Consider the following 41,823-nt stretch of genomic DNA (forward strand, 5'->3'; position numbering starts at 1 on the left):
GGTAAAACTACCGGTAATGGACAACCGGTCGCTGAAACGGTACCTCGCAGCCAGTTCAACCAGGTGAAATGGATCATTGGGCAGCGGCCCTTCTGCAAATCCGAGCGACCAACTCATGTACAGTTTCTTCCGGCTGTCTGTGCTGCCATCTGAAAAGAAAGAATAGTAAGGAGCTTTCTTCAGTGGCTGACGCGGTGTACTCAACAGATCTGCCGGTGTCTGCATTTCAAAGTAGTCGTTGTACCAGCGAGGTCCGATATCCACTGACAAACGCAGGTCCCAGAAATTCTTGAAGAGCCAGAACCCGAATGCTTCCAGTTTGGTGCGCTCATAAATAAAGGGCTTGAACAGGTAACGCTGCTCTACAGAGATCCCGTAGCTCTGGTTCATGAACCATTTGGATGCCTCGTAAATATTATAACTCACTTCCGCCTTGCTGGCAAAGCGGTTGGGAGCAGAAAGAAAACCAAGATCATTGGGGTCGTACTTCGCCGTTTTCAATTCATTGCTGACCTTGAATTGCAGCTTACCACTCACTTTCCCGAATTCTGCATAGTTACTGAAACCGTTGTAGTTTCCCTTATTGTCGAAGACCATGCTGTATCGGGGTTGCAAGACCAGCCCGTACAGGTTCTTATTATCATACAGGGCAATATCCAGGGCGCTGACATTGGCATCCCGCTCCGGTCCTTCACGCAGCACATTGGTATTGGTGAAAGTGATATAGGAACGGTTCTTCAGTGCCTGATCGAGCACCAGCACATTGTAATTGGTAAAGGGCTCGGAGATGATAACGGAGTCCTCTCCCGTGAAATCATTTCGCAGTCTGGCCTTTACCGGTTCAGTAACGGAGTTGAAAATACCGATCCCCAGGTTGCCATCCGTTCTACCCGAGAATTTAACAGCATTGTATAACCGCGTTACGGATGGATTCTTCCTGAGTGAATAACCCGGGTAATTGCCATACCGTGCATTGTATTTGATCTCCTCATACCGGTCAGGCACTTTGCCGATCCGGCGGGAATAAAAGATACCGGCTTTGTTGAATAGCTCCGTGCCCTCCGTAAAGAAGGGCCTGTTCTCCCTGAACTCTATCTCAAAGGGAGTAATATTATTGACGATATCATCGGAGATCACCTGTCCGAAATCCGGGATCAGCGTGGCATCCAGGGTAAAGCTCTCGCTGATACCATATTTCACATCCATGCCACCACTCTTGAGGGTTTCATACTGCGTTTTGTCGCCCAGCTGGGGAGTTTCCCTGTAACCGCCGCTTATATAGGGCGAAAAGCTCAATCGCAGCGGGGGTTTTATCTCCTGTAATCCTTTCAGGTCTCCGAACTGCAGCACAAAACCATTCACGTTGGGATTGACTGGGTTCCAGAAAGTGGTCTCATTGTTTCTGCGGCTGAAGCGCAGGAACTGAATGCCCCAGTCCTGGATATTTTTACTGGGGAAGCGAACGGCGAAGAAGGGGATCTTCATTTCCACCACCCATCTGTCTTTTTCAAAACTCACTTTACTATCCCATACGGCATCCCAGCTGAGATCTCCGTAGGTACCCCAGTTAGTGGCTGCATTGGGTGACACACGGGCATCACTTTGCACATTGCGGGCAGTCACCAGGAATTGAAAGGCGTTCTGATTATCGTGATAAGTATCGAAGAAAACAGAAAAATGATCTACATCTGCGCGCTGTTCATTATCGCGGGCAGTGAACTGACGACGGACTGCTGCCGGATCGTCATAGAGGTAAGCACCTATATAAATAGCCGTATTGTCGTACAGCACACGCACTTCCGTTCTGGAACTGGCGGGCAGACCGAATACCGGGCCATTGGTGATAAAATCTGTAGCGATGGGTGCCTGTTGCCATTCAGCTTCATCAAGCGTTCCATCTATATGAATAGCTTCCGTGGACTTTACAGCATGCGTGATCTTTTTCTGGGCATGCAGTTGCATACCCATGCAGGAGAAGAACAGTATAGCAGTCAGTTCACTTCGCATGTTGGCTTTTAGGGGGTGCAAAGTTATTGCCTTCGATCGGAAAAACCCGCGTAAAAACCCCAAATCGCGAAACGGATTACAACTAACCACCGATCGTACACTTACGGGCACGATCAGATCAATAGCAGATTTTTCTCTTCGTTTGGTAACGGTGACCTGTAAGTCACAAAGTGACACCAATGAAGACAAGCACAATTCAAAATCTGCTGCTGCCTGCTAATTCATTTTCTTCTTCATGGTACTCACCTGCTCCTGGAGGGTGTTCACCATACTGGCGAGCTGGTTCACATCCCAGCGTTGCTGCTGGTTGGCTTTCCCCATGATGTAAGCGGCCTTCCAGAGTTCCAGCACATCTTCAGAGTTGATATTGTAAGGCTGATAGGCAGCATTATCGCTGATCAGCGTGAGTTTATTCTTGGTACGGTTGCTCTTCATCACTCTTTTGTATACAATCCCTTCCGTACGGGTAACCACAATATAAGTGTTGTTGTTGCGGACATCATCTATCTCATCCACCTTCTCACAAACGATCACGGAACCGGAGGCCGTAGGCGCCATTGAGTCCCCGATGATCTCGAAAGCACGGTAATATCCGGGCGAAAGCATCGGCAGGGTGAAAGTATTCAGCTCGTCAATGAATTCAGGATCAGCGTAACCCGCCAGGTAACCGGCTGCCGCTTTTACCGGAACGAACTGGATTTCAGCCGTGCCCGCTGACATTTTCTGCGCACGGCGCTTGCTCAGGTAAGATCCTTTCGTATCCCCCAGGTCCTTGAGTAACAGCTCATCCAATGTTAATTTAAAGATATCGCCCACCAGTTCCAGCACTTCGATACGGGGCTCCGCCCTCTCCTCTTCATAAGCGCCCAGCAGGGATCTCTTGATTCCCAGCCTGGTGGCAAATTCTTCCTGGGTCCATCCGCGGAGCTTCCGCAGATACTTAAGGTTTTTACCAGCTTGAGACATAGACTAATAAATTTAGCGCTAATATACTAACTTTTTTATCAATCATACCAAAACTTTATTTTCTTACCTTTGGCATCCTGTCAAATTGGCTAGTTATCAAAGCCTAGCATTCTTTTTGACAACCATATCCGGATTTCACCGGCTCCTCTGCCTCCCTCTGTGCAATTGGAACCCGCGTGAGGTTGAGGTGAATTCATTTAAATTAAACAATTAGCTATAACATGTTAGGTTTTATTTCCAAGATCTTCGGAGGCAGCAAGTCGGAAAAAGATATCAAATCCTTCCTTCCTCTGGTTGAAAAGATCAATCAGCATTTTAGCTCTTACCAGTCACTGTCCAATGACCAGCTCAGGAACAAAACACAGGAGTTCAAAGCGCGCATCAATGAACATCTCCAGGGCATCGACGCCGAGATAACTAAAATGAATGCAGAGGCCGAAGCACTCCCGTTCAGCGATATCAATGGAAAAGAAGCGCTCTACCAGGAAGTAGACAAGCTCCGCAAAGACCGGAATAAAGCCATCGAGGAAGTGCTGAAAGAGATCCTCCCCGAAGCCTTCGCCACCGTTAAAGAAACAGCGCGCCGCTTCAAGGAGAATACTGAACTGGTTTCCACGGCTACGCAGCTTGACCGTGACCTGAGCGTGAAGAAAGACTATGTACGCATCGATGGAGATAAATCCATTTTCAACAATACCTGGAATGCAGGCGGAAACCTGGTTACCTGGAACATGGTGCACTATGATGTGCAGCTCATGGGTGGTATTGCACTGCACCAGGGAAAGATCGCCGAAATGGCTACCGGTGAAGGTAAAACACTCGTGTCTACCCTCCCCGCCTACCTCAACGCCCTTGCAGGCGCCGGCGTTCACATCGTAACCGTGAACGATTACCTCGCAAAACGTGACTCCGAGTGGAACGGCACCATCTTCGAATGGCTGGGCCTCACCGTGGATTGTATCGATAAACACCAACCCAACAGTGCCGCACGCAGGAACGCCTACCTGGCCGACCTCACCTACGGAACCAATAACGAATTCGGTTTCGACTACCTCCGTGATAATATGGTGCATACACCGGAAGAAATGGTGCAACGCAAGCACCACTATGCCATGGTGGATGAGGTTGACTCCGTATTGATCGATGATGCCCGTACTCCGTTGATCATCTCCGGTCCGGTTCCCCGTGGAGACGATCAACAATACCATATTCTCAAAGCCCGTGTACAGCAACTGGTGGAAGCCCAGAAACAGGTGACCAACAAATACCTGAACGAGGCGAAGAAATTATTCGCAGACGGAGATGATGATCCTAAGAGCGGCGGTCTGGCGCTGATGCGCGCTTACCGCGGTCTGCCAAAAGCCAGCGCCCTGATCAAATTCCTCAGCGAGCCCGGCGTAAAAGTGAAACTGCAGAAGTCAGAGAATTATTACCTCGCCGATCAGCAAAAACAAATGCCAACGGTTGACCAGGAACTGTTCTTCCATATCGATGAAAAGAACAACCAGGTTGACCTGACCGATAAAGGTATCCAGGCCATCACAAAAGCAGGAGAAGATCCCGAGTTCTTTGTACTGCCTGATATCAGTGTATCCCTCGCGGAGATCGACAGAAGCGAAGACTCTGCCGAAGAGAAACTCGCACAGAAAGAAGCGATCCTCAACGACTACACCGTGAAAGCCGATCGTATCCACACCGTTCAGCAATTGCTGAAAGCCTACACCCTCTTTGATAAAGACGTGGAGTATGTGGTAATGGACGGTCAGGTGAAGATCGTGGATGAACAAACCGGCCGTATCCTGGATGGCCGCCGTTATTCCGACGGTCTGCACCAGGCCATCGAGGCAAAAGAAAATGTGAAGATCGAAGCAGCTACCCAGACCTACGCAACTATCACCCTGCAGAACTATTTCAGGATGTACCATAAGCTGGCCGGTATGACCGGTACAGCGGTTACTGAAGCAGGTGAATTCTGGGATATCTATAAACTGGATGTGGTGACCGTTCCCACTAATATGAAGGCTGTACGTAAGGACCATGAGGACCTGGTGTATAAAACAAAACGTGAGAAGTACAAAGCCGTTATAGATGAGATCGAGAACATGCGCAATGCCGGCCGTCCCGTACTGGTAGGTACCACTTCCGTAGAGGTGAGTGAATTGCTGGCGAAGATGCTGCATGTGAAGAAGATCCCGCACAATGTATTGAACGCAAAACAACACGCGCGTGAGGCGCAGGTGGTAGCAGAAGCCGGCCTGGCCGGTGCTGTGACCATCGCTACCAATATGGCGGGCCGTGGTACGGATATCAAGCTCGGACCTGGTGTGAAAGAGGCAGGCGGTCTGGCCATCATCGGCACAGAGCGTCACGAAAGCCGTCGTGTGGACAGACAGCTCCGTGGTCGTGCAGGCCGTCAGGGAGATCCCGGTACCACTCAGTTCTACGTTTCCCTGGAAGATGAGCTGATGCGCCTGTTCGGAAGCGACCGTATCGCCAAGATCATGGACCGCTTCGGATACAAGGAAGGGGAAGTGATCCAGCACAGCATGGTAACAAGAAGTATCGAGCGCGCCCAGAAGAAAGTGGAAGAAAACAACTTCGGCATCCGTAAGCGCCTCCTGGAATATGACGACGTAATGAACAAACAGCGTAACGTGATCTACCAGAAACGTAATCACGCGTTGTTCGGAGACCGCCTGGCGGTTGACCTGGATGAAGCATTCTACGGCGTCTCACAAAGCATCGTGGGCAGCTTCAAAGAGCAGAATGATTATGACGGGTTCCGTATGTCAGCGATCCTCGGCTTCGGTATCGACACCAGCATCACGGCTGATGAATTTGAAAAAGGAAACGAAGAGCAGCTGTCTGACAGGCTCTACCAGGAAGCCACTGAGCGCTACCAGCGTAAAATGGCCGATCTGCAAACGCAGGCTGTACCTGTGTTCCGCAATATCCGCCAGAGCCAGGGAAGCCATATCGAGAATGTGGTGGTTCCTTTTGCTGATGGCAAGAAAGGTATGCAGGTGCTCGCCAATCTCGATAAAACGATCGAGAGCAATGGCCGTGAACTCACCGGCGCCCTGGAGCGTCAGATCACGCTCGCAGTGATCGATGATGCCTGGAAAGAGCATTTACGTGCTATGGATGACCTCAAACAAAGTGTACAGACCGCTTACCTGGAACAGAAAGATCCGCTGGTGATCTACAAGCTCACCGCATTCGACCTGTTCAAACAAATGGGCAGCGAACTGAATAAAGATATCGTTGGATTCCTCGCTCACGCTACTATCCCTATCGAACAGGATAACGGAGGACAGGCGCAACAGGCTCAGATCCGTGAAGGCCGCGAGCAGAAGACCGATATGAGCCGCATGAAGGCCAATAAAGAAGAGATCGATGCAAGAGGTGAAGATTATGCAGCGAACGAGAACGATTACTTCGATCCTTCCGGAACTGATTCAAAGCAGGAGCCTGTGAAGGTGGGACCAAAGATCGGAAGGAATGACCCATGTCCTTGCGGAAGCGGTAAGAAGTTCAAGAACTGTCATGGTAAGGATGCTGTGTAAGCAGACTTGCTGAACATAAAAAAGGAAATGGCGTCTCAATGAGGCGCCATTTCCTTTTTATTTCGAGGGGAAGGGATTAGTTCTTATAAATCTCAATATCTATTTTTCCTTCGCTGGTAATGGTACCGCGGTACATTCCTTCTGTGTTGAAAGGCATGGCAACGTTCCCGTTTTTGTCAAGGGCAATCAATCCGCCATCACCGCCCAGCTTTCCAACTTTTGCGATCACAGATTTACCTGCGTCCTGTACAGTATATCCCTTGTACTCCATGATTGCAGCAAGATCATAGGCCACAACGGAACGAATATAGAACTCACCCCAACCAGTACACGAAATCCCTACAGAGCCATTGGCATAAGTGCCGGCTCCGATGATGGGAGAATCTCCCACCCTTCCGTATTTCTTGTTGGTCATGCCACCAGTGGAAGTACCTGCAGCGATATTACCGCTCCGGTCAAGCACTACGCAACCTACAGTACCGAACTTATTGTCCACGTTGATAGTTCCTGCTTTATGAGGTACATAACTATGGTCCAGCTTTGCTTTCTTTTCATCTTCTTTGATGGCATCCTGCAATTGTTTCCAGCGTTCTACTGTACGGAAATATTCAGGTTTCACTATTTCCATTCCGGCTTCTTTTGCAAATTGTTCTGCGCCTGCACCCACCATCATCACATGTTCGGATTTTTCCATCACAGCCCTGGCGGCCGAGATCGGGTGGCGTAGTGTTTTTACACCTGCCACAGCACCAGCCTGTAACGTGGCGCCATTCATGATACTTGCATCCAGTTCATTTTTTCCATCATGCGTAAAAACGGCGCCTTTGCCTGCATTGAAGAGCGGATTATCTTCCAGCGTCCGTATGGCCGCTTCCACGGCATCCAGGGCCGGAGCGCCCGATTTCCATTTTGCATAACCCGCTTCAAGCGCCTGCTGAAGGCCTTTTTTATAAGCAGCTTCTTTCTCCGGCGTCATTTTACTCTTCAGGATAGTGCCTGCACCGCCATGTACTACTATTACGTATTTATCCATCGGACTTTGCTGCCACGCCCCTTTATCCACCCACCACCAGTACCATATACCACCTTTGGCTTTAGCCGGATCAAAATCAGACACAGAAAAATAACCTGCGCCGGCTGCGCTGCCCTGAATTTCATAAACACGCATAGCTTGCCGGCCGGCCAGCCATTGCAATGGAACACCCGGTTTGATACGTTCGGGAGCAGCAGCAGGGTCTGTGCTGATAAAATATGCTTTACCTTCTCCGATCACCTGCGCATTGCCCTGTTCATCGATACAAACAGCTGTTCTTTCATCAGGAGCAATGCCTTTAGGAAACAGTTTCCAGTCGTTGATGATCCTGCTCAGAAAAGTTATATGCCTGCCCTGCCTCATGCGCTGCGAATAATGCTGATCTGTCAGAACATTTTTCAGGTAGGGAGGCTGCAGAAAATCATTATTATAGAGAGTTACATTTTTATCGAAAGGATCCATGGTGATTTCCGAGGTGGCGCTGCCCGTTTCCCCGCTGTAATAAAATCCACTGAGCACTGCGCAGCCGGCACTGGTGCCACCGGCAGGAACCTTCTTTGTATTGAGCAGGTAATTGATGGCTTCCGAAGTTTTGGTATTTCTCCAGAAGTTCATGTAATTGCTCTGATCACCGCCAGTAATGAACAGCATTTCGGCATTGCGGATGGTAGTTGCTACTTTTTCATCATTGGCCACTTCCCGGGAATCGATCAGAAGGGTTTCCACCGAGTTTACTTTTCCCAGTTTGGCAATATCATCATTATACAAATAATCTCCTGAAGCCCTTATCACCACAACATCACCACCTCCGCTTCTATCTATCATCCATTTGAAAGCAGCATCCACATTACCACCGCCGCCAATGAGCACTACTCCTCCCTTTGTAGGAGTGGTTACATCTGCAGGATCACCAGATAATTTCAGGGAAGGCCCGGTTGTGTTTTTCGTTTGTGCATTAACGTTATACATCAGTAATACACCCGCTGCTGTCTGCAACAAATATTGTTTGAGAAGAAGTTTACCAATTTTCATGATCAGTAAAAAGGATTTTGTTTCAGATTTGGATTGACACGTAATTCAGAGTTAGGGATCGGCCATCTGTATTGAGCCTGGGTAGGAGGCAGGTTTACCGCACCCAGCGCATTCACAGCATCTTCCGGCAGTCTGGTCACGGGCAGGTTCCACCTTCTGAGATCGTGATGCCGGTGTCCTTCAAAAGCCAGTTCTTTGAATCTTTCTTTTTCGATGGCATCCATCAGCGCCGTTTTATCTGCAAAGGTCTGGTCTGCATATCCGCTGATACGGGTCCTGCGAAGATCATTGAGATCATCTTCAGCCAGATCAAGCTGGTTATTTCCTGCATAAGCTTCTGAGCGGATCAGGTACATTTCACCTGTACGGAACAGTTTGATATCAACCAGGTTCCGGTTGGTAGATCCATTATTAGTGTACTTGATCACTACATTAGGAGTTCTGCCCGCCGTTACCCTGCCCGGATCTACAACAATATAGGAAGAGAAGCGGATATCATTGGCCTGATCAAACAGGTTTGTAAGTTCATAAGATGCGGCATAGTAAACCCGTGAGCCTGCAGGATTAGAGAGGAATGTTTCCTGAGTATACAGATTACCCAATGGAGTTTCCGAGTCTGACGCCACTCTTTTCAGTTTCCATATCACTTCAGCAGGAGCTTCTTCATGCCAGATTTTCGGAAAATCAGCGCGGGAAGCCAGGGGTTTTCCATTGATCACTTCCGTAGCGTATTTTATAGCGTTTGGCCAGTTCTTTTCATAAAGGGCAACCCGTGCCTGTATGGCTGAAACGGCCAGCCTGGTGATCCTGGTATTGTCACTGAATCCAACGGGTATCAGGTCTTTTGCCGCTGTAAGATCAGCATTGATCTTTGACATTACCGTACCAAAGCTGGCACGTGGATATTTGGTGATCTCAGATTTCTCCATGTATGGGATGCCCATGGAATCCGCCACATATCCGGATGCAAAATTCCTGATGAGCTCAAAATGACAATAGGCACGCAAAGCCAGTAACTCCCCTTTATACTGGCTTTTCTGTGTGGTTTCGTCACCTGCCAGGGCCGGTATCTCATCTATTACAGATAATACGCGGTTCACCCTGTCAATGCCTTTGTAATTATCATACCAGGCATCATGTTGAAAAGAGCCGTCGTATTGCCATCGGTAGGTGGCAACACCGCTACCCGTGCTGTTCTCCGTGGGAAGCATCACTTCATCTGTTATACGGGTAGTATAAAAGATACTGCTGTAATAATTAAGAGCGCTGTAGGCGCCGAGCAAGCCGGAGTTCACATCCTTTACATTCCTGAAAGCCTTGGAGGGATCGATGGTATCTGAAGGCAGCAGGTCCAGTTGTTTGTTACAGGCACTGAGCAGTAACAAAGCAGTTACGGATCCCAGGAAAATATTTTTATAAGAAGGTATTGTTGTCATGGTCATAAGCGGTTAGAAGTTAACATTTAAGCCCAGTACAAAAGTTCTTGGCGCGGGAAAGCTGAACCTCGCATATTCATTGCCGTTCTCAGGATCAAATCCCCGCCATTTGGTCCAGGTAAGCAGGTTCTGTCCCTGCAGGTTGATCTGAACTCCTGAAATGAATTTCCATTTGCTGAGCATTGAAGCTGGAAGATTGTAACCAATATTGACATTTCTCAGGCGTACATAAGAAGCATCCTGAATATCCCTGGAGGTGAAGGTGCGCGAAGCGCTGATCCTGGGCAGAATGGCATTATCTCCCGGTTTTTTCCAGCGGTCATTCAGCAATCTTACAGACTGGTTACTGGTAATAAAGCTGGGATTCTCGTTGAAATAATCTTCATTGTTGTACCGCATTACTTTGGCATTGAAAGAAAACAGGGCATTCACATAAAAATCTTTCCAGGTAAAGGAGGTATTGAAGCCGCCTGTAATTACAGGGATATAGGTTCCAAAGTCGGCAACGCTTAGTGTGGCCGCATTATAATTAGTGGTAATCTGCCCGTCAGGTGTATAATACTGAGGGTCTCCATTGGCAGGATTCACGCCAGCCCATTTAGGCGCATAATGGGAACCGTAAGGAAGCCCTACCCTGATGATACCGGTGTACTGGAATTCAAATTCATCTGCACCGCCAAGATCGAGGACCACATTTTTATTGTAACCCATATTACCACCAACCGTCCAGATCAGGTCCTTTGTTTTTATCACATCGGCCTGCAGGTCGATTTCTACGCCGCGATTCCTCATTTTTCCGGAACTGATAGATAAATTGGTGAAGCCTGAAGTGGCGGGTAATGGCTGATCAATAAAAAGATTACTGGTGATCCTGTTATAATATTCTGCAGTCAGGCGGATCCGGTTCTGAATCAGCGCCAGGTCAAATCCGATATTCAGCTCCCTGGCATATTCCCAATCGTAAAAAGGGTTGCCGGGAGAAGTAGGAACGATGCCGGCGTTGCCACCATACGGAGAAAGGCCATAAGCAGGCAGGTAGGCAAAGTTGGAAGGGAAAGGGCTTGCAGTAGTACCATAACTGGCCCTGAAACGAAGTCCGGTTATTGCATGTACATTTTCCATGAATGATTCTCGTCTGACCTCCCAGCTGGCTCCAACAGAATAGAACCCATGCCAGCGGTTATTTTCCGGCAAAGTAGAAGAGCCATCATAGCGGTAACTGGCATTGAGCGTATATTTATTCTGATAGGTATATCGTGCAATACCAATCAGGGAAGACATGGCATTTTCTGTACGCGCACCACCCAATGTTGGGATATAGGTAGCGGTGTTGCCGATACCTGCGGGTGTTTCAGGCAAGCGGGGATCAAGACCAAAACCGGTATAATTGAAACGCCTGTCTTTATTGCTGAGAAATTCATACAGGCCTGACACTTCCACTTCATGATCGGCACCAAATACTCCATTATAAGTCAGACCTGAAGTAGATACCAGGGAAGTGCGTCGGCTTACCCCTTCACCAAAGGAACCCAGTCTTCCATTTGATACCCTCCGGCCAGCATAGGAATCAGGATTGATAAACTGTTCGGTTGTCTGATCCCGGTAGTCGATACCCAGCCTTGTTTTAGCCACCAGCCCTGGCGCAACAGTATAGTTCAGAGAAAGACTCATCACTGTTTTCAGCTGGTTGAGCTTATTGGTGGTATTCTGCATGCGGGCGTAAGAATCGCTGCCTTCCCGGAGATCAAGCACCGGGTATTTGCTTCCATCTTCTGTAGTTACCAGCTTTCCATCAGGAGCATAAGGATATTCATAAGGGAGAGCGTAATAAACTGCGGAAATGGGATTATTGGCACCGGTGCCGTTTTCATTCTGAATAAGATTGGATTTTGAGTATCCGATATTCAGATTGAGGTTGGCAGAAAATTTTCCGTAAGTAAAATCCAGATTGTTCTTAAGGGTATACCGCTTCAGGTCTGATACTTTAATGAGACCCTGCTGATCAAAATAGTTGAGCGAAGTGTAAAACCTGATATTCTGGTTGCCACCACTGGCGCTGATCTGCTGTTCCATGAAACTCCCATTGCGCATGAATAAATCGCGCCAGTCAGTGTTTACACCAAGGAGACTGTCTACAATATGATCAGCGTTCTGTTTTTCTGCTGCGCTCATATTGGCATAATCAGGGTTCAGTTTTGAATAGGTCCAGAAAGGACCTGCCTCTGCCCCCGTTTCCACACCGATGCCCTCTTCAAATTCTTTTCTCTCGGCGGAATTCATCATCCTGAACTTGGTGGAAGTAAGGGTTGAAACGCCGTATTGCGACCGGTATTCCAGGGCAAGTTTTCCCGCCTTCCCCTTTTTGGTAGTGATCACAATTACCCCATTTGAACCACGGGAACCATAGATGGCTTTTGCGGAAGCATCTTTCAATACCGTGACAGATTCAATATCCCCGGGGTTAAGCGACATGAAAGCGCCTGATTCAATAGGCACTCCATCCATTACATACAGAACAGTATTGTCACCGGCAATTGATCCAACTCCTCTCAGTAAAACTCTTGCACTGGTGCCTGGTTGGCCTGATATAGCAGAGATGGAAAGGCCTGGCACACGGCCCTGCAATGCCTGTTCAAAAGTGGCTGAGGGTACGTCATTGATCTTATCACCACCAACTGTTGTAGCTGCAGAGGCCGATTTGTTCCGGGAATAACTGGTATATCCTGTAACCACCACCTCACCGAGGCTGGTTGCGGATAATTTCATTGTTACATTGATTATCGGGCGGTTCAACAGGACCTGCTCATCCAGATATCCTACCAGGGAGAAAGACAGGGATTTTGCACTTGCGGGAACAGAAAGACTGTAATCACCGTTTGCATCCGTAGTGGTTCCCGCACTGGTACCGGTGATCAGCACCGATACTCCTGCCAGGGGTTTATTATCCGGACCGGTCACTTTGCCTTTTATCACTTTGTCCTGTTCCGCCGGCCGGGCGGTTGAGAACACCACCACCAGGTTGTCTTCCCGGACTGAATAATTTATGGCCAGTCCTTTGAAAGCCTGGCTGAGCACCTGGTCCAGTTCAGCATCTTTCATGGAGATATCAAGCTTTTTATCGGCTGGCAAAGTGCCGGAATGATATACAAACCTGTAAAGGGTTTGTTTCTCCACTTCATTCAATAATTGTTTGAGGGTGGCCTTGTGCAGTTGCAGGTTGATCTTCTGCTGTGAAAAACTTTTCGCCTGCACCTGCATACTGGCAAACATCAACAGCAACGTGATGAGTTTCGTAAAAAAGACCAGCGGCCTCAGGAACGGGCGATGGCCGGCAACATAAGCAGTCTTCATAACACTGTTTGGTTTATGATGATCAAATCGGGGTATGATGAATAATACAGGTTATCATTTACTGATGATGATACTATCCTTCCTGATTGCAAAATTGAAGGGGTAAGACAACTGCAGGGCTTCAAGCGCTTTCACTACAGACTCGCTTTCAAATGTGCCGGAATACCGGTACCCTCTCACTACTTCATCCGTAAAACCGATATGTATGCCATACCATTGCTGCAGTTTTGATGCGATTGTTTCCAATGGCTCGTCATCAATTTTCAACCTGTTCCTCACCCAGGCAATTTCTTTTGCTTTGTGGTTCACAGGGTCGGCAAGCATTGAAACCACTTTTAATGGATTTTCAGCAGCGGCCAGCGCGGCTGTTTTTCGGGAAAAAACCATTTTCTGACTCGGAGTAAGCACAACTTTCTGTTCAGGATGATCCTTCCTGGTTACAGCAACCTTTCCCCGGAACAGGGAGGTTTCAGTCAATTCATTTCCCGGGTATGCACAAACATTGAATACTGTTCCCAGTACTTCGATATTCACTTCTTCCGTATGCACAATGAAAGGGAGCTGCTGGTGCCTGACATCAAAAAAGGCCTCACCGGTCAGGTGTAATTCCCGGGTGGACCTGTTGAAGTTTTTATCAAGTACGATTTTACTGTTGCTACGGAGGGTAACTACAGTTCCATCAGGTAATATCACGGTTTTGCGGGGCTGATTGCCGGTTATTATGCCTGCTTCATCTGTCACCACTTGTTGCGCCTGTACAACAGGCAGAGTAGCGTCAGAAGGCTGCCACATAAAATAACCTGCTACTGCCAGCAACAGGATGGCAGCGGCTGCAGCAGCCGTCCATCTGAACCTGTTGCGCCCTGACAGCACAGGGAGGAAATGGTGTTTTTCTTCCTGCCGGCTCAGTGTATCTTTCAACAGATCAAAACGACGGATGCCATCTTTCAGCTGTTCCAGTTGCACAGGAAGCTTACCCTGCCTTGCACTGATGATCTGAATAATTTGCTCCGCTTCCTTTATAACAGCAAACTTATCAGGGTAGTCCCTGATACTGGATTCCCAGGCCTGAACGGCCTTCTCATCCACGCCTAAGCAGTATCGCTGGAAAGATTCGTCGCAAACAAGATCTTCTACAGTACAGTTCTGGATGTCCATGGAAAGCCCTTTAGATATACTGAGGGGCTGTTCCCGGTTTTTTCCCAAAAAAATCAGTACTATTTTTTAAAAACTTTTCAAGTATCTATTTCAATTCTTTACGGAGGATTTTGATGGCATTGTAGATAGTATTGTAAGCAGTTTTGATACTCAGTTCTGTGGTAGCAGCCACCTGCTCATAAGTAAGGCCTTCAAAGAACATCAGCCTGATCAGTTCCTTTTGTTTGGGAGTCAGTTGCTCTATGGCCCTGTGTAGTTTTTCCCTTAGCTCTTCATCGTGTTGTACACGGATAATGATCTCTTCATATGGAAGTTCTTCACTAAGCTCTTTATCTGTAAGTTTATGGATGGCTTTATCGGTTTTGGAATAATACACCAGTTTATCAATCAGCATTCGCTTCAATGAGGTGAAGAGGTAAGCTCTTACCTGCTGCACTTCATTGAGCCGTTGGTGTTTATCCCAGAGCTGAAGAAACAACTGGGTAACACAATCCTTTACCAGTTCATCATTGGCAGTGATCTTCAATCCAAACCTTACCAGATGGAAATAGGTGTTGTTGTACAGATCAAAGAGCGCCTGTTTGTTTCCTGTTCTGATCTGTTTCCAGTATTCGATATTTATTTCTTCATCGGTCATCCGGGGTCAGTTTCGATTGACGGATGGCTTCTTCCAGTTGCTGGTCGCGGCCTTTACTTACAATCCCATATTCATTCATAGAACGAATATCAGGTTCCGTCTGGTAATTCTCCAGGTATTTTCCTGCATTTGTTTTTACACCGATCGTTGGAACACTGTAACTGAGGGAAGGATCCAGCAGGGCCTGTCCTGTCATCCAGGTGCAACTGCCAGGGACCGGCATGCCTATCAGCTTACCCATATGAAGATATTGATAGTCGTACACAAAACAGTGGCCATCGCTGTAATTGGCTTCCCCGGCCAGCACAATACTTGGTTTGGTCCAGCGGAAAGATGGCTCAATACCGGTACTGAACTGATCGGTCCCATTACTCCGTAGCCTGGCGCCGCTGAGAAAGGTGATCAGTTCGGGCGCCAGGTCTCCGCCCCTGTTAAAGCGCGTATCAACAATCACACCTTTGCAATGATGATACCGGCCCAACACTTCTTCATACACATTTCTGTAGGCTGCATCATTCATCCGATACAGGTGTACATACCCCCATTGGCCACTGGTCTGCTTTTCAACTTCCTCACGATTCCGTTCAACCCATCTTTTATACAGCAACTCCGCTTCCTCTTCAATGGAAATGGATGTTACAGTAACGGTTTGAATCTTTTCCCCGCTTTTCACCTCCAGCAAAACCTTCTTCCCTGTTTTACCTGCCAGATAAAAATCCATTTCCCGGTCTGCTGCAACAGTAACACCATCCACACTCATGATAAGATCCCCTTTTCTGATGGATAACCCACACAGATCAAGTGGCGAACCTTTGACCAGTTCTTTGATCTTCATTCCTTCTCCTGCATATTGCAGATCATAAAAAACACCCAATGAGCCGGCCACTCCGGTATCTTTTGGTTTTGGGTTCCAGGTAGCGCCTGTATGACTCACATTCAACTCACCCAACAGTTCATTGAGCATTTCTGCAAAATCATAGTTGTTACTGATGCCCGACAGGTATTTCCTGTAAGCAGTTCCCAGCTTTTTCCAGTCGGCGCCATGGTACCCCGCCGTATAAAAAGTCTCTGCTGTTCTGCGCAGCACATGATCAAACATGGAGGTTCTTTCTTTTACCAGGTCAACCGTTATTGCGGTGTTGATTGCCAGTTTTTGCTGTGTGATCGCTACCGGATCCACACGTAGGATGGCGCCCTCTCCCAGAATATAAATGATATGCTGCTCCCTGTTCCATTGCATGATACCATTACGCAGCTGCAGAGGTAACAATCTCTTCGTTTCCTTCGTTTGCAGATCGATTTGCCAGAGATCGTAGTTCTTCTCAAACTTTGCGAGGTAGTAAAATGTATTCCCATCCGCACTCAGGAGCCCATCTTCCAGCAACGCAGCAGTGTTGGTCAGTCTGCGCCTGCTGCCTGCAATGGCTTTCCAGTCAATGGTGGATGCAGCTGAATCCTCCAGGTGCATGGTAAACCAATCTGACTGCGCTGGTCCGCTGTTATCGTAGCTATGTAATCCGTAGCGGTCGCTTTCATACAGGATCGCCTTGCCGTTCATCATCCAGCGGGGGCGTATATCATTGAATCCGCTACGGGTAAGATTGAGTAATTGTCCATTTCCCGAAGCACTGATAACACCTACTTCATCATTGCCTCCTTCCTGTTCCGTGAATTGCACCAGCAACCAACGCCCGTCAGGGCTCCATTGAAAGTACTGATCAAAATCCCGCCTGCTGATCAGTTGATCGCTGGTCAGAATGGTTCTTGTTACACCGGTAGCACAGTGGAAAACCCTGAGTGTATTCCTGTTGGCGATGTAAGCAATTTCTTTTCCGTCAGGAGACCAGGCAGGTTGATAAGCTTCATCTTCGCTGTTTATCACCTCCAGCTCTTTTACCTGACCTGTATTGTAAAAAAAAGAATCATTGGCTGTAACAGCAGCCTGGAAAATCTTCCATTTGCCATCCCTTTCACTGGCATACAAAAGCTTTTTTCCATCAGGAGAATAGCTCAAACCCGCTTCCCTGGCGGCTGTTTCCGTGATACGCTTAACATTATTGCCGGAATCATTGCATACAAACACTTCGCCCCGTGTAATAAAAGCGATTTCCTTTCCGGAAGGAGCAACTGCCATTTCACTGAGTTCTGTTACTGAAACGGTGGTATTGCGGGAGACTGTAACTGGCGGTACTGTAATATTCACTTTCCGGGCGGAAGCATTGGAAAGCATAATGTATATGCCGCCGTCGTAACCAAAACAAAGCGTATTGTTACCGGCAATGGAGAGAAAACGAACAGGATGATCCTTAAAGAAAGTCAATTGCCTGGGATCGGAAGTATCGGAGAGCGAAGATTGAAAAATATTAAAACTTCCCTGCCTTTCACTGAGATAAAAAAACTGTTGCTGATCCTTTGCAAACACAGGGTTTCTGTCTTCCCCTGCAAAGCTGCTGAGTTGTTGATGTTGCTGCGTTTTCTCATCATACATCCAGATATCCCTCGCTGCTGAAGACACCTGGTGTTTACGCCAGGGATTTTCCCTTGCCTTTCTGTCGTAATACAGGATGAGATGGCCATTGGTGCTTATCCTGGCGCCTTCAGCAGGAGTGGTCAATATTTGTCTGACCCTTCCACCGATGGCAGGTACCTGGTATAATTCAGGCAGTGATTCAGAGGGAAATTGCCTGCAGGCCGGATCATCCATCCTTGCTGCCGAAAAGATAACTGCCCTGTCGTCTGCCGTAAAATCGGAGGGGAATTCATCTGCTGCATGCCAGGTAAGCCGACGGGCTTCTCCCCCTTTTGCCTCTACCACGTAAATATCAAAATTGCCGGAACGATTGCTGGCAAATGCGATGGCAGTTCCACTGTGATTCCAGACCGGCATCAGTTCCTGCGATTCACTCTTCACCAGCAGCTTTGCTGTTCCTCCTGATGCTGGAACAGTATACAGGTCTCCGTAACAGGAAAACACAATGGTGCGCCCATCGGGAGATATGGCAGGATACCGTAACCAGGTTGCGGAATTTTGTGCTGTCAGTAACGAATTCAGGAAAACAGACAACAGTAAGAGAATAAATCCTTTCATTCCGGAGCGCATTAATGAAATGGAAATATACTCAAAATGATGGATTGACAATATTTACCTGCTGCTGATCATCTCCAGTATCCCTTCATTCCTTATGATCATCATCCCCTGCCTGTCTTCCGTAATCCCTTCTTCCAGCCTGTAGGTATACTTTGGCTTCACTCCTTCCATGATCGTTGGCAGATACCTGAACTGTATATTGGGCGTGGCTTTCAATGCCTCCCCTACTTCTATGATATGAGTAGACACAACAAACAGGCAATCCGCATACTCCGCAAAGCCTTCCGTAACAGATAAGGTTCCATCGTACGCATCCTTCACATTCGTTCCCTTGAACAACTCATCGAACATCAGCATCAGCCTTTGTCCACTGGCAGCCGCTTCCGCGGCTTGCTTCACACGCACTACCTCCGCATAAAAATGAGAGTACCCCAGACCGATATTATCAGCCACATTGATACTGGTATACAAGCCTTCGCGAACAGAGAAATCAAACTGAGTGGCGGCCACAGGGAATCCCATATGCGCCAGGTATAAGCTGATCCCAAGTGATTTCATCAAAGTTGACTTCCCCGCCATATTAGCCCCTGTGAGAAAAAGCACATTACTGTTTTCTTTCAGCACCAGGTCATTGCCGATAGCTTTATCGATGCAAGGATGTTTCAGATTTTTCACACTCAGTATATTCTCCTCGGGAGATACCGCCGTTGCATATTGGAAACCTTTGGTGGCCGCAATATTTCCCACAGCTATATTTACATCCAGCTGGTAGATGAACGTTAAAATATCTTCCATCTCTGGTTGCATCCTGTTCCTGAGCAGGTGCTCGTAAAAAGCAAGCTTTTTAATTGGCAGGTTCTGGTAGATATCTGTATTCGCAAGCTTTTGCAGCTGCGGATGGGCCAGCACCCTGCTGATCTCCTGCACCCTTTCAGCGAAAGGACCGCCGGCATTGCGCAGCAGCTCAATTACTCCAACGGTTTTTCTGATGGTAACGATGGAAGCCTGCAATCCCTGAATGGTTTTCTTGTAGCGCTCATCGCGGGTGAGGCCGGACAGTGTTTTCTTTACCACGATGTTCAGCATTACCATCGGGGCATTGTGTCCACTTGATGCATCGATGTATTCCCGCATGAGATTGATCTGCTGTACATCAAAAGGAAAACTCAGCGCTTGTTGCTGAAAGAAACGGAAGATACTGCTTCGCTGGTTGATGCTTTCAACGTTGGTAAGGGGGTTACGGAACATCTCATCCAGCAACTGCTCACCTCCTCTCGTTTTCACCTGGTTGAACAAATGATATACGGAACCCTGACGGAACTTACCCAGTAAGTTCAGTTCATCAAGTGTCTGCCTGTCTATTCTGAAACTCATAGTATTATTATTTATCAGTGTGTGCCCAGCCGCTCGCGTCCCCGCGAGTGACTGGGCACACCTTGTGTATTCCTTAAACAGCCCTCTTCCGGCCGTTCTTCAATATTTCCAGCACGCCTTCATTCCGGATAATGATCATACCATGCCGGTCATTGGTAACACCTTCTCTCAAAGTATACGTATACTCCGGCAGATGGCCGTTCATGATGGTAGGAAGAAACCAGAATCCAACAGAAGGATCATTACTCAGTTCATCCGCCGCTTCCACGATATGGGAAGAGATGATGAACCTGCTGTTCTTTCTTTCAGCAAAAGCCAGTGTAATAGCCACCGTGGCTTCGTGCGCATCCTTCACATTGGTGCCACGGAACAATTCATCAAATATGATGAAGACGGATTTCCCTGATCGCAGCTCTGCAGCCACTTTCTTCACACGTAATACTTCCGCATAAAAATGGCTGGCACCGATACCAAGATTATCCGGCAGGTTGATGGTAGTGAAAAGGGCATCCATCACGGAGAATTCCATATAAGTGGCTGCCACGGGGAATCCCATATGTGCAATGTAAACCGCCGTACCAACGGATCTAAGGAAGGTACTCTTACCGGCCATATTTGCGCCGGTAAGAAATACAACAGTCCTTCCTTTGTTCATGGCCATATCATTGGGTACGGGTTGCTTCAATTCCGGATGGTAAAGCCCTTCGATCCTCAACTCCCCTGTTCCTTTTTCCAAAGCATTGGGGAAGATGAATTTCCTGCCGGATGCCACTTTCGCCACCGAGATATAAACATCAAGGGCATAGATATACGATAACAGGCGTTGCACTTTTTCCCGTTCCCTTACACGCAACAAAACATCGAATGCAGTTACCGCTGCATAAGAGATCTTTCCCTGGTTCTTTTCATTCAATACAGGAGTAAATGCGGGATCGGCCAGCAATTCTTCCATGGCCATCCTTTCAATATCATAGGCCGCAATGTTCTTCGCATCATTACCAGCAATGAATTGCTGCACCTGTTGCATCAAAGCAATCACCGCAGACACACCATTCTGAATATCTTTTTCGCTGAGGGTTTGCTGCATGCCATTATTCGGGTGATCATTCCTGTTAGTCAGGTATTTTTCCGCCATATCAAAGGTGGACCCCTCAAACGGGAACACAGTATTCAGTTTACAGAAGTTTTCAATGATATTGCTGCGACGGTTAATCTCAATTTTATCCGCCAGTGGCGTCCGGAACATTTCCTGCAACAGCAGCTCTCCTCCGCGCGTGTGCGTACTGTTGTAGAGATCAAAGATGCCGGCTGTATCCCGCTTACTGAAGAGGCGGAGGTCATCGATGGTCTGATCGTCGGTTTGTAAATACATACTACTTGATTTATTTTCTTTTCCTCCTGATCAGCAACACAGTGCCAAGCAGGAGAATAACAGAAGGCAGGATCCATATAAAGAAAAGGGACTGTGCTTTGGCTGTTTTGCCGGAAATAGTGAACAACTGATCAAGCGGATCAGGTCTGGGTGTGTAAATCGGAAAATCATTATTATCCATCCAGCTGAAGAATGCAATGCCGTGCGACTTCCCGCCGGATCTTCCATTACTCATATAATCCGCATCACCTGATACCAGGATGCGCTGTTCTTTATTGGGCAGCTTTCTTGTAAAAGTTCCCATTGTAACAAAAGGTGTTTTCTTAATATCACCTTCTGCTTCGTTGAGCACTGGCGCTACCGAATCCACCACCAATCTTCCAACCTTATTGAATGCCCCTTCTTTAGTGAGCATAATAGGCTTGAAAGAATAGCCAGCCTGGCCGGTTGATTGTAATTCAGCAGCTCCGGCCATCGCATCCTTTACAGTATCCTTGTATTTGGGATTCTCCAGCCTCTTTTTCAGTTTGCCATATCCCGGAGCATCAGCCAGATCATACAGGTCATGCGTGAAGTAAGTTCCCAGGATATGCGGCATTTCATGTTTATTCACATGCACCAGAGTACCGTTTTCCAGTCTGGCGCCAATATTGGCCAGCAAAGGATTCAGCATGTCCTGTTTACCAGGTTCGCCCAGGATAAAAGCATTGCCCCCATCAGCCAGGTATTTTCCGATCCGCTCTTCCTTCATCGGGCTCAGTTTTATTTTAGGATCTGCCACTACCAGTGCAGCTATGCCTGCAGGAATTTCAAGGTTATCCGGAGAAATGGTATCAGCATCAAACCCCAGGTTTACAAGAGAGTTCCTGTTGGTTTTGATCAACGTATGAACAGCATATTCTCTTTCTCCATATTTATAAATATCCCTTTCCAGGTTTCCGGTAGTGTATAGCACTTTAGGCATCGATTTCATCTGCAACCTTTTGAATGCTGCCGATACATTCATTTCATTCGGCCAGAAATCAGTATCGGGAAAGGTTCTCAGCCAGGTTTGCCTTCCTTTGTATTTGAGCAGCATCACTGCCCGGTTGTCTTCCGGCTGCAGATCGATCATTTTCCTGATCTCTTCTGGTTCCATGAAGTTCTTAAGATTGACCTCATTGCCTTCGGCCAATATCATGGCAGCCTCTTTCAGCGATTTCTTCGGATATCTCTTGAAGATGACACTGTCTCCATCATTGACATCATAATAATTTACATAATTGAATTTGATATCAGGTTTGAAACGCAGGTACTTCTCCCAGAGCGTCCACATGTATTCATTGCGCTTGCTGGCGCTCGACATTTTGAAGCTGCCATCGAGCAGGTTACTGTACAGTGTTACTTCCAGCGGTTCGCCCTTCTCGAAATCCGCTATCACGCGTTGTGTATTGGGATGAACAGTGTTCAGGTCATCCCTGGTGGTGTCCCAGTAGCCGATCATCCCTGGCCTCGATGAAACATAACCCACCAGCAGCACCAGCGCCATTACAGTAATATAGCGGGCAGATTTCCTGTACCAGGGAATAAACTCGCGCCCTCCTTTCATTCTGAACAGCGTAAAGGAAAGGAACATGGCAATGATCATCAGGTAATAGATCACATCAGCCGTTGTGATGAGCCCAGCCACCATTTTACCCGTCCTGTTATTCATACTCAGAAAATGGGTGAGGTCGCGCACCAGATCATACTGTTGCCAGAGACCGCCGATCCTGCTGAGTACAAGAATAACCAGAAATGTTGCCACTGCGCTTACTATCTGGTAAGAGGTCAGACTACTCATGTACAGGCCGATGGCCCCATACGCGCAAACCAGCAGAAAAAAAGCGAGGGTGGCAGACAGCACCAGTCCGGTATCAACATCCTGAATATTCAGCAAACCTGCCACCATGAAAATTCCCATCACGGCAATCAGCAGCAGATTGTAGACCATCAGCGCCAGGAATTTCCCGAATACGATATGTCTTGTTTTTACAGGAGATGAAAACAATAATTTGATGGTGCCATTATTCATTTCCCGGCTGATCATACCCATGGTCAGCAGCGGTAGAAAGAGATACAGGTTTTTGAAAGCATTCGCATAGATGCCATCATTATTCAGAAAGATCAGCTGGGTGAGTGAGCGGTTGAAGCCTTCAAAATCCGGGCTGTTCTCCAACGATAAAGATTGCCATTTGGCAAACTCCTGCACCTGGGTGTTATAGAAGAACGCGCACTGCACCATGAATGCGATGAATAAAAACCATGCAACAGGGGAATAGAACAGATTACGGAGCTCTGTCCGGGCGATCTTGAAGATCAGTTTCATATATCAGTCTTTTTATTGGGATTGTGTGGATAGTTGCTTGAACACATCTTCAAGCAGGCCTTTTTCAAGGCTGATCTCGCGCAGGCGCCAACCCTGTTCCATGCTGGCGGCGATAAGCCTTTCCGTGATCTCCTGATCACCATCGAAGTAAAGCCGTATTTTTTTATCTGTCAGGAACTCCACCCTGGATATGCCTTTTACGGCCAGCAGGTTTTCCTTTGCAGGAGGATTTTCCATGCTCATTACAATGCTGTTCGACTGCATGTAATTGTTGAAAGCATCCATGGTGTCTGAAAAGATAATACGTCCTCCTTCTATCATGATCACCTCGCGGCAAAGCAGGTGGATCTCGCTCATTACATGTGAAGAAAGCAATACGGTACTATCCTGAGCAATATCCCTGATCAGCTTTCTCACTTCAATGAGTTGATTGGGGTCCAGGCCATTGGTAGGCTCGTCCATCACCACCAGTTTTGGCTTATGAATGATAGCCTGTGCAATACCAACACGCTGCCTGTAACCGCCGGATAGATTTTTGATCAGCCTGCTGCTGAAATGCGCGATCTGGCATTTCTCCTTGGCTTCCTCTACCGCCATTTTGATTTTTGATCCTTCCATCAGACGCAGCTCTGCAGCGTAGCTCAGGTACTCGTCAACAGTAAGATCTGTATACACCGGTGGATTCTGTGGCAGGAACCCGATCCTGGCCCTGGCGGCTTCCGCATTTTTCCTGGTATCCATCCCATCGATGTAAACACGGCCTTCCGTTTGATTCACAACACCACACACGATATTCATGGTGGTGGATTTGCCGGCTCCATTGGAGCCAAGCAATCCGATCACACCCGTCTGGTCAATTTCCAGGTTGATATCCCGGATAGCCCAGGATGCACTGTATTTGTGCGACAGGTTTTCGATTTTTAAAATACTCATAGCATGATTTTTTCACGTTAGGTTTAATTGCGGGCATAATTGATCCTGGTGATCTTCGGAGCCAACGCCCCTGTTCCACCCATTTTTCCCACCAGTGCGAAAGCAAAATTTTTATAGATCCAGATATTAGGAGTAAGCTTTCCGTCATTGGCAATACCTGCCGCAGTAAAGGTGGTAATGATATCACCGGTAGCTGCATTCCTGAATTCAAAAATGTAATCGGCAACATTTCTTTTAACGGCATATTGCCTGAACTCAGTAACGCCTTTGAAAGCAAGACTGGCAACTTCAGAACCTGGTGCTGCCTGAGCCATATTAATGCTGACCGGAATATTGTCTGACAGCAGGTTCACAAAACGTATTCCCATGGCGCTATCCTTTGCAGTAAACCCCAATGGCTCATCATTAACCAGTACATATTCAGGCGCAGCCGGGGTACCGGCAAGAAAGAGGCTCTGCATGGAGCCTTCCGGCAGATCGAGATTTATTTTGAAAAGCGGCTCGCTTTTCTGCAGGGTGTCCGGTATCTGGTACAGGTATAACGGATGAGTGCCCGCTACAGGTGAATAAAGATTGGGAACAACACCGAAAGTCCCATACAGCAGGCTGTTCACCGTATTGAACAAAGCTGGCACCTGCGTTGAAAAAACGGTCTTCATGGTATTGGCGCCGGCCACTCCATGGAAAATAACGAGGGAGGCACTTCCTGGCCTGTTGATCTTATTTTTTGTGCAGGCAGCAAAGAGTATTATGAGCAATCCTGCGGAGATGATTTGTTTCATTGTAATACAATTGAATGAGTAATTGAAAAACCAGGTGTTACCTGATATAACCGTTGTTTTGTCCCAGGTTCCTGTTGGCTTCTATTTCAGCAGCAGGAACAGGATATAATAACTGGTAATCCCCTTCCCATGGTTGCTTCAAAGGCATTGCGCTCAATACCGCGCTTGCCCTGCCTGTACGCCTGAGGTCCATCCACCGGTTCCCCCATTCGGCAAACATTTCAATTTCACGCTCATGTATAACCGCTTCTTTAACTTCTGTTTCATTCAGTGCAGCTGACAGGTTTTGAAGAGAAGTCCGGGAACGGACGGCATTGAGATCGTCAATGGCTTTGGTATATCCTCCATCTGCTCCGTTGGCCCTGGCTTCCGCCCTGATCAGGTACATATCGGCAAGCCTCAGCACCATATAAAGCTCGGGAGATGGCGCATTCAGTACAGACATATTCCTGCTGTGTTTATATTTCACAGGGTACCATACTTTCACATTCAACCCGTTGGTGGTTTGTAAAGTACTGTCGAGCCAGACTTCCTTACGCTGGTCTCCCTCTTCAAAAGCAGCCAGCAACTGATCGGAAACCCAAACGCCAGCCGGAGCTTTATATGGATCTCCGACAGGAATAAAGTAATGACCTTCGGATACGGCATTCCTGAGTGTGGCGTCCTGGTTGGTCTGTTTGAATTGAAGGATAGCTTCCCTGCTGCCCGACAGGAATATATCGTTCAATGGCATGAGTTGAAAAAGCCCTGATTCTGCAATTACCTCCGATGCTTTTGCTGCTGCCTGTCCATTATCTCCCATGTACAGATATACTTTAGCCAGCATGGCTTTAGCTCCCCATTTGTTCACGCGTACTCTGAGGTTCTTTCCTGCTGCATAGGTTGCGGGAAGATCTCTTTCCGCATCCAGCAGGTCTCTCAATATCTGCGCATAAACAACAGGAACAGGGGAGCGGGGGATGTTCACCGTTTTACTGAAGTCAACAGTCAATGTAACCGGTACTTCACCGAAGAAATTCACCAGGTGGAAATAAGAGAATGCGCGCAGGAATTTTGCTTCTGCCGTGTACTGGACCTTCACACTGTCCCGCATTGTGGAATTCTGCGCGCCGGCAATTCCTTCAATCACAGCATTGGCATGATAGATGGCATTATAGGCCGACGTCCAGATGGTATTGGTCATGCTGTTGTTGGTCAGCGTGAGCGTATTGGTAGCCAGCGCATAGGCGTCCCGGTTACCCGAACTCATAATCAATTCTCCGGCAGACAAACCACCTGCGAGCGTAGAGAGCCCGCCCGCGAAACCATTGAGGATGGCATTGGCAGGACTGCTGCCTGCTGCCGTCCGGGGTCCATGGATCAGGGAGTTATACACACCTGCCAGCGCGCCTTCGGCCTGAGCTTCCGTTCTGAACATTTTTTCTGCCGTGATACTGTTGATCGGCTCATCAACTTCCACCAGTTTAGTACAGGAAACCAGTGTTCCTGTTAGTATCGTAAAGAGCAAAAGTGCTGGTGTATATTTTGTTGTTTTTCGCATAATGGTTGTGTTTACAGGGTGATAGTTAATCTGCCAACAATGATCCTGGGGATCGGATTGAACGATCCGTTCCTGATACTGGGATCCATACCATGCCTGGTGATGGTAAACAGGTTGGACACATTCAGGGAGATATTGCAGGCCTGAACACCTGCTTTTTTAACCAGCTCCGGTGACATGCTGTAGCTGAACTCAACAGCATTCATCCTTACAAAGGAGGTATTGGTAAGCTCCACTCCCCTGTTATCGCCGATGGTGGTGAATTTGGGGAACAGGGCAATATCACCCGGCTGACGCCAGCGCCCTTCCAGCATCCCCGGAGGCATTACCAGGTTATTCATTCTTCCTGCACTGAGACCGGTATATGCCTGGTACCCGATCTGTTTGGAATAACTGAAATGCAGACTCAATCCAAAATCCTTCCACCTGAAATCTGTTCCGAAACCACCGAAGAATTCAGGGTTCATATCATAAGCCAGGTAACGGTCATCATCACCTGTTCCTGGAAACACACTATTATTGGTGGTGATCTTTCCGTCTTTGTTATAATCTTCAAATGTGTATTCGCCCGATAAAGGATTAACACCGGTAACACGCAGTACATAAATAGTGGCAAGCGACTGCCCTACTTTGTACCTGGTAGCGAAAGGTGATTTTTCAATGCCGGGATAAGAGATCAGTGAATTCTCATTCCTGCTGATATTGGCAGACATAGAAAAACGGAAATCTTTTTTTCTGATCACTTCCATTCTTGCAGAAAGCTCAACGCCCTGGTTCTGTACGGTAGCCACCCAGTTGGCCCGGGCGCTTGCAAAACCAGTATAGGCAGGGGTAGGTAACTGGGTGAGCTGATTGCCGGAACGCTTGCGGTATACAGACAGATCAACGGTCAGCCTGTCATCCATAAAGGCCATGCTTAATCCGCCTTCGGTCAATCTTCCTTCTTCCCACCTGTAATCCTGGTTCACAGGAACCTGGTTCACGTAGGGCTGCACATCGTTGTAGGTGAACATGCGCAGGCTGCTGCCCGGTTGTTGCGTGGAATAACGGGCCAGGTATTCGTAGTTGCCTACATTATCACTGCCGGTAATTCCGTAGCTGCCTCTCAGTTTGATGAGGCTGACCCAGGAAGGAAGGGCTTTTTTAAGCCATTCTTCTTCCGTGGCGATCCAGGAGGCGCCAACGGATCCGAAGTTGCCGAACTGTCTGCCTGGCGCAAAGCGGGAAGAGCCATCCCTTCTTGCCTGCAGGTTCAGGATATATTTGTTCTCCCAGTTGTAATTGATCCGGGTGAACACACCGGCATATTTATAATCGAAAAATGTATTGGTTGTTTGCATCAGCTGCGCCAGGCCGATACTTCGCATGAGATCGTCGCTGGTAAACCCGAGCCCCATGGTCATGCCCGTAGCGGTATTTGTCTTCTGAAGCGTACCTCCCAGCAATACAGACAGTTTGCCTCTTGAAATGGAGCGTGTGTAATTCAGTTGTGGCTCAAAAGCGAGGTTATTGTTTTTGGTATTACCCAGCGTAGTAGTGGCCATCGGGTTTCCCTGTGGATTCTGTGAAGCCATTGGATTATAGATATCGCTGGTATTGTTCGCATTCTGATAACTCAGGCTGCCCGTCAGCACCAACCCTTTCAACAAGGTATAATTGATGGAGAGGTTACTGTTCAGTACGCTCGTTTTTACAATATTGGTTTTAAGGATATAATCGAAAGGATAATTGTTGATGTTGGAATTGCTGTTGTATCCTCTGAAATTCAGCTTACCTGATTCATCAAAAATGGGAGGAGCATTGGGAGGAGATACATATCCTGAACTGGCGTCGCTGATGGCCTCCACTTTGGAAGCGCCATAACTGGCCGTAAAACTCATGGTAAGCTTTTGATTGGAGCTGGTATGGCGTACATTCAGGTGCACGGTACCTCTTTTATTTCCACCCGATCTTGTATTCAGGTCCACCTGATCAGTATATCCTCCTGCCAGCCTGAAACTGGTGCGCTGATCGCCGCCGGAGAGAGCAAGAGACAGATCTGTGCTCTTTCCTGGATTCAGCAATTCTTTCAGCCAGTCGGTAGAACGGGTAGTATCCCAGACCATCAGGTCAGGCGCATTTTCAGGAGTAGGCGTAATGCCATCATTTTTGAATGCTTCGTAACGCATGTCGAGGTACTCACGCAGGTTTAGCATTTTAGGAACCCGGGAAATGGTTACGAAGCCCTGTTGCACCGATGCTTCGAGGGCAGTCTTTCCCGGCTGCGCTTTCCGGGTGGTGATGAGGATCACGCCATTGGCGGCACGCGAACCATAAATAGCAGTGGCATCGGCATCTTTCAGTACTTCGATACTTTCTATGTCTTTTGGATTGATATTGAAAAAAGGGCTTTGTCCTTCCGTATAAGATAATCCTCCCTGCACAAGGCCGGCAGAAACACCTTCCGTATTGTAAGTGGCGATACCTGATTCCAGTACTGTCTGCGGGATGCCATCGATCACATAAAGCGGTTCGGTGATTGCATTGGTATTGATCGAATTTCTTCCCCTGATCTGCAGTTTTACAGGAGAACTGGCAATGCCGGTCATATTGGTAACCTGCAGGCCGGGCACTCTTCCCTGCAAGGCAGTTACAGGATTCATAACAGGTTGCCTGCGCAGTTCTTCGCCGGAAACCCTTGTGATATTACCGGTTGACAAACGTTTGCTGGTGATGCCGTAAGCCTGCACTACAGCCTGGTCCAGTTCATTGGTGGCCACTTTCATGGATTCCACAATGTTCATGGTAGTTTTAGCGATCTTCACCACCTTTTTTTCATACCCGATACTGGTGAGGGTGATGGTGATATCGCCTTCGATACCCTTTAGTGTAAAAGCCCCCTTCTCATCTGTTTGAGTGGCTTTATTGGTTCCATTCACTATGATAGTTACCCCACGTATAGGCGTCCTGTTCTTTTCGTCTAAAATAAAACCTGAAACATCTCTGCCCGGTGGCTCGAACAGCTGAATGGGAAGCGATATTATTTTTTTAGGAGAGAGCACGATGGTCTTTCCTTCGATACTGAATTCAAAAGGCTGTTCTTTCAGTACAGCATGCAGGAAATCAGCAAGCGGCATATCAGTGGCCGTGATACTTACCTTTTTTGCATCATCCAACGTATTCCTGTTGGAGAACACAACATAACCTGTCTGGTTTTCGATGGCCGTAAAAACCTGTTTCAACGGAACATCCTTTCCTGAAAATGTAACTGACTGTGAGAGCCCGGTAGCATAGGCGCAGGTCAGCATGGTGGTGAGTAGTACAATGGTCAGCTTCATAGCTAGCAGCAGTTTGGTCAAGGGCCGGTAACCCGCTTCAGCACTACATGGCAGTGCCGCGCCGGTTTGTAACCGGATTGCAGTTTTTAACATAAATTGCGTCAGTTTTACCGCCTGCTCATAATCAGGCGGGAGTTGTGAAAAAATGAACACGATTCTTCTGATCAACTCAAAACGCGGCCGGAGGTGTTGCAACCACTTCCGGCTTTTTTGTGCCGATCAACAGGAAACAGGTTGATAGAACAGGTAAGGTCAATGATTGCGATAAGGTTGGTCAATGCCCCTGGAGCACAATCAGTTTCCTTCCTTCCAGACGGAACTGCACTCCGGTTTTTTCGAGTATTTTCAATAGCCCTGTAAGATTGGTTTCCCTGCTGATCTTGCCCGAGAACCAGATTTTGGGTATACCGTTTTCGTATGCTACATCTATATCGTACCAGCGCTCCAGCTGAAGCATGGCATCAGCGAGACTGACATTTTCAAAATTGAAGAGACCGTTCTTCCAGGCTGTCACTTTATCCAGGTCAGCATCCAGCACTGTGATCTTTTTGCTGCCATTGTTATTCACCGATGCCTGCTGCCCTGGTAACAGCATGGCCGTTTGCGATGCCTCTTCGTCTCCGGAAATAACTTTCACACGCACCACACCCTCCGTAAGCGTGGTATTGATGGCCTTTTCATTGGTGTAAGCGTTTACATTGAACTGCGTGCCCAGTACTTCCACATCAAGCTGTTTGTTCACATTCACCACAAACGGAACCTTGATAGCTGGCCGGCCTTTGAAGGCGGGGAGGTTCATGCTCTTTACATGAAAGAATGCTTCGCCGCTCAATTCCACTTTTCTTTCCGTTGAACCGAATTCAACCGGAAAGCGGATGGAACTTGCTGCGTTCAACCATACTTCCGTACCATCGGGCAGTGTGATCATGAACTGACGACCGTGCGGGGTGGTCATGGTATTATACTGTACTTCTTTATTGGAAGTCTCCAGCTGGGAGTAATGTAATTGTCCGTTTTTCAGCGTTACCTGTGCGCCATCTTCCATGGCCACGATGCCATTCCCCAGGCTATCGAGCACCACCTGTCTGCCATCAGCCAGGGTAAGCACAGCACCATCTTTGCCCGGCCCGATCTCCTGTTCTGTTTTTGCAACAACCGGAGGTGGTGTGGAAGTTTTATTTGTAATGAGATAAAGTGCGCCCGCTGCGAGTAATACCAGTACAGCTGCGGCGGCCCAGATCCATTTACGCATGGGATAGACAGGGGCCTGGCTGACCTCTTCCGGCATTGCCTGGTATTGATCAACGCTCAGAATGCGTATCAGCACCGGCTTCCAGGGTTTCATATCAAAATCGCCTGCAGCCTGCTGCAATAGCATTTCCGCCTCCATCAGTTGCTGGAGCAATTGCCTTGCATCGGTGGATTCCATCAGCTGATCCCATTCGGCCTGTTCAGCTTCTGAAAGTTCACCGGCCCTGAAGGCCTGCAACAATTGTTTTATCCTGTTTTGGTCCATATCCGGATTAATAGAAACCTGGGGAAACTGATCGTACCATCGATCATAAAAAAAATTCCAGAAAAGTCCAGAACACTATGGCAGGTATAGTTATGCCGTTATTCTTAAGGTGTTCACGGATCTGTTCAAGACTGATGCCTATAGTGTTTTTGACGGTTTGTACAGACAGTCCCAACTCGGCTGCGATCTCTGAAACAGACCTGCCCTGCAGGCGGCTCATTTCATAGATCTTCCTTCTTTGCGGCGAGAGGCGTTCTACTGCCTGCTGCACCAGTTGTTTTGTCTGATGGTATTGTGTATCTGTTTCAATCCCTGATTGGGTGGGAGCAGTTTCCTGCCATTTGTCCAGCGCTCTCTTTTCAGTCTGTTTGCGCCGGAGCATATTGAGGCATTCATTGATGGCAATACGGGTGATCCAGGTGCGCGGAAATTCAATCTCAGTCAGTTTATCCCGTTGAAGCCAGATGCGGATGAAGGTATTCTGGATGGCGTCTTCTGCTGCCTGTTCAGATTTCAGCATGTTCAGCAGATAGGGTTGCAACAGGGGAACATACTGATTGAACAGTTGCTCAAAAGCCTGTTCATCTCCCTGGCTGATCAGTTGCAGCAGTTCCTTTTCATGATATGATGTAAGCAGCGCCAATAGTACGGACCCGGTGTTTAGGTATTGCAAACTAGGGAAAAAAGCAATTGCTTCGAATTAAATCAAATAGGGCTGTTTTAAAAGACATGTTGCCAATAATCGGGGACACGAGCGACTGGGCACGCCATAACAAGAAGGGCCACCCTTTCAGGCGGCCCTCACAACTAATTAATTTTATTTCAATCCGTACTTGTGCTTGTAACGGTCCGACAACTGTTTGTGTTTATCCGTCAGATCAAGCTGCCTGCCCTGTATAAAAGCCAGCGAGATCACATTCCCGCTCATATCCAGGATATCACCATCAGCCACTACAATATTGGCATCTTTTCCTTTTTCGATGGAGCCGGTCTTATCAGCCACACCAAGAATGGTTGCCGCATTCAGCGTAATGGCAGACAGGGCCTGCTCTTTGGTCAATCCATATGCCGCGGCAGTACCGGCATTGAAAGCCAGGTTTCGCTGACGCGTATTTCCGTCATCATCATTGATGGCAAACAATACACCGGCTTTCTGCAGCAATGATGGAGTTTTGAAAGGCTGGTCAACATCATCATCCGCCATCACCGGCAGGTCATGCAACTGGTTCAGCACAACGGCAATATTGTTCTGCTTCAGGATATCAGCGATCTGCCAGCTGTCCGCTGCGCCAACCAGCACTACATCACACCCGAACTCCTTTGCAAATTCAATGGCAATCAGCATCTCTTTTACAATATCGCAATGAATGAAAAGCTTCTTGGACCTATCGAACAGCCCTTTCACCGATTCAAATTTCAGGTTCACGGCTTCATGAGTTCCTGCTGCATGGTATGCTTTCGCTTCACGTAAAAAAGCTTTCACTCCTTCTATCTGCTCCAGTCCGCGTTTCACCGGATCACCGGCAGGCTGTTGCTGAAAGAAGAAACCACGGCCCCCGCCACGCCTGTTCAGTAATGAAGGCATGCGGAAATGGATATTCTTATCGGCCGATACCAGTGCATCTTCCCAGTTCCAGGCATCCAGTTGCACCACGGAAGAAGAGCCGGAAATAATACCACCCTGCGGAACGATATTCGCCAGCAGGATCCCGTTGGTACGAAGCGTATTGGTTACTTTGGAATCCGTATTGTAAGCCACAATGGAACGCACATTGGGATTGAGTTCCCCCATTTCAGTGGCATCCACGGTGGCGCGAACACTGCCCACTTCCACCAGCCCCAGGTTGGAGGAACTGAGAATAAGGCCCGGATAGATATGCTTGCCTTTGCAATCATAGATCTTTACATCGGCAATGGCTGCATTCGGACGCACATCCACAATCTTGCCGCCGCTTACTACCACCATCCCGTTCTCTATCACCTGTCCGTTGCCTACATGCACAGTGGCATTGGTGAGGGCAAAGGTCACCGTCTGCGCCGGTGCGGGGTATACAGTCTCCTGGGCAGAGACTGCTCCCATCATCAACGCAGCACTTATCATTAAATAGATTCGTTTCATGTTGTTTCAGTTTTCTGTTTGATTACTCGTTGATATTGTCTACATCCACTGCCAGCAAACCATGACTATGGAAATGGTCCATACAGGTATGGATCAGTTCCATCCTTGGCCTTGCGCGCTGGAACTGTGCAGCACCGGCAGGTCCGGCAGAACGTTTGGCAGACTGCAGCTTGTTTATCAGCCTGGCCTTCTCAGCCTGGATCTGCTTACGCAGTTCTGCATCTTTTTCACGATCGAAATAAACAGTACCGTCTACAATTGTTTTTTCCGCCACTGCATAAATAGTGAGCGGATTATGGCTCCAGAGCACCAGGTCAGCATCCTTACCAACCCTGATACTTCCTACCTTATCATCCACATGCAGCATTTTAGCAGGATTGATGGTAACCATGTTCAACGCATCGATCTCACTCATTCCAGCATACTTGATGCTCTTGGCAGCTTCCTGGTTGAGGCGGCGCGCCATTTCAGCATCGTCGGAGTTGATGGCTACATTGAGACCAACCTTAGCCATGATGCTTGCATTCTGCGGAATGGCATCCACCACTTCCATCTTGTACTGCCACCAGTCGCTGAAAGTAGAAGCATTGGCGCCATGCGCTTTCATCTTATCAGCTACCTTGTAGCCCTCAAGTATATGCGTAAATGTATTTACCGGGAATCCGAATTTTTCCGCTACGCGCATGGTAGCAGTGATCTCGCTCTGCACGTAAGAGTGACAGGTAATGAAACGCTTTTTGTTCATGATCTCCACCAGCGCATCCAGTTCAAGGTCCCGGCGGACAGGATTTAAAATGGGATTCGGACCGGCAGCACTCTTTTTAGCTTTACCGGTACCCGATGTACTGGCTGGTCTTTCTTTCAGCAAGGCAGCCTGGTAGTCGGATGCACGCTGGAATGCATCGGTGAGCACCTGCTCAACTCCCATACGCGTATCAGGGAAACGGTTATTCTGCTGAGAAGAAGAACGCTTCACATTCTCTCCCAATGCAAACTTGATAAAGGGATCAGCTCCTTTGAACTTCAGTCCTTCATCATCCGCACCCCAGCGCAGTTTGATGAGCTGTGTTTGACCGCCAATGGTATTGGCCGATCCGTGCAGGATATGTGATGTGGTTACGCCACCGGAGAGCTGGCGGTAGATATTGATATCTTCAGGATTGAGATTGTCTGCAATGCGTACTTCGGAGGTAACACTCTGCCCGCCTTCATTGATGCTCATGGCGGCAATATGCGAGTGCTCATCAATGATGCCTGCTGTAAGGTGTTTACCTGTACCATCTATCACTCGTGCGCCTGCACCGGAAAGGTTCTTGCCAATAGCTGCGATCTTACCCCCTTTGATCAGCACATCCGTTCCTTCCAGCTTGCCCTCTTTTTCGGAAGTCCAGACTGTAGCGTTCTTTATAAGCATGGTTTCCTGCACAGGAAGCGTTTCAGTGCCATATGCGAGAAAAGGATAGGTCACTTTTCCGAGATCCGGCGCAGGCTTTGCTTTGGCGCTATCGGATTTGGCTGCGGCAGCTTTGGATAATGTAGCACTCCAGGTGAATGGATTGCCTGCACCATCACGCCCGGAACCGTTCCATTCATTACCGGAAGCGATACCACTCATGATGGTCTCTGAAACCTTCGGCGCGCGGCCTTCCGTGAAGCTGAGCTTCACCAGTTTGCCGTCGTAGGAATATTTTCCCGTCAGCGTATCGGTACCAATGAAAGTAGCTACACCGCCATCTTTCAGGTCAAGTGTGAAATTCTTTGCATTGCTGGTGGTGAAAGTGTAAGTCCCCTTCGCATCGTTCCAGTTCTCATCTTTCACATTGTAACGGATGCCCTGAACCCAGTTTTGCAGGATCACCGTTTTTGCATCGAATATATTTCCGGAAGTGATGATGAAGTTAGCCAGCTTACCGCCTTCCAGGCTACCTACTTTATCGTATATCCCTAACAGTGAGGCCGGTGTTTTGGTGAGCGCTTCCAGTGCTTTGGTTTCGCTGAGGCCGTACTCGATGGCCTTGCGGAGATTAGCGGGAAAGTCGGTGAGGTTACCCAGATCAGCGGTAGTGATGGCAAAGGTAACGCCAGCTTTTTCAAGCGCGCCTGCATTGGTGGGCGCCAGTTCCCAGTGCTTCAGGTCATCCAGACCGGTGAAGCGGAGCTCATTGGGATCATCGGCATCCATGGGAGCCGGAAAGTTCAATGGCAGGATGAAAGCTGCTTTTGTAGCTGCTATCTCCGGTACGCGCTGGTACTCGTTATTACCGCCTTTGATAATATAATCAACGCCGAATTCCTTGCCGATACGGTTGGCGCGGAGATCAGCCCATTTGTCGCCTGCCTCAAAGATCTGCGGCAGTGATTGTGTTTCATTGAAAGACTTGAGTGTGATGTTCACGCCTTCCTTCACAGGATTGCTTTTGTACCACTGTGCATCCAGGTAGGTCTGGCGCAGTAGTGCGATAGAGCCCATCAGGCTGCCCGGGTAACTTTGGGTGGATGTTCCCTTGCTGAAGGAATAGTGGGCGGAGGCTTTTTCCTTTACCACTACCAGGTTCTCCTTGTCGGTAGCCAGTGTAACCACCGTTCCGGTACCGCGGGCGATACCGTCTTTGGAATGCGTGAGCACGGTACCAAAACCGAGATCACGGAGTGGCCTGGCTTTTGCATCGTCTACGTTGAAGAGCTTGTCGCCCTCCACATCAGAACGGATGGCCTGATTCCAGCCGTATGCTCCCTTGAGGTTGGAAGTGAGCTGCGCGGGGGCAAAGAAATTAAAGCCACCGGCCTGGCGTTGCGCAATGGCAATGCCATAGTCGCTGTACATATCTATAAATGAAGGATAGATGAACTTGCCCTTGCAATCGATCACGGTGGCACCGGCCGGCACGGAAACATTGGCTCCGGCTGCTACTATCTTTCCCTCTTTCACCACCAGGGTGGCATTCGGAATGGTAGTCTGCGCATCACGCACCAGCGTGGCATTGGTGAAAGCATAGTGGCTGATCCTGGGATCGGCCACGCCATTTACAGGATAGGTTGTCTGAGCAGTGAGGCTGATATGGAATAAACATACCAGCCACAACAGGAATAGAGGTTTCCCTGGTGGGTAGAACCCGGATTTTCTCATGAGGTTAATTTTAGATATGAAAGATGAAGACCCAAATTACTCAAATGAAGTAATTTCACCCGGTTAAAAATTGCTTAACCGGTCAATAATATACATGAATATAGCACCCTATATCGATCATACGATGCTGAAGCCAGTTATGACGTTGGAAGACGCGCGTAACTTGTGCCGGGAAGCAACCCAATATGGCTTTGCGGCCGTTTGCCTGCCTCCGCCGCTGGTGAAGAATGCCAAAGCCCTGCTGGTTGGCAGCAGCGTAAAAACCGCTACTGTTATCGGCTTTCCTTTCGGTTACTCGGTTGCGAAAGCAAAGGTATTTGAAGCGCAGCAGGCCATCGAGGATGGAGCCGACGAACTGGATATGGTGATCAACCTGGTAGCATTGAAGAACAAAGCCTGGGGCTACCTGGAAGCGGAAGTGAAACATATTATAGAAGCCGCTCATAAGAATGACCGCATCCTGAAGGTGATCATCGAGTCCGGTGTACTCACCGATGAAGAGATCATCGAATGCTGCAAAATCTACGGTGGTATGGGAGTGGATTTCTTGAAAACCTCCACCGGTTATGCCGAAAAAGGCGCTACGGTGGAAACCGTGCAACTGATGAGATCGCATCTCCCATCTTCCATCAGGATCAAGGCCTCCGGCGGCATCCGCACGGCGCAGTTTGCAAAACAGCTGATCGGCGCGGGCGCAGACAGGCTGGGATGCAGTGGCAGCGTGGCAATTGTTAAAGAAGAGCAGGCCGCTGAGGGCTATTAAAACATTGTTGTATTTTAGCGCACAAATCGTCTCCTGTATGAAACTGACCGGCGTAATCCTGATATTGTTCATTTGCCTGAATGCATCGGCCCAGACAGATACGGCCACGGTGGTGGTGCATAAGGATCCCCGCATTGAACTGCTGATCAAAAAGCAGATCGAGATCAACGAGTTCACTACCCGCAATGCGCGAAGATCGGCTCCGGGATTCCGCATCCAGGTGATAAGCACCAACGACCGTAACAAAGCATTCAGCGCCAAGTCAACCATCTATCAGCAATTCCCGGAACTGAAAGCATACCTGCTTTACCAATCCCCTTTCTATAAACTGAAAGTGGGCAATTTCAAGGAACGTGAAGATGCAGAGCAATACATGTCTGCCCTGAAACAATATTTCCCTTCAGGAGTATACATTGTACGTGATGTAATTGAAGTAAACCCCGAGAAGAATACGGAACAGGAGTAAACCAACCGTTTTCTTTAATTATTTTTGAACCATGACTACGCTGAAAGAAAAGATCCATAGCCTGGCAAAAGCCTTTGCACCTGATTTTATCTCCATAAGGCATCACCTGCATGCCCATCCTGAGCTCAGTTACCAGGAATTTGAAACCTCAGCGTTCATCCAGCAGCAGTTGCGTGATTTCGGTATTCCGTTTACAGTGATGGCAGAGACCGGTGTGGTAGGCGTTATTGAAGGAAAGAATCCCGGTAAGAAAGTGATTGCCCTGCGTGCCGATATAGATGCCCTTCCCATCCAGGAAGAGAACGATGTTCCCTATAAATCAACCCGCCCCGGCGTGATGCATGCCTGTGGCCACGATGTACATACTACCTGCCTTCTCGGCGCCGCTAAAATTCTGAATGAATTGAAGAACGAATGGGAAGGCACAGTGAAACTCATCTTCCAGCCCGGTGAGGAGCGCAACCCCGGTGGTGCCAGCCTGCTCATCAAAGAAGGTGTGCTCACCAAAGCCCCTGTTCCACAAGCCATTTACGGACTGCATGTGCATCCGCAATTAGCTATCGGACAACTGAGCTTCAGAGGTGGACAGGTAATGGCCAGCGCCGATGAGATCTATATTACCATTAAAGGTAAAGGCGGCCATGCGGCAGCGCCACATCTTACAGCGGATACCATTCTGATTGCATCGCAACTGATAGTCAGCCTGCAGCAGATCATCAGCCGCAACCGGAACCCGCTGAATCCTTCCGTATTATCCATCTGCTCCATCCAGGGCGGACATACCACCAATGTGATCCCCAGCGAAGTGAAGCTGATGGGTACTTTCAGGGCACTGGACGAAGAATGGCGCTTCAAGGCCCATGAGCTGATCAGGCAGCAGGCTACCGGTCTCGTACATGCGATGGGCGGGGAGCTCGACCTGCATATCGATGTCGGCTATCCTTCTGTATACAATAATGAAGCGCTGAACAAAGTTGCCCGCAAGCTGGCAGAGGATTTTGCCGGAAAGGAAAAAGTGGAAACCACTGAAGTGAGGATGGGCGCTGAAGATTTCGGCTACTACACGCAACATATCCCCGGCTGTTTCTATCGCCTCGGTGTAATGAATGTGGAGAAAGGCATCACTTCCGGTGTGCATACCCCCACTTTCAATATCGATGAGAGCGCTATTGAAACCGGTATGGGAATGATGGCCTGGCTCGGAAGCCAGACCGGATCATTCTAAGAATTTATCCGCGCTCCTTCCTTGTGACCATATTCCAGAAGCCAAGCACCAGTGCAGTGGCAGTGCCAATGAGTGAGTACCATTCATGGCTGGCCAGTCCTTTTACATTCATCGCTTTGAAATAGGTGAGAATGGGAAAGGCATAGGGAAAGTATACCACTTTATCCCATTGCAGAATGGCGATACCCATGATGGTAAGCCCGATACCTATCCCCAGGGAAGTAATATAATTCTTAAACCGCAGGCTGAGCCAGTACTGGATGGCAGTGATGCAAAGTGAAGCGATATAGATCCGGGCCGTAAGCCTTGCAAAGGCTGCAACGGGAGGTGGCGTTTCAAAAAAACCGTATTGTGGGCGGAAGATATTGGCTATATAGCCACTGGTAATAATAGAGATATTGAACAGCAGCAGCGAGCCCATGATCAATAATTGTATCACTACAAATTTTGAAAAGAAGATATCCGCATAACTGCGTGGCTGCGTGTACACCAGTTTCCAGGCATTGTTCTTATACTCTGTCTGTACCACCAGGCTGGTAATAACGGTCACGTACATGGGAAAGAAGGCCGCCCCCATCTGCCAGCTTCCTTTTGCATGGGATTCCCAGGGCATATTGCCCAGTTCAGCCATGAAGGCTTTCGGATATAGGATATATGCAATTGCATAAAGAATGGGCAGTGCAACACCTGCAATAAATGCTGCCCTGTAAGCCAGCGTGCGCCTGCTTTTCAGGAACTCCGCTTTTGTATTGATGATAAAACCTGCCATAACTACTGGTTGGTGATTTGAACGAATAAGTTTTCGAGATCGTGCTGCTCAACGGATACCTGGTATACTTCAATACCTTGCTGCACCAGTGTTTTGTTGAGCTGTGCCGTGCGCTCCCTGCTCTCGAACTGCACGGAGAACTGAGTGCCGTTCACCTGTTGCACCGGGAATCCATCCAGCAACTGCGAGGCGAGTTGCGCATCGTTCACCTCAACCAGCACCATTGCTTTATCGGCCTGTAGTTTCTGCAGTTCCTGCATCGATCCCTGAAATAATAATTTGCCTTTGTGAATGATGCCGATATGCGTGGCCATCTTTTCCATTTCCGTCAGCAGGTGACTGCTCACCAGGATGGTCTTGCCTTCTTCCCGGTTCAGTTTTTTGATCAGTTCCCGGGTTTCTATGATACCGCTGGGATCCAGGCCATTGGTGGGCTCATCGAGGACCAGCAGTTTCGGATCATTGAGCAGCGCAATGGCAATGGCTAACCGTTGTTTCATGCCCAGGGAATAAGCGCTTGCCTTTTTCTGCGCAGCGCTGCTGAGACCAACGATCTTCAGTACTTCGTCGATGCGGCTCTTCGGGCAGCCCAGACTGAGCCGGAAAACTTCCAGGTTCTCCTTTCCCGTAAGGTGGAGGTAGAAAGAAGGAGATTCGATCAGCGTGCCGGTCTGCTGCATGGCTTTGATCCGGTCGGTCTCGATACTGTTACCGAACAGCCGGATCACGCCCTGCTGGTTTTTCAGCAGGCCCAGGATCAGGCGGAGCGTGGTGGTCTTGCCCGCCCCATTCGGCCCGAGGAAGCCGTAAATGCTTCCTTCGGGCACCTGCAGGTCCAGTTGTTGAAGAATGGGTTGCCCGGACCGGAACTTATAGTCCAGTCGCTGGGTCTCTACAATAAAAGATTTCATGGCTATTTCTTTTGGTTGATCTTTTTGAGTTGATCGCCTGTTGCTTTCAATACCGAGCTTGAATCATAGGACATCGTGATCTGCTGCACTTCCAGTCCGGATATCGATAACTCACTCTCCTGGTTAAGCGAAACCTGCAGAGCTGAAACAGGAGACAATAAAGACAGTTCCGCTTTTGAATTATCCAGTTTCAAAAAAAGATTACGGATTGGATTAGGAGTGCCCTGGTAATAGCCAGTGGTTAAAAGGTCAGAGTTGACCAGGTGCATGGTGATATTTTCCACCGGCTTTGTTTTACGACCTTCTTTGAGGTAAACACCCTCACAATCCTCCAGTTTCAGATCAAAACCCGGTGGCAGGTACAGTTTCACTACATCATAAGAGTTTTCAGTGATGAATTGTTTGTCAACAGTTCCGTTCTGAAGTGTGTCGTACCTGTAATACGTACTATCTCCGAATAAAAGCACAGAGTCTCCGGACTGTCTCTCTTTTACAGGAAGACCATAATGGGTTTCGATTGTTGCATACAGAGAATCGGATGGGTAAACAGTCAGGTTGTTGATCCCACGCAGGGTCAGGTGTTGCTTGCCGGTATAGCTGTAAGTGGTCAGTTCATTCTCCTCTTTTTCCCAGCTGAAATTGCCGGACTTATACCTCGCCAGTATAGTGCCAACCACCAGTACAGGCAGCAGCACTGCCAGTAAGAAGATGGCAAGGATCAGTTTATTACTTGTTTTCATGCGAAATGTTGTTTCTTGTATTTTTCAAAACGGATTTTGAGATCATCAGGTTCCATATTCAGGAGGTACATATTGCGGAAAACCTGTGGTAATTCTTTTTGCATGAAATCATCTCGCCTGTATTCCAGGGCCTGATTCAATGCACCGGCCGAAACAAAATACCCGATACCACGCTGGTTGGTTATGATCTCTTTCTGTTGCAGGAATTCATAGCTGCGCATCACTGTATTGGGGTTCACTTCCAGTTG

General features: G+C 48.2%; 27 protein-coding genes. 4 read left to right on the forward strand and 23 right to left on the reverse strand.

The features are described 5' to 3' along the window. The coding region (locus ACTHMC_RS22285) for a DUF5916 domain-containing protein (RefSeq protein ID WP_440416538.1) at nt 1-2,007 on the reverse strand (2,007 nt) is incomplete at its 3' end. 216 nt (nt 2,008-2,223) lie between these two features. Next, complete coding sequence (locus tag ACTHMC_RS22290) at nt 2,224-2,973, reverse strand: XRE family transcriptional regulator (protein WP_440416540.1); 750 nt, start codon at nt 2,971-2,973, stop codon at nt 2,224-2,226. A gap of 221 nt (nt 2,974-3,194) precedes the next feature. On the opposite strand from ACTHMC_RS22290, the gene secA reads away from it, so the two are divergent. Next, nucleotides 3,195-6,539: a preprotein translocase subunit SecA gene (gene secA, locus ACTHMC_RS22295; RefSeq protein WP_440416541.1), complete on the forward strand. Its 3,345-nt coding sequence runs from the start codon at nt 3,195-3,197 to the stop codon at nt 6,537-6,539. A 76-nt stretch (nt 6,540-6,615) separates the two neighbouring features. Here the strand turns inward: secA and ACTHMC_RS22300 are convergent, their stop codons facing one another. From ACTHMC_RS22300 to ACTHMC_RS22380, 17 genes are all read right to left on the reverse strand, one after another. Further along, nucleotides 6,616-8,604, reverse strand: coding sequence for an isoaspartyl peptidase/L-asparaginase (locus tag ACTHMC_RS22300; protein WP_440416543.1), 1,989 nt, complete (start codon nt 8,602-8,604; stop codon nt 6,616-6,618). Nucleotides 8,605-8,606: 2 nt separating this feature from the next. Further along, nucleotides 8,607-10,040, reverse strand: a complete 1,434-nt coding sequence (locus tag ACTHMC_RS22305) for a RagB/SusD family nutrient uptake outer membrane protein (protein ID WP_440416544.1) — start codon at nt 10,038-10,040, stop codon at nt 8,607-8,609. A 12-nt stretch (nt 10,041-10,052) separates the two neighbouring features. Next, the gene (locus tag ACTHMC_RS22310; RefSeq protein ID WP_440416546.1) at nt 10,053-13,391 is read right to left on the reverse strand and encodes a TonB-dependent receptor; all 3,339 of its coding nucleotides are present in this window, start codon (nt 13,389-13,391) and stop codon (nt 10,053-10,055) included. 54 nt (nt 13,392-13,445) lie between these two features. After that, nucleotides 13,446-14,549, reverse strand: a complete 1,104-nt coding sequence (locus ACTHMC_RS22315) for a FecR family protein (protein WP_440416547.1) — start codon at nt 14,547-14,549, stop codon at nt 13,446-13,448. A gap of 85 nt (nt 14,550-14,634) precedes the next feature. Then, nucleotides 14,635-15,186: an RNA polymerase sigma factor gene (locus ACTHMC_RS22320; RefSeq protein ID WP_440416549.1), complete on the reverse strand. Its 552-nt coding sequence runs from the start codon at nt 15,184-15,186 to the stop codon at nt 14,635-14,637. Continuing rightward, a complete protein-coding gene (locus tag ACTHMC_RS22325) occupies nt 15,176-18,274 on the reverse strand; it encodes a S41 family peptidase (RefSeq protein WP_440416550.1) in 3,099 nt (1,032 codons plus the stop codon). The genes ACTHMC_RS22320 and ACTHMC_RS22325 overlap by 11 nt, the downstream gene beginning before the upstream one ends. 54 nt (nt 18,275-18,328) lie before the next feature. After that, a complete protein-coding gene (locus ACTHMC_RS22330; RefSeq protein WP_440416552.1) occupies nt 18,329-19,648 on the reverse strand; it encodes a MutS-related protein in 1,320 nt (439 codons plus the stop codon). A 73-nt stretch (nt 19,649-19,721) separates the two neighbouring features. Beyond that, complete coding sequence (locus ACTHMC_RS22335; RefSeq protein ID WP_440416554.1) at nt 19,722-21,020, reverse strand: MutS-related protein; 1,299 nt, start codon at nt 21,018-21,020, stop codon at nt 19,722-19,724. 10 nt (nt 21,021-21,030) lie between these two features. Next, nucleotides 21,031-23,367, reverse strand: a complete 2,337-nt coding sequence (locus ACTHMC_RS22340; RefSeq protein ID WP_440416555.1) for an ABC transporter permease subunit — start codon at nt 23,365-23,367, stop codon at nt 21,031-21,033. 12 nt (nt 23,368-23,379) lie between these two features. Then, on the reverse strand, nt 23,380-24,300 hold the full coding sequence (locus tag ACTHMC_RS22345; RefSeq protein ID WP_440416557.1) for an ABC transporter ATP-binding protein: 921 nt from the start codon (nt 24,298-24,300) through the stop codon (nt 23,380-23,382). A 23-nt stretch (nt 24,301-24,323) separates the two neighbouring features. Further along, the gene (locus ACTHMC_RS22350; RefSeq protein WP_440416558.1) at nt 24,324-25,082 is read right to left on the reverse strand and encodes a hypothetical protein; all 759 of its coding nucleotides are present in this window, start codon (nt 25,080-25,082) and stop codon (nt 24,324-24,326) included. Nucleotides 25,083-25,119: 37 nt separating this feature from the next. Continuing rightward, a complete protein-coding gene (locus ACTHMC_RS22355; RefSeq protein ID WP_440416560.1) occupies nt 25,120-26,622 on the reverse strand; it encodes a RagB/SusD family nutrient uptake outer membrane protein in 1,503 nt (500 codons plus the stop codon). 11 nt (nt 26,623-26,633) lie between these two features. Next, nucleotides 26,634-29,939, reverse strand: coding sequence for a SusC/RagA family TonB-linked outer membrane protein (locus ACTHMC_RS22360; RefSeq protein WP_440416562.1), 3,306 nt, complete (start codon nt 29,937-29,939; stop codon nt 26,634-26,636). Nucleotides 29,940-30,213: 274 nt separating this feature from the next. After that, nucleotides 30,214-31,455 carry a FecR domain-containing protein gene (locus ACTHMC_RS22365; RefSeq protein WP_440416563.1) on the reverse strand — a complete coding sequence of 414 codons (1,242 nt, stop codon included), beginning with the start codon at nt 31,453-31,455 and terminating at the stop codon, nt 30,214-30,216. A 43-nt stretch (nt 31,456-31,498) separates the two neighbouring features. Then, a complete protein-coding gene (locus ACTHMC_RS22370) occupies nt 31,499-32,128 on the reverse strand; it encodes an RNA polymerase sigma factor (RefSeq protein WP_440416564.1) in 630 nt (209 codons plus the stop codon). Between the two features lie 144 nt (nt 32,129-32,272). After that, a complete protein-coding gene (locus ACTHMC_RS22375; protein ID WP_440416566.1) occupies nt 32,273-33,574 on the reverse strand; it encodes an amidohydrolase family protein in 1,302 nt (433 codons plus the stop codon). Nucleotides 33,575-33,596: 22 nt separating this feature from the next. Continuing rightward, the gene (locus ACTHMC_RS22380) at nt 33,597-36,701 is read right to left on the reverse strand and encodes an amidohydrolase family protein (protein WP_440416567.1); all 3,105 of its coding nucleotides are present in this window, start codon (nt 36,699-36,701) and stop codon (nt 33,597-33,599) included. Between the two features lie 94 nt (nt 36,702-36,795). On the opposite strand from ACTHMC_RS22380, the gene deoC reads away from it, so the two are divergent. From deoC to ACTHMC_RS22395, 3 genes are read left to right on the forward strand one after another with little or no spacing between them, the layout of a single operon-like run. Continuing rightward, a complete protein-coding gene (gene deoC, locus ACTHMC_RS22385; RefSeq protein ID WP_440416568.1) occupies nt 36,796-37,464 on the forward strand; it encodes a deoxyribose-phosphate aldolase in 669 nt (222 codons plus the stop codon). A gap of 37 nt (nt 37,465-37,501) precedes the next feature. Then, nucleotides 37,502-37,930, forward strand: a complete 429-nt coding sequence (locus ACTHMC_RS22390) for an SPOR domain-containing protein (RefSeq protein WP_440416570.1) — start codon at nt 37,502-37,504, stop codon at nt 37,928-37,930. 31 nt (nt 37,931-37,961) lie between these two features. Then, on the forward strand, nt 37,962-39,155 hold the full coding sequence (locus ACTHMC_RS22395; RefSeq protein WP_440416571.1) for a M20 metallopeptidase family protein: 1,194 nt from the start codon (nt 37,962-37,964) through the stop codon (nt 39,153-39,155). Nucleotides 39,156-39,159: 4 nt separating this feature from the next. On the opposite strand, the gene ACTHMC_RS22400 is transcribed toward ACTHMC_RS22395, so the two are convergent. The 4 genes from ACTHMC_RS22400 to ACTHMC_RS22415 all read right to left on the reverse strand — a co-directional run. Beyond that, the gene (locus ACTHMC_RS22400) at nt 39,160-39,924 is read right to left on the reverse strand and encodes an ABC transporter permease (RefSeq protein WP_440416573.1); all 765 of its coding nucleotides are present in this window, start codon (nt 39,922-39,924) and stop codon (nt 39,160-39,162) included. Between the two features lie 2 nt (nt 39,925-39,926). Then, complete coding sequence (locus ACTHMC_RS22405; RefSeq protein WP_440416574.1) at nt 39,927-40,835, reverse strand: ABC transporter ATP-binding protein; 909 nt, start codon at nt 40,833-40,835, stop codon at nt 39,927-39,929. Nucleotides 40,836-40,837: 2 nt separating this feature from the next. Further along, nucleotides 40,838-41,575: a hypothetical protein gene (locus ACTHMC_RS22410; RefSeq protein WP_440416576.1), complete on the reverse strand. Its 738-nt coding sequence runs from the start codon at nt 41,573-41,575 to the stop codon at nt 40,838-40,840. Continuing rightward, the coding region (locus ACTHMC_RS22415) for a GntR family transcriptional regulator (protein ID WP_440416577.1) at nt 41,572-41,823 on the reverse strand (252 nt) is incomplete at its 5' end. The genes ACTHMC_RS22410 and ACTHMC_RS22415, both read right to left, overlap by 4 nt.

The organism is Pseudobacter sp., assembly GCF_051955275.1.
Lineage (GTDB): Bacteria > Bacteroidota > Bacteroidia > Chitinophagales > Chitinophagaceae > Pseudobacter.

What these genes read in the sequence shown, in the direction of transcription:
- ACTHMC_RS22290 (WP_440416540.1), bottom strand. Translation starts at nt 2,973, where the DNA reads ATGTCTCAAGCTGGTAAAAACCTTAAGTATCTGCGGAAGCTCCGCGGA.
- secA (WP_440416541.1), top strand. Translation starts at nt 3,195, where the DNA reads ATGTTAGGTTTTATTTCCAAGATCTTCGGAGGCAGCAAGTCGGAAAAA.
- ACTHMC_RS22300 (WP_440416543.1), bottom strand. Translation starts at nt 8,604, where the DNA reads ATGAAAATTGGTAAACTTCTTCTCAAACAATATTTGTTGCAGACAGCA.
- ACTHMC_RS22305 (WP_440416544.1), bottom strand. Translation starts at nt 10,040, where the DNA reads ATGACAACAATACCTTCTTATAAAAATATTTTCCTGGGATCCGTAACT.
- ACTHMC_RS22310 (WP_440416546.1), bottom strand. Translation starts at nt 13,391, where the DNA reads ATGAAGACTGCTTATGTTGCCGGCCATCGCCCGTTCCTGAGGCCGCTG.
- ACTHMC_RS22315 (WP_440416547.1), bottom strand. Translation starts at nt 14,549, where the DNA reads ATGGACATCCAGAACTGTACTGTAGAAGATCTTGTTTGCGACGAATCT.
- ACTHMC_RS22320 (WP_440416549.1), bottom strand. Translation starts at nt 15,186, where the DNA reads ATGACCGATGAAGAAATAAATATCGAATACTGGAAACAGATCAGAACA.
- ACTHMC_RS22325 (WP_440416550.1), bottom strand. Translation starts at nt 18,274, where the DNA reads ATGAAAGGATTTATTCTCTTACTGTTGTCTGTTTTCCTGAATTCGTTA.
- ACTHMC_RS22330 (WP_440416552.1), bottom strand. Translation starts at nt 19,648, where the DNA reads ATGAGTTTCAGAATAGACAGGCAGACACTTGATGAACTGAACTTACTG.
- ACTHMC_RS22335 (WP_440416554.1), bottom strand. Translation starts at nt 21,020, where the DNA reads ATGTATTTACAAACCGACGATCAGACCATCGATGACCTCCGCCTCTTC.
- ACTHMC_RS22340 (WP_440416555.1), bottom strand. Translation starts at nt 23,367, where the DNA reads ATGAAACTGATCTTCAAGATCGCCCGGACAGAGCTCCGTAATCTGTTC.
- ACTHMC_RS22345 (WP_440416557.1), bottom strand. Translation starts at nt 24,300, where the DNA reads ATGAGTATTTTAAAAATCGAAAACCTGTCGCACAAATACAGTGCATCC.
- ACTHMC_RS22350 (WP_440416558.1), bottom strand. Translation starts at nt 25,082, where the DNA reads ATGAAACAAATCATCTCCGCAGGATTGCTCATAATACTCTTTGCTGCC.
- ACTHMC_RS22355 (WP_440416560.1), bottom strand. Translation starts at nt 26,622, where the DNA reads ATGCGAAAAACAACAAAATATACACCAGCACTTTTGCTCTTTACGATA.
- ACTHMC_RS22360 (WP_440416562.1), bottom strand. Translation starts at nt 29,939, where the DNA reads ATGAAGCTGACCATTGTACTACTCACCACCATGCTGACCTGCGCCTAT.
- ACTHMC_RS22365 (WP_440416563.1), bottom strand. Translation starts at nt 31,455, where the DNA reads ATGGACCAAAACAGGATAAAACAATTGTTGCAGGCCTTCAGGGCCGGT.
- ACTHMC_RS22375 (WP_440416566.1), bottom strand. Translation starts at nt 33,574, where the DNA reads ATGAAACGAATCTATTTAATGATAAGTGCTGCGTTGATGATGGGAGCA.
- ACTHMC_RS22380 (WP_440416567.1), bottom strand. Translation starts at nt 36,701, where the DNA reads ATGAGAAAATCCGGGTTCTACCCACCAGGGAAACCTCTATTCCTGTTG.
- deoC (WP_440416568.1), top strand. Translation starts at nt 36,796, where the DNA reads ATGAATATAGCACCCTATATCGATCATACGATGCTGAAGCCAGTTATG.
- ACTHMC_RS22390 (WP_440416570.1), top strand. Translation starts at nt 37,502, where the DNA reads ATGAAACTGACCGGCGTAATCCTGATATTGTTCATTTGCCTGAATGCA.
- ACTHMC_RS22395 (WP_440416571.1), top strand. Translation starts at nt 37,962, where the DNA reads ATGACTACGCTGAAAGAAAAGATCCATAGCCTGGCAAAAGCCTTTGCA.
- ACTHMC_RS22400 (WP_440416573.1), bottom strand. Translation starts at nt 39,924, where the DNA reads ATGGCAGGTTTTATCATCAATACAAAAGCGGAGTTCCTGAAAAGCAGG.
- ACTHMC_RS22405 (WP_440416574.1), bottom strand. Translation starts at nt 40,835, where the DNA reads ATGAAATCTTTTATTGTAGAGACCCAGCGACTGGACTATAAGTTCCGG.
- ACTHMC_RS22410 (WP_440416576.1), bottom strand. Translation starts at nt 41,575, where the DNA reads ATGAAAACAAGTAATAAACTGATCCTTGCCATCTTCTTACTGGCAGTG.